The organism is Endothiovibrio diazotrophicus (assembly GCF_054657215.1).
Genome location: NZ_BAAHXB010000045.1, coordinates 1 through 43,978, shown reverse-complemented (window position 1 = coordinate 43,978; position 43,978 = coordinate 1). Strand labels below are relative to the sequence as shown.

Here is a 43,978-nt window from a genome sequence, read left to right as displayed (position 1 = left end):
CCCTCCGCCTGATCGGTCCCGAGACCGAGCTGGCGAAGGTACGCAAGGCGGGGATGATCGCCGATCTCGGCGGGGTGAAGGTCTACCTCATCGGCGGCGGCTGGCTGGCGGACGGGAACCTCTACCGCGACTCCCAGAAGCTTCAGCGGATACGGGGTTTCTGGACCCGCTACTTCAAGGAGGCGGGTGCCGCCCTGGAGGGATACGGTGAACCGCTGCTCCTGACCGCGATTCAATAACTCCACTATCTGCTTGTTTCGTTGTTGGTTTCAGGCCATAACATCCAGGGATGGATGAAATCTTGCCGCAAGCGCGATTTTTCGTTCGACACGAAACGCGAATTTTCGCACAACAGAAAGAGCGAATAATCGCGCAGCACCTTTCGCGAGATAAAGACACCGACCCTCAGACCCCGGAGTAAAAACATTGCCAGGGAGACCTCCTTCGCTTACCAATCGAAGGACGCCACGGCTTCTCCGTAGGTCAACCCACCGCCAATATATGGGTATTTATGGGTAATTTTGCGGGTATGCCGAATACTCTTGCCTATTTGGGTATTTATGGGTATTCATATGGGTATGAGTCTTAACACCGCCACCCTGACCATCACCCCAGAAATCCTCGCCCTCATCGCCGAGTTGGACGAGTTCAAGGGCGCCTGGAGAGCGCTGGGCACGCTGGCCCCCGAGCGTCTGTCGGCGCTGCGCCGGGTGGCGACCATCGAGAGCATCGGCTCTTCCACGCGCATCGAAGGGAGCCGACTCACCGATTCGGAGGTGGCCGACCTGCTCGGTCGCCTGGAGATCAAAAAGTTCGACACCCGCGACGAACAGGAGGTGGCCGGATACGCCGAGGCCATGGAGACGATTTTCGCCCATGCCGACGCCATTGAACTGACCGAAAACCACATCCGGCAACTCCACTGCGATTTGCTGCGTTACAGCGCCAAAGACGAACGACACCGAGGGGAGTACAAGACCACCCATAACCACGTCAGCGCCTTCGACGCCGAAGGGCGGGAGATCGGCGTCGTTTTTGAGACCGCCACACCGTTCGAGACGCCCCGACGCATGGCGGAGCTGGTGTCCTGGACGCGGGACGCACTGGAGGAGAACGCCCTCCACCCTATCCTCATCGCCGCCCTGTTCACCGTCGTCTTTCTGGAAATCCACCCCTTCCAGGACGGCAACGGCAGGCTCTCAAGAGTCCTGACCACCCTCCTCCTGCTGCGTTCCGGCTACGCCTACGTACCGTTCAGCTCACTGGAGAGCGTCATCGAGCAGAGCAAGGAGGGATACTACCTGGCGCTGCGCGCCACCCAAACCACCATTCGAAAGGACGCCCCCGACTGGCAGCCGTGGGTCGTCTACTTCCTGCGCGCACTGCAAAAGCAGAAGCAGCGGCTGGAGGCAAAAATCCAGCGCGAGCGGATATTGATCGAATCCCTGCCCGATCTGTCGGTCCAGATACTCGAACTTGCCAAAGCCCACGGACACCTGTCTATCGGGCAACTTCTCCACCTCACCGGCGCCAACCGCAATACCATAAAAAAGCACCTCCGAATGCTGGTAAAAGACCACCACCTCGTCCAGCACGGGAAGGGCAAAGGGACATGGTACGGGCGGGGATAAAGACCGACCCTCGCCTGGAGGCGAGGACCGGCCACCGGGATCAGAAATCGTTGGCGTTGGTGACGATCCGGTCGTAACGGAGTTCGGCGATCTCGCCGTTGATCTTCATGTCGCGGGCCATGGCGTCGTAGTCGATGTAGAAGCGGAGGTTGTCGGGAAGCTCATAGCACTCTTCGACCAGTTCGGCGGCGTAGTCGGAGGCGGTGCCGTCGTAGAGGCAAACCTCGTCGTAGCGGTCCAGGGCATCCTCCAGGTCGTAACCGCAGTCGAGCAGGAAGAGGAGCTGCTGGGCTTCTTCCTGGAGGTTGCGGTAGATGTTCACCAGCGTCCCTTTCTCGATCTTCAGGCGTTTGTCGATGGGATCGACGAAGAACGGGAGCTTGCGGCGTCCCCGCCCGTCAGTCTCGGAGGCCCGTTTCATCTGGCGCTCCGACAGTTCGATTCCGATCTCCGACAGGACCATCCGCGCCTGTCTCAGGTCCACGTAACAAGGTATCTGCATTTCGGTCCACACCTCCTTTCCAAACGGCCACTCCGGCTAGATCGAGAACTCCTCGGCGGCGGAGCGGTACGGCCCGTCGCTGTAGAGGCGGTCGATCTTCTGGCCCAGCCCGTTCCGGGCCTCCACCTCGTCGCCGAACCCGTTGGTCGGATTGAGGTAGAGGGAGGCGCCTCGCGAGTAGCGCACGGAGAAGTCGTCCTCGACCTCCCGCAGCTTGCTTCTCAAACAGCGCCCGGCGAATTTCGTGGATGGTCATTTCCCCCTTCACTTTGATCTGCATTGCGTCCCTCCTCTGCACTTATCCCCACAATTTCCATAGTACAACCCTAGGTATTAATAATTCGTTAGCAACACGTTTTCCGGTAGCCGCGCCCGGCGATTCGGCAGCCGCCTCCGGCGCCCCACAACCGCTTCTGCTTTCTCTCTCGGCGAGCGTTCCGGCCTGCGGCCCTCCCCGGCTCCCACCACAGCACCTCCGCGCCGCGTCCCGTCTCCCAACGGCGGCGGGGTTCACTGCTTTTCAGCCTTCTCCTCCTCCCGGTGCGTTGCGTCCTCCCGCCCACGGCCCTTTCCCGCCAATGACGGTGACGGGGGGCAAGCGGGAAAGGCCCCGATGGGCGGGGCCTGACGCACGAAAAGGAGAACAAGGATGTGCAAGCTTTTCACCCCTTCAGACCTCCGGGATAAACGGGACGGCGAGCTGAGCGCGCTGTTTCGGCGGATCGCCGGAGAGATGGCGCAGACGGCGCCGGACTCACCCGAGCGGCAAGCGGCGCAAACCAGCCTGGAGAACATCCGGCTGGAGCTGAGCGCCCGTCGCCACCGGCGACCGAAGCCGCCCGGCGGCTGAAAAACGCGGCCAACGGGTCAAGCCGGTTCCCTTCCGGGGACCGGCTTTTTCTTGTGGGGCTGCGACACGAGGGGGACGCGAGGAACCGCCCACGGCGGATGGGGGAAGCTGTCGCCATGAACAGAAGCCTCAATGACGACGACACCGGTCACCGCCCTTTCACGGCGGAGTCCCGCCCCCGGATCGCGCCTCGCCTGATCCGGATGCGGGACGCGCCCGACTACCTGGGCATGGATCGCCACAGATTCAACGAGGCGGTGCGCCCCTACGTGACCGAAATCCCCCTCGGCAGGCAGTCCATCGCCTTCGACCGGCTTGAACTGGATGCGTGGGTGGATGAATATATACGGTGCAACGGACGTCGTCTGAAGGCCGAAAGACTGGAGGACGACCTATGTCGAAACGCAACAAAATGCCGGGGCTCCGCCTCAGGGGCGGTATCTGGCACATCGAGAAGCGCTGCAAGGAGTGCAAAAGTGGATGGCTCCACGAAAGCACGGGAAAGGCTAGCCGCTCTGAGGCGGAAGCCTACCTGATCCAGCGTTTGGCCGAACTCAAGGACGAAGCGCGGCGGAAGGACCAGGGGTTCTACACCTTCGAGGAGGCCGCTCTGCGGTATCTCGAAGAGATCGCCGACAAGTCCTCCGCCGATACGGTGGCGATGCACCTGGACCAGCTCCTCCCCTTTCTCGGGCGGAGGCCGCTGGAACAGGTCCATGACGGCACCCTCAAGGCGTATGTGGACCATGAGACGGGGCGCGGCAAGGCGCCCAAGTCGATCAACAACGGGATCGGCGTCGTCTCGGCGGTCCTCAACCGGGCGGCGCGGGTCTGGCGGAGCGAGGAAGGGACGCCCTGGCTGCGACAGGCCCCGCCGCGACTGAGCCGGTTGTCCACCAAGGGGAAGCAGGCGAAGCCCTATCCCCTGTCGTGGGCGGAACAGGACCGGCTCTTCGGGGAGCTTCCGGCCCATCTGGAGGAAGCGGCGCTCTTCGCCGTGAACACCGGATGCCGGGAGCAGGAGGTCTGCCAGCTCCGCTGGGAGTGGGAGGGGCAGAGATTCCGGACCTGGAGACCTCGGTCTTCATCCTGCCGGAGTCGATGACCAAGACCAGCACGGAGCGGATCGTGGTCCTCAACCAGGAGGCCCGGAGGGTGGTGGAGGCGCGGCGCGGGGTTCACCCCGAGTTCGTCTTCACCTACAAGGGACGTGGGCTCGGCAAGCTTCGCACCAGCGCCTGGAGGCGCGCCTGGGAGGCCGCCGAGCTGCCCGAGGAGCCCGGTATCCTCAAGGGGGTCCACAACCTGCGCCACACCTTCGGGAGGCGCCTGAGGGGCGCGAAGGTGCCCGTGGAGACCCGCAAGGCGCTGTTGGGCCACGCCAACGGCGACATCACCACCCACTACTCCGCGGCCGAGTTGTGGGAGCTGATCGAAGCGGTGGAGAAGATCGTGGATCGGGGGGTCGCCGAGACCCCGACGTTGACGGGGCAATCCGTCGGCAAAAAGGGCCTGTCGGCAAACGGATCGAATAATGGGTCGGCAAAAAGAAAAGGGCTAGCCGCCTAACGACAGCTAACCCTTTGCTTTTTTTGCCAAATATGGCGCGCCAGGAAGGATTCGAACCTCCGACCGCCTGGTTCGTAGCCAGGTACTCTATCCAACTGAGCTACTGGCGCGTTGGAAGAGGCGCGTATTATGTGGATCAGGGCAGGGGCTGTCAACTCTTTTTCACAAAAAGATCGTTCGCGGCGGGAGGGTCGGTGGATTCGGCAAGGGGTTCGGCGAGCCTGACTCCGCTGCCCCCGTTCGCGTCGGCGCGGTAGCGCCGACCTACGGGACTACGCTGCGTCTCCGCGTTTCACCGCCCTGCGTCGGAAAGGGCTAATCATCCGGCAGCTCCAGCGCCAGCGCCGGGTTCTCTGCGTAGCGCTCCTTGATCTCCAGCATCTCCGGCAGCACCTCGTGGAACACCGGTACCAGGGTGGGATCGAAATGGGCGCCGCTGGTCTCGTCGATCAGCTTCACCGCCTCCTCCACCGTCCATGCCCGCTTGTAGGGGCGCTCGGTGGTCAGCGCGTCGAAAACGTCGGCGATGGCGATGATCCGGCCGGAGAGCGGGATGGCGTCGCCGGCGAGTCGTGACGGGTAGCCGGAGCCGTCCCACTTCTCGTGGTGGGCCAGCGAGATCTCGCGCGACATGCGCATCAGCTCCGAGGGGTGGTCGCCGATGATCGCGGCGCCGAATTCGGGGTGCTTGCGCATCACCGCCCACTCCTGGTCGTCGAGCTTGCCCGGCTTGAGCAGGATGTGGTCGGGGATGCCGATCTTGCCGATGTCGTGCATCGGCGCGGCGTTGAACACCAGCTCCGCCCAATCGTGGCCGACGTTGAGCGCCTCGGCGATCAGCCGCGCGTAGTGGCTCATGCGGATGACGTGGAGGCCGGTCTCGTTGTCCTTGAATTCGGCGGCGCGGCCGAGCCGGCGGATCACCTCCAGGCGGGTGCGGTTGAGCTCCTCGGTGCGCTCGGCCACCTTGCGCTCCAGTTCGCGGTTCTGGTCGTAGAGGGCGAGCTGGGTGCGCACCCGCGCCTGCACGATGGGTGGGCTGATCGGCTTGGTGATGTAGTCCACCGCGCCCAGCTCCAGTCCCATCCGCTCGTCCTCCACCTCGCTCTTGGCGGTAATGAAGATCACCGGGATCTTACGCGTGGCGGGGTCGCCCTTGAGCCGCCGGCACACCTCGTAGCCGTCCATGCCGGGCATCATGATGTCGAGCAGGATCATGTCGGGCTTGGGCGTGGCGGCGGCGATCTTCAGCGCCTTCTCGCCGTTCAGCGCCGCCTTCACCTTGTAGTCGGGGCGCAGCACGCCGCTCAGCACGTCGATGTTCTCGGGGGTGTCGTCGACCACCAGGATGGTCTGTTTTTCCAGCAGCTCGCTCATGGGAGGATCCCTCGCTTGGTTATCCGTTCCCCCGGCGGCGATCGCCGCCGGGGGAGATGGGGACGGTTGGCCCCCTTGTTCGTGTCGGCAGAAAGGCGCGCCGTCACCTCCTAAGAAAGTACCTTCTCAAGACGTTCGAGGGCGTCCAGGGCGGCCTCGAAATCGTAGGCGTCGACCTCGCCGGCCACCGCCTTCAGCGCCTCGCCGTGGACACCGCCGACCAGCAGCGGCGCCAGTTCGTCGATCACCACGCCGGCGCCGGTATCGTCCTCTTCGAGCAGCCCACGCAGCCGCCCGAGCAGCTCCCGGACCCTCGCCACGTCCAGTTCGCCGACGGCGGCCGTCGTTGGCCCCGGTTGGTCGAGCCCTTCCAGGGAGGCGATCACCGGGCGGAGTGCATCGACCACCGCGGTGAGCCGCTCCTCGACCGAACCGCCCTCGTCGCGGCAGGCCATCTCCAGCGCCTTCGCCGCCTCCTGCACGCCACGCGCGCCGATGTTGCCGGCCACCCCCTTGAGGGTGTGGGCAAGCCGTTCCGCCACGCTCGGGTCTTCGTCGCCGAGCGCCGCACGGAACGTCTGGTCGAAGCCGCGTTGGGCGTCACGGAACTTGCGCAGCAGCTTGCGGTAGAGCTTGCGGTTGCCCTGCGCAGTGGTCAGCCCCGCCTCGACGTCGATCCCCACCAACTCCGGCAACCCGATCTCTGCCAAATTCTCGCCGGATCCCGACGCCGATCCCTCTCCCTCCGCCAATGCCACCACGCCCGCCTCCACGGAGGGCGTGATCCAACGAGCCATGGTGGCGAACATCTCGTTGACGTTGATCGGCTTGGCGATGTGGTCGTTCATCCCCGCCGCAAGCACCTTCTCGCGGTCGCCGGCCATGGCGTTGGCGGTCATCGCGATCACCGGCAGCTCCGCCCACTCGGGCCGCCTGCGGATCTCGGCGGTGGCGGTGTAGCCGTCCATCACCGGCATCTGGCAGTCCATCAGCACGCCGTCGAACGGCTCCCGAGCCAGCCACTCCAGCGCCTCGTGGCCGTTGTTCGCCACCGCCACGCTGAGGCCGTTGGCGGTCAGCAGCTCGAGGGCCAGCTCCTGATTGATCTCGTTGTCCTCGACCAGCAGCACCTTTGCCCCGCGCAGTGCGGTCAGCCCCTCCAGCGCCGCCTCGCGGCGGGCGTTGGCGTTGTCGTCCACCACCCGCGTGCGCAGCCCGCCCGGCTCTCCCTCCACCCGCCGCCTGCGCGGCACGCTGCCCCGTTGCAGACCGAGCCGCGCGGTGAAGTGGAAGGTGCTCCCCGCCCCGGGCGCGCTGACCACCCCGATCTCGCCACCCATCAGCTCGGTGAGCCGCTTGGAGATGGCCAGGCCGAGTCCGGTGCCGCCGTACTTGCGGGTGGTCGAGGCATCCGCCTGGGAGAACGACTGGAACAGCTTGGCCTGCTGCTCGGCGCTCATGCCGATGCCGGAGTCGCGCACCGAGAAGCGCAGCAGCACCGCCTCGTCCGTACTCTCCAGCACCTCCACCCCGACCACGATCTCGTCCCCCGCCGCGGTGAACTTGACCGCGTTGTTGCCCAGGTTGGTGAGCACCTGGCCGAGGCGCAGCGGGTCGCCGACCAACGCGGTGGGCAGCTCCGGCGGCAGCCGGAACGTCAGCTTCACCCCCTTCTCCTCGGCCTTCATCCCGACCAGGCTGGCGAGGTTGTCCATCACGTCTTCCAGGCGGAAGGGGATCGTCTCCACGTCCAGCTTGCCGGCCTCGATCTTGGAGAAGTCGAGGATGTCGTTGATGATGCCGAGCAGCGACACGGCCGAGCGGTGGACCTTCTCGATGTAGTTGCGCTGGCGGCGCGAGAGGTCGGTCTGCAGCGCCAGGTGGGACATGCCGATGATCGCGTTCATCGGCGTGCGAATCTCGTGGCTCATGTTGGCGAGGAAGTCGGACTTCGCCTGGGTCGCCTCCTCGGCCGCCTCCTTCGCCTCCAGCGCCGCCTGCTGCGCCCGCTTGTGCTCGCGCAGGTCGACGAAGGCGCCGACCAGGCCGCCGGGGCTGCCGTCGCTCAGGCGAAAACCCGAAACCGAGTAGAGGGTGTCGTGCAGCTCGCCGTCGGCGAACGGGATCGACATCTCCTTGGCGATACTCTCGGCCTCGGCGATCAACCACTCGTCCTCGCGCTGACAATGCTCGCGATCCGCCTGCGGCAAATGCTCCAGCCCCACCGACCGCTTGCCGATCAGCTGCCCGCGGTCGATCCCCAGAGTCTCCTCGAAGGCGCGATTGACGCCGATGAAGCGCGAGTCCGCTCCCTTGTAGAAAAGCGGATAGGGGACGGTGTCGATCAGCGCCTGCTGGAACTCCAGTTGGTCGGCGATGCGTTGGTGCGCCGCCCGCTCCTCGGTGACGTCGCGGAAGCTGACCACCGCGCCGCGGGTCTCGCCGGCCACCAGCAGCGCGGTGGTGGCGTACTCGATCGGCAGGGCGCTGCCGTCCTTGCGCCAGAACAGCTCCTCGCTCACCCGCCGCGGCTTGCCGTCGCGGGCGGTGAGGTACATCGGGCACTCCTCGTGGGGGTAGGGTCGGCCGTCGGCGTGACGGTGATGGATCAGCGCGTGGATCTCCTCGCCGAGCAGTTCCCCGGAGGTGAAGCCGAGCAACCGCGCCGCCGCCGGATTGATGAAGGTGACCCGCCCGTTGCGGTCCATGCCGAAGATCCCCTCGGTGACCGTCTCCAACACCAGTTTGGCCTGGCGTTCCAGGTCCTCGCTGCGCTCGCGTAGCGCCTCGTCGTCGAGGCGCCGTTCGATCGCCGCCCCCAACTGCTTGGCCAGTTCATCGATCAGCGTCCGCTCCTCCCGCAGGAACGGTCCCTCGTCGCATTCGGCGCGCCGCTCCAGGTAGACCACCTCGATCTCTCCCGCCACCTCGCCGCGCACCCGCACCCGCGCCGTCTGCACCCACAGGGTGCGCCGATACCCCTCCCCGACCACCTCACGCCCGCGGTAGGCGATGCGCACGCGGGCGATCTCGGGGTACTGCCAGCCGGAGGGGAGCAGCGCCACCGCGGTGCTGAACACCGCCTCCAGCGGCCAGTCGCGCCGGTCGAGCAGCGAGGAGAAGGCGTACAGACAGGTCTGCTCCTCGACCCGCAGGCGCAGGTCGCGGGCCTGGGCGCGCAGCGCCTCCTCGCGCTCGTGGACCTTACGGTTGAGCCGACGGTTCCAGAAGCCGATCACCGCGATCAGGGTGAGCAGCAGCGCGGCACCGCCGCCGCCCCACAGCACCACCCGGTGCCAGTCGAGACCGAAGGCGTACTGCACGTTGACCCAACGGTTCTTGATCGCGACGCGGGCCGGTTCGTCGATGGCGGCGAGCGCCTGGTCGAGGATCGCCACCAGCTCCGGCCAATCCTTGCGCACCGCCATCGCCAGGTCGAAGGTGTATTCGGTGGGCGCCGCCACCTTCAGCGTTTCGTTGAGCGTCAGCCGCTTCATCTCGTGGGTCGCCGCCGCCAGGTTGAGCAGGCCGGCGTCCACCTGCCGCGCCTCCACCGCCTGCAGCACCGCAGCCACCGAGTCGAAGGCCACCGCCACCACCTCCGGGTGGTCGCGCACCAGCCCCTCGTGGGTGATGTAGCCCTCCACCACCCCCACCCGGCGCCACTTGAGATCGCCGATGCCGCCTACGTAATCGGCGTCGCGGCGGGTCACCAGCACCACCGGGAAGGAGATGTAGGGGCGGGTGAAGCGCAGGTAGCGGCGCCGCTCCTCGGAGGGGGTGGCCATCGGCAGCAGGTCCACCTCACCGGCCTTGGCGGCGGCCAACACCTCGCTCCAGGGACGCGGCTCCCCCGGCGCCATTTCCACCCCGAGGCGCCGCGCCACCTCGTCGACGAAGCCCGCCGAGATGCCGCTGTAGCGCCCTTCCTCGTCGAAGAACTCGAAGGGCGGCCAGACGGGATCGACACCGAGACGGATCGTCGGGTGGGCCTCCAGCCACGCCCGCTGGTCCGCGCTCAGCCCGATCTCCGCCGGACGCGCCTTGGCCTGTTGCGTCTCCAGCGGCAGCAGCCAGCGGCGGTAGAGGGCGTTGCGCTCCTCCGGGGTGACCGCCGCCAGCGCCCGGTCGAGCACCGCGCGCAGCGGCGCGCGCTCCTTCGCCACCGCCATGTAGAGGGTGGTCTCGTCACCGCCCTGCAGCGCCACCTCGCCGGCCACCTGGAGGTTGGGCATGGCATTCTCGCGCAACAGATGGTTGACCACTCCGAAGCTGCCGACGAAGCCATCCGCGCGGCCGAAGGAGACCGCCTTCAACCCCTCCAAGGCGTTGGCCACCGGATGCTGAACGATCCCCGGATGGCGTTGCGCCATCAGCTCGGCGATCGAGTAGCCCTCGACCACCGCCACCCGCCGCCCCTTCAGCTCGTCCAGTCCCTCGAGCGAGTCCCCGCGGCGCATCACCAGTACCGAGGGGTTGCTCAGATAGCCCTGGGTGAAGGCGTATTTGGCCTCGCGCTGCGGGGTCTTGTAGATCGCCGGCAGGATGTCGAGCTGGCCGGCTTCGAAGCGCTTCATCAGCTCCACCCAGGTGTAGCCGTGGACGAACTCCAGCGGCAGCCCCGCCTTCGCCGCGGCCAGCCGCAGCAACTCGTTGGAGTAGCCGGTGGCGCGGCCGCCGTCGACGAAGTCGAACGGCGGCCAGTCGCGCTCCGCGCCGACCCGGTAGGGGCCGGGATGGGCGGCCAGCCACGCCTGCTCGGCGGCGCTCCAGGTCACCGCCCGCGCGCGCGCGCCCTCCTCGCCCGCCCATTTGGCGAGGATCGCCTGCATCTCCTCCTCGCCCACCGCGTCCAGCGCCTGCTGCAGCAGATCGCGCAACCGCGTGTGCCCCTTGGGGACGCCGATGGCGAGCACCGAGGAGGTCCCTTCGGTGCGGCCGTGGACCTTCAGGTTGGCGATCACCTCGCGGTGCATCAGATAGATCGCCGCCGCCCGGTTGCCGACGTAGGCGTCCGCCTCGCCGCGGGCCACCGCGTCGAGGGCGTGGGCGGTGTCGGGGTACTCCAGCACGGTGGTCGAGGGGTACTGCTCGCGGAAGCGACCGACGTTGGCGAAGCCCGCCTCCAGGGCGATCCGCTTGCCCGCCAGCGCCTTCTCGGAGGCGATGTAGGGGGCATCCCGCGGCGCGACGATGACGTGTGGCACGTTGAGGTAGGGGGCGGTGAATTCGAAGAGTTTCTCCCGCTCCGGCTTCGGGGTGATGTCGAGGACCGCGTCGAGGCGACCCGCGACGGTATCGTCGTAGAGCGGCTTCCACGGACCCGGCACCAGCTCCAGCGCCCCGTCCAACTGCCGGTTGAGGCGCGCCACCAGGTCCACCCCGATGCCACGCGGGCGGCCGCGTTCATCGACGAAATCGAACGGCGGCCAGCCATCCATCATGCCGATGCGGATCGGCCGGTGATCGGCCAGCCAGACGCGGTCGGCGTCGCTGAGCGCCGCCGCCGCGGCCGCCGCGGAGAACAGCAGCAGCGCGAGCAGGGCGAACGGTAAGAACAGGCGGCCCATGGCTACCCAAGCGCCGCCGCCACGCCGGCAAGGAGCCGCTCGGGCACCACCGGCTTGCTCAGATAGTCGAGCGCGCCGAGGGCGAGGCCGGCGTCGCGCTCGGCCGGATCGAGATGGCCGGTGACGAAGAGCACCGGGATCGCCGCGGTGGCCGGGTCGGCCTTCAGTCGGCGGCACACCTCGTAGCCGTCCATCTCCGGCATCATCACGTCGAGCAGGATCAGGTCCGGCCCCGGCGCCCTGGCCGCCACCGTCAGCGCCTTCTCGCCGCTGGTCGCCGCCTTCACCTTGTAGCGCCCCTGGAGGATGCCCTTGATCAGATCGATGTTGGCGGGGGTGTCATCCACCACCAGCACCACCGGTTTGTCGTCATTGTCGCTCATGGCGTCCCTTTGTACCTGCCCATTCACTCACTATTAGTGCCCAAATTTCCGCAACTTGCGGGGGTTGGCGGAAAGGGCGCCATCGCCGCCTTGGGGCCGCTCCTACAGGGGAAGGCGCCTCCCCCGACGCCGACCGGTGTCCTCGTCTCAGCCACCCTGCGCAAACCCCGCCTCCACCGCGGCCAGCGCCTCCTGCGCGGTGTCGAAATCGTACTCTTCCACCGCCGCCGCCACCGCCGCCAGCGCCTCGGCGTGGGCCGACCCGGCGAGCAGCGGCGCCAACGCCTCGATCAGCTCGCTGGCGTCGGTATCGTCGTCCTCGAGCAGCTCGCGCAGCCGCCCGAGCAGCGGCCGAATCCGTTCGCCATCCGCCGCACCGCCCGCCGCGGACGCCGCGACAGGCTGGTCGAGCCCTTCGAGCGCGGCGATCACTGGATCGAGCTGTTCGAGCACCCCGGCGAGCCGCGCCCCAATCTGCTCATGGGCTTCCGCGGACCCGTCCCGACAGGCCATCTCCAACGCCGCCGCCGCCTCGCGCACCCCGTCCGCCCCGATATTGCCCGCCACCCCCTTGAGGGTGTGGGCGGCACGCTCGGCGGCAGCGCCGTCCTCCCCGGCGAGGGCCGCGCGAAAACGCCCGGCGAACCCCCGCTCCGCATCCCGGAACTTGCCGAGCAGCTTGCGATAGAGCTTGCCGTTCCCCAGCGCGGTAGCCAGCCCCGCCTCGACGTCGATCCCCGCCAACTCCGGCAGCCCAATCTCTGCCAAATTCTCGCTGGATCCCACCCCCGATCCCTCTCCCTCCGCCAACGCCCCCACGGAGGGCGTGATCCAGCGAGCCATGGTGTTGAACATCTCGTTGACGTTGATCGGCTTGGCGATGTGGTCGTTCATCCCCGCCGCGAGCACCTTCTCGCGATCGCCGGCCATGGCGTTGGCGGTCATCGCGATCACCGGCAGCTCGGCCCACTCGGACCGCTTGCGGATCTCGGCGGTGGCGGTATAGCCATCCATCACCGGCATCTGGCAATCCATCAGCACCCCGTCGAACGCCCCGTCGGCCAACCGCGCCAGCGCCTCGCGCCCGTCGTTGGCCACCACCACCTGGATGCCGTTGTTGACCAGCAGCTCCAGCGCCAGCTCCTGGTTGATCTCGTTGTCCTCGACCAGCAGCACGCGGGCGCCGCGCAGCTTCGCCACCGCCTCCTGCACCTCCTCCCGCCGGCTGCCGCCCCGCACCTCCGCCACCTCGCGGCCCATCGCCGCGAACACCGCGTCGAGCAGCGTCGAGGCGGTCACCGGTTTGGTCAGGAAGCCGGCCAGCGCCACCCCATGTGCCTCCTGCTGCGCCTCCTCGCGCCCGTAGGCGGTGACCATGATCACCGTCGGCAGGTTCTTCAGCTCGCGCCCCTGCTGGATCGCGCGGGTGGTCTCGATGCCGTCCATGCCGGGCATCTTCCAGTCCATCAGCACCAGTTGGTAGGGCTCCTCCCGGTCCGCCCGTTCGAGCAGCGCAAGCGCACTCTCGCCGCTCCCCGCCGGATCGACCCGCAGGCCGAAGCCGGCGAGCATCTGGGCGAGGATCTCGCGCGAGGTGGCGTTGTCGTCGACCACCAGCACGCGCAACGCGCCCAGCTCGCCGGCCAGCGCATGGCGCGGCGAGGGCGTCCCCCGCTGGCGGCCGAAGCGCGCGGTGAAGTGGAAGGTGCTGCCCGCGCCGGGGGCGCTCTCGACACCGATCTCGCCATCCATCAGCTGGGTGAGCTTGCGCGAGATGGCCAGCCCCAGGCCGGTGCCGCCGTACTTGCGGGTGGTCGAGCTGTCGGCCTGGGAGAAGGAGCGGAACAGCTTCGCCTGCTGCGCCGCATCCATGCCGATGCCGGAGTCGCGCACCGCGAAGCGCAGCAGCACCTCCTCGTCGCGCTCCTCCTCGACCGTCACCGCCACCTCGATCTCGCCCCCCGCCTCGGTGAACTTGACCGCGTTGTTGCCCAGGTTGGTGAGCACCTGACCGAGGCGTAGCGGGTCGCCGATCAGCGCGGTGGGCAGCCCCGGCGCCAGGCGGAACATCAGCTCCACCCCGCGCTCCTCGGCCTTCAGCCCGACCAGGTTGGCGAGGTTGTCCATGACGTCTTCGAGGCGGAACTCGACCCGCTCCATGTCGAGCTTGCCCGCCTCGATCTTGGAGAAGTCGAGGATGTCGTTGATGATCCCCAGCAGCGACTCGGCCGAGCGGTGGACCTTCTCGATGTAGTTGCGCTGCTTGCGCGTCAGCTCGGTCTGCAACGCCAGGTGGGACATGCCGATGATCGCGTTCATCGGCGTGCGGATCTCGTGGCTCATGTTGGCGAGGAAATCGGACTTGGCCCGGGTGGCCTCTTCGGCGGCCTCCTTGGCCTCCTCCAGCTCGCGGGTGCGCTCGGCGACCAGCGCTTCCAGCTGCTTCTGGTGGTCGGCCAGCGCGGCGCGCGCCCGGTCGGCCTCCTCGGCGAGGCGCAGCGCCGCGGCCCGTTCGCGGCGCAGCTCCTCGCCGTTGCGCCGCATCTCCGCCTCCGCCTGGCGGGTGCGATGCTGCTCCAGGGCGAAGGCGCCGATCAGCCGCGCAAAGCGGGCGAGGAAGCCGAGGACGTGCGGCAGCTTGGCCTCGTCCATCACCGGCGCCGCGTTCACCGCCGCCAGGTAGGCCGGCTCGTCGAAGCCGAAGGCCCGTGCCTGAGCGCGGAAGAAGTCGAGATCCGGCGCCTGCAGGTGGAACTGGCCGATGAAGACGTTGGCGACGTGGTGGCCGCCGATGACGATGGGCGCGGCGCAGTCGGTCATGCCGTTCCTGCAGCGATACATGGTGAAGTCCTGGCCCGCCTCCAGGCGCAGGGCGAGGTCGGTATCGCTCTCGATGCAGTTGGCGCAGCTGCGCGGGTCGACGCGGTGAAAGTCGGTGCACGCCTTCTGCCAGCGCGCCGCGGCGAGCACCTCGCCGTGCAGGTCGATGATCGCCGCGGCGATGCCGACCGCTTCGCAGTAGCCGGTGAACAGCTCCTGCAGCTGCTCGCGCCGGACCAGTTCGGCAAACTCGCGGTAGACCTCCTCGCCCGCCTCCGCGACGACCTCGGCGCCGACCGCCGGCAACTCGCTCTCCGCCGACACCGGTTCGGAGCGCTCCCGCCGCGCCGCCGCGGCCGGCGCGTCGACCTCCCGTTGCGGGTTGTCAGGGTTGTTGTTCATAACGTCGCATACCGATCTGTTTGTATTCCCGCATCGCCGTAACCGCGGGCTGTAGGAGCGGCCCCTAGGCCGCGATGGGGCGAAGTGCCCAAATTTCCGTAACTTGCGGGGGTTAACGGAAAGGGCGCCATCGCGGCCTTGGGGCCGCTCCTACAGGGGAAGGTGCCGACCGGTGTCCTCACCTCAGCCACCCTGCGCAAACCCCGCCTCCACCGCCGCCAGCGCCTCCAGCGCAGTGTCGAAATCGTACTCCTCCACCGCCGCCGCCACCGCCGCCAGCGCCTCGGCGTGGGCCGACCCGGCGAGCGGCGGGGCCAACGCCTCGATCACCTCGCTGGCGGCGGTGTCGTCGTCCTCGAGCAGCTCGCGCAGCCGCCCGAGCAGCGGCCGAATCCGTTCGCCGTCCGCCGCACCGCCCGCCGCGGACGCCGCGACAGGCTGGTCGAGCCCTTCGAGCGCGGCGATCACCGGATCGAGCTGTTCGAGCACCCCGGCGAGCCGCGCCTCGACATCCTCCGCCCCCTCCTTGCAGGCGAACTCCAACCCCTTCGCCGCCTCCTGCACCGAGCGCGCCCCGATGTTGCCCGCCACCCCCTTGAGGGTATGGGCGGCGCGCTCGGCCGCGCTGGGGTCATCCCCCTCGACCGCCGCGCGGAACTGCGCCGCGAAGTCCCGCTGACTATCCCGGAACTTGCCCAACAACCGCCGATAGAGCTTCGCGTTCCCCTGGGTCGTCGCCAGCCCTGCATCCGTATCGATCCCCACCAACGGCGGCAATCCAATCTCTTCCACACTCTCGCTGGATACCGGCGTCGACTCCCCAACCTCCCTCAACGCCTCCCCTCCGATATCCACGGAGGGCGTTATCCAGCGAGCCATGGTGGCGTACATCTCGCGGACGTTGATCGGTTTGCCGATGTGGTCGTTCATCCCCGCCGCGACCACCCGCTCGCGGTCACCGGCCATCACGTTGGCGGTCATCGCGATCACCGGCAGCCCCGCCCACTCCGGCCGCTTGCGGATCTCGCGGGTGGCGCTGTAACCGTCCATCACCGGCATCTGGCAATCCATCAACACCCCGTCGAAGCGCTCCTGTTCGAGAATCTCCAGCGCCTCGCGCCCGTTCTCCGCCACCCGCGCGGTGATCCCGCCACCGGCGAGCAGCTCCAGGGCCAACTCCTGGTTGATCTCGTTGTCCTCCACCAGCAGCACCCGCGCGCCGCGCAGCTTGGTCGCCGCCGCCAGCTCCTCCTCGGCGCGGTGACCGCCGTGGCCCACCTCGGCCACCTCGTGGCCGAACGCCTCCATGATCGCGTCGAGCAGCGCGGAGGGGGAGACCGGCTTGGCCAGCACGCCGGCGAACTGCGCGCCGTCGGCGGCGTCCAGCGCCTCCTCGCGGCCGTAGGCGGTGACCAGCAACACCGGCGGCAGCGCGCGGGAGGCCGCGGCGAGGCTGCGCTGGAGCCGCCGGGTGGTCTCGATGCCATCCATCACCGGCATCATCCAGTCGGTCACCACCAGGTCGAACGTCTCACCCTCCACCGCCTCCAGCGCCGCCGCGCCGCTCGCCACGCCGGTCACCTGGAAGTCGAAGGAGCGCAGGATCTCCACCAGGATCTCGCGGGCGGTGGCGTTGTCGTCCACCGCCAGCACCCGCAACCCCTTCAGCTCGGGCAGCTCCGGCTTGCGCCGGCCCACCTGCTCGCCGGACTGGCGACCGAAGGTGGCGGTGAAGTGGAAGGTGCTGCCGGCGCCCTCCGCGCTGTCGACGCCGATCTCGCCGCCCATCATCTCGGTGAGCCGCTTGGAGATGGTCAGGCCGAGGCCGGTACCGCCGTATTTGCGGGTGGTCGAACTGTCGGCCTGGCTGAACGAACGGAACAGCCTGGTCTGCTGCTCCGGGGTCATGCCGATGCCGGAGTCGCGCACCGCGAAGGAGAGCTTCGCCTGCACCTCGTCGACCGCCACCACCCGGGTGGTCACCACGATCTCGCCCCGGTCGGTGAACTTCACCGCGTTGTTGCCCAGGTTGACCAGGATCTGGCCGAGGCGCAGCGGGTCGCCGATCAGCGCCATCGGCACGTCGGCGGCGGTGTCGAAGAGCAGCTCGATGCCCTTCTCCTCGGCCTTCAGGCCGACCAGATTGGCGAGGTTGTCGAGCACGTCCTCGAGGCGGAAGGGGGTCGACTCCATGTCCATCTTGCCCGCCTCGATCTTGGAGAAGTCGAGGATGTCGTTGATGATGCCGAGCAGCGACTCGGCCGAGCGGCTCACCTTCTCCACGTAGTTGCGCTGCTTGGCATTGAGATCGGTCTTCAGCGCCAGGTTGGACATGCCGATGATCGCGTTCATCGGCGTGCGGATCTCGTGGGACATGTTCGCGAGGAAGTCGCTCTTCGCCCGGGTGGCCTCCTCGGCGGCGGCCTTGGCCCGCTCCAGGGCCAGATGCGCCTCGCGCTGCTCGGTGATGTCGCGGAAGGTGATCACCGCGCCGACCAGCTCCCCCTCCTTCTGCAGCGGCACGCTGGAGTACTCCACCTCGAAGGCCGAGCCGTCCTTGCGCCACAGCACCTCGTCGTCGACGTGGTGGGTCTCGCCGCGGGTGTAGGCGGCGTACATCGGGCAGCTCTCCAGCGGGTACTCGCGGCCGTCGGCGTGGGAGTGGTGAACCAGTGCGTGGACCTTGTGGCCGATCAGTTCCTCGCGGGAATAGCCGAGCAGTTGCTCCACCGCCGGGTTGACGAAGGTCAGCCGCCCCTCGCGGTCGACCCCGAAGATCCCCTCACCGGCGGCCTGGAGGAGCAGCCGGGCACGCTCCTCGGCGATGCTCAGCTCCTCCTCGGCGGTCTTGCGCGCCGCCTCGGAGCGCAGCGCGAGGATGCCGTGGGCGAGGTTGTCGGCGAGCCGGCCGAGCAGCTCCACCCGCTCCTCGTCGGTATCGCCACCGAAGGTCTCACCGTCACCGGAGTAGACCGACAGCGCGCCGAAGGCGTCGCCGTGCTGGCGCAGCGGCACCACGATCACCGAGTGGTAGCCGCGCTCCAGCGCCGCGTCGCGCCAGGTCTCCGCCATCGGGTCGGCGGCGACGTCGTCGATCACCACCGGCCGGCCGGTGCGGATCACCGTACCGCAGGGACAGTGGCCCGTCTTCACCTCGTCCCAGCTCAGCGGCAGCAGGTTGATGAAGCCCTTCTCGTAGCCGTAGCGCGCCTCCACCCCGATCGCCTTGTCGCCGCTGCGCCGCTCGTAGCCGATCCACGCCATGCGCCGGCCGTTGGCCTCCACCAGGATGCGGCACACCTCGTGGAGCAGCTGCTTCTCGGTGAGCGACTCCATCACCGCCTCGTTGATCAGCGACAGGGTGTGCAGGTCGCGGTTGGAGCGGGCGATGCGCGCCTCGTCCTCCTTGCGCGGGGTGATATCGCGCACCACCGCCACCACCAGCAGGCCGCCGTCGGTGTCGATCGGGCTGAGGCTCACCTCGGCGGGGAAGGTGCTGCCGTCGGCGCGCTGGCCACGCAGCTCCAAGGCGCGGCGGGTCAGCTCCGGGCGCGGCGCCGTCAGATAGCCGTCGCGCAAGCCGACATGGGCCGTGCGTACCCCGGCGGGTACCAGCACCTCCACCTTCTCGCCGAGCAGCGCCTCGCGGGCGTAGCCGAAGACCCGCTCCACCTGGGAGTTGACCAGCACCAGGGTGCCGCCCTGATCGACCACGATCATCGCGTCGGGGGCCGACTCCATCAGCGCGGCGAAGCGCTCCCGGGCGGCCTTGCGCTCGGTGATGTCCATCAGCGTCACCCGCGCCTCGACCACCGCCCCCGCGGCGTCGCGGATCGGCAGCGCCGAGAGGGTGGCGGTGAGCCAGCCCACGTCACCGCCGCGGCGCAGCGCCACCTCGCGGTCGACCAGCGCGACCCCGTCGATCACCTCGCCGAAGGCCTCGGCGTCATCCGGCAGCAGCTCGGCCCAGCGCAGCGTCTCGAACGCCTCGCGCGGATAGCCGGCCAGCTCGGCGAAGGCGCGGTTGTGCTTGAGAAAACCGCCGTCGGGGGCGAGCGAGGCGTAGGCCACCGGGGCGTTCTCGTAGAGGTCCCACATCCGCTCCTCGCGTTCGCGCAGCTCGGCGGTGCGCTCCTCCACCCGCTCCTCCAGCTCCGCCTTGGAGCGGCTCAGACTGCGGTGGATCGCCCGCCCCATGAGGAAGGTGACGCTGGTCAGCCCGAGCGCCAGCAGCACGGTGGCGCCGAGCACGCCGAGGGCGACGTCGCGCAGGGCGCGGTAGGTGGCGAGCACCTCGGCGCGGTCGAGCTCGGTGATCACGCCGAGGCCGAGCCGCTCGTCCCAGCGCCAGGCGCCGAGCACCGGTACCCCGCGGTAGTCGCGGTAACCCTCGATGTCGACCCCGGCGCGGCCGGCCAGCGCCTCGTCCACGGCGTGGGTCAGCGGGCGTTCGCCCGCGGCCGGCGCGTCCCCCTCGCGCAGGTCGACGCCGGGGTCGCGCAGTGCGATGTTGAGCAGGCTGAGCGCCTCCCCCTTGAGCAGGCCGAGCCCGCGCAGCTGCTGATCGAAGCGGCTGCGCGAGACCATCCGCCCGTCGCGATCGGCGAGATAGGTCTCGCCGGAGTCGCCGACCCGGCCGCTCTGGGTGATCGCGCTGAAGCCGCGGTAGGCGTCGATGCGCAGCGCCAGCGCCGCCATCACCTCGCCCTCGGCATCGCGAATCGGCGCGGCGACGAACAGCGACGCCTCCTCCACCCCGTCGGCGGAGAGGCGCGCCGCGTCGCGCAGCGGCGGGATCAGCAGGGTCTCGCCGTGGAGCACCCTGCGCAGCAGCCCGCCGCGCTGGACGGCGATCGGGTTCTGCGCACCGAGCCCGCCGTCAGCGAGGGCGGCGACACTCACCCCGGCCGGCGAGATGATGTAGAAGCCGAGATCGCCGAAGTGCCGGCGGTAGTGGGCAAAGACCTTGCGGATGGCAGCGAGCTGCGGGCTGCCGGCGAGTGCCGTAGCGCTCGGCGGCACCTTCAGCAACTGCTCGGTGGCGGCTGCCACGGCGGGCTCGTCGGAGAGCGTCGAGGCGCGCATGCGCCAGCCGTCGAGCCACACCCGGAGCGCCTCGTCGGTGGTCTCCAGCACGGTCTTCAGGGTCTCCCCGGCCTGCACCCGGATGCGTTTCTCAACCAGCGTCAGGGCGACGCTGGCGATGACGAAGACGACGCAGAGAAAAAGCACGATGCCGGCGCCGCCGAACAGCCGCGCCTGGGCCGAGCCGAGCAGCTCCGCCGGGTCGCGCCGGCGCAGCAGCCGCGCACCCCACAGCGCCACCGCGGCGAGCGCCAGTGCCACCGCGGCGATCGCCGCCCACGGCAGGCGAACCGCCTCGCCGGGCACCACCGCCTGCGCGGTGCGCAGTTGCAGATCGGCCGCCGAGATGCCGCTGGCGCGGTAGAGCGCCTGGCGCTCGTCGTCGCCGATGGCGGCGAACGCCTGGTCGAGGATCGACACCAGCTGCGGCCAGTCCTTGCGCACCCCCACCGCCAGCTCGAAGGTGTAGCCGGCCGGCGCCGCCACCTCCAGCCCGTCGATGCCGAGGCGCTTCAAATAGTGGTTGGCGGAGGCGAGATTGCCGACGAAGAGGTCGCTGGCCCCGCTCTTCAACGCCCGCAGCCCCGCCTCGAAGTCCTTCGCCGGCACCAGTTGCCCCGCCAGCCCGCGACCGCGCAGCCACTCCTCGGTGGCGTAGCCGGCGACCACCCCGATGCGCTTGCCGGCTGCCGCCTCCAGGCCGGCGATGCGCGGCTCGCCGGCGCGCTGCAACACCACCACCGGCACCGACAGGTAGGGCTTGGTGAAGGCGAGGTAGTCGCGCCGCCCGGCGGTCGGCGCGACCAGGGTGAGGAGATCCACCCGGTGCGTCTCGGCCTGCTCCACCACCTCGCCCCAGGGGCGGTCCGGCGGCGCCGTGAAGGTGACGCCGAGCTCGCGCGCCAGGCGGCGGAAGTAGTGACCGGAGACCCCCTCCAGCCGTCCCCCCTCGATCCACTCGAAGGGCGACCAGGCGCGATCGGAACCGAGGCGGATCACCGGGTGTCCGGCGAGCCAGCGCCGCTCCTCGTCGCTGAGGCGATCGAGCAGGCGCTGACCGCGGCCCTCGGCGACGCGGAACACCCGCCCCGGCCCGTTGCCGATCCAGCGCGCCTCCAGCGCCGCCAGCTCCTCCAGACCCACCCGGTCCATGCCGGCGGCGATCCGATCGAGCAGCTCGCCGCGGCCGGCCGCCACCGCGTAGTGCATCGACCGGGTGGGGAAATCCCCCGCGGTGGCGACGATCCGTCCGGCCAGCCCGCTACGGTTGAGCCGCGCCTCGAGCACCGGCTCCTCGCCGACCAGCGCATCGACGCGCCCGGCGAGCAGCGCCTCGATCGCCTCGCGATAGTGGGCGAAGGGGACGAAGTGACGACCCGGGTAGCGCGCCTCCAGGACCTTCACGTCGAACGGCTCGGGAACGCCGATGGGGCGCTCACCAAACCCCTCCAGGGTCGCCGGGGGCGTCTCGCCGGCGCGTCCGTAGAGGGTGACGCGGGTCTCGTAGAAGGGGATGGAAAAGGCGAAATCGTCGCCGAAACGCGGCTCCGGATCGAGGAGGCCGTGGACGTCCGCCTCGCCGGAGCGCAGCGCCTCGCGCGAACCGGCCCAGTCGCTCACCAGGAAGCGCACCGCCCGCCCGCTCTTCTGCGACCAGAGCCGCCAGTAGTCGGGCACCAGCCCCGCCGCCTCGCCGTGATCGTCGACCATCGAGAAGGGCGGATCATCCCGCGGCAGGGCGACGATCAGCGCCGCCTCGCCCGCCCCCGCGCCGCCGCCGGCATCGGTGGCCCAGCGCCGGCCGACGGCGCGCCGCTCCTCCTCGCCGATCCGCGCCATCCCCCGGTCGATCACCTCGAGCAGCGCCCGCTCCCCCTGGCGCACCGCCACCCGCCAGTCGCTGCGGTAGAGCAGTTGACCGTCGGAGATGCGGTAGTCGGCGAGCATGCCGCGGCGGCGCAGGTGATAGAGGCCGGTGGGGGTATCGGCAGCGAAGGCGCGCAACCGCCCCGCGGCCAGCGCGTCGAGGATCGCGTCGTAATCGGGGTAGGGGACCACCGCATCGGCCGGCAGCCGCTCCTTCAGGTAGCCCTCGACGTAGTCCCCGGCGAGCACCCCGACGCGGAACGCCGCCAGCTGGTCGAGCGACTGGATCGCCGGCAGCGAGCGGTGGACGAAGACGTGGGTATCGGTACGGCGCAGCACCGCGCCGTAGTCGAGAAAGCGGTCGCGCGCCTCGCTGTAGAAGAGCCCGGCGTGGGCCTCGGCGCGGCCGTCGCGCATCCGCTCCAGGGTGCCGCTCCAACTGTCGGGCTGCCAGTCGACGGCAATACCGCTCTTCTCCGACCAGAGGCGCCACAGGTCGATGATCATCCCCGCCGGCTCGCCGCTGTCGTTGCGGAACTGGAAGGGGACGCAGTCGACGCAGTAGGTGACCGAGATGCGCGTCGGGGGGGCATCCGCCGCCGGTGCCGGCCCAGACCACCCGACGAGCGCGAGAAGCAGCAGCGGGAGCCAAGCGAAGCGGGTCGTTGTCGTTGTTCTCATTCTTCCCTCCCCGAGCCATCCCGCCGCCGGGAAGCCCCTCATGACGGCGAACGACGGCCCCTCTCTCTCACGCCCCGTTCCGACAGCGGCCCCACTGAGGTTTTTCCCTAGTTTAGTTGAGGAGAATGACCCGAAGACAGGGCGGCGCAAAAATCACCGCCCCCTCGGCAGCGATCACTCCGCCGCCGGCAGGGTCACCCGCAGCGTGGTACCCCGCTCCTCCGAGGTGTCGAAGCGGATCGTCCCCTGCTGGGTCTCCGCCATCAGCCGCGCCGAGTACGTCCCGAGACCGGTCCCTCCCTCCTAGCCGTCGGTGGCGTATTTGTCGAAGAAGCGCTCGCGCGTCTTGCGCATGGCGTCGAAGCCGTCGACCACCAACACGCTCACCTTCTCCTTCATCGCGTCCCCTCCCGTTCGTCCAGCGGCACGGCCACCATGCTCCGCACCAATCCCTCCGAATGATAATGGAACGCGCGGAACCCGCGCGCCCGCGGGAACTCCGCCGACAGCGGTTCGAGCTGCCGCAGCACCGCTTCGCCCCGCGCCACCATCGCCACTGCCGCCCCATCAGTGTGGTTAATCGACCCCACCGCACCCACCGACCAACGCTGTGCCCGCCCTTCGCCCTCAGCCACCGCGGTCTCCTCGAAATCGCCCAGCGCAAACGCACAACGGGCACAGAGCCGCCCGGCGAGAAACTCGGCCTCGCGCTTCGCCACCGCCCCTGCCACGAGTCGGGAAAGGCAACGTCATGACGTTCGAACTCCGCATCAGTGACGACAGGGTGGTCGAACACCGCCTCGACCACCATGCCTCCCGACAGAAGGAACCGGAAAAGAGGACGAGGATCGGTCAAAAAAGTCATCTGCGCCGGAAATCGCCTGTAATGACGAACGGCATCGAAACAGGGAAGGCAACAAAAGGTGCATCGACGACGAGAGGCACACCGGCTTCTACCGACGCCACGCCGAGCTCGCACTCTACACTCTTGTGAATGAAATTGGAGAAGACACCCCATCCCCGAAGACCTGCTGGGATCGTAGAGCCAGAAACGCGGGCTGAAGTGCATGCGCCACGTCGATCTGCTACTTTGAACGCTAACCACCCCATCCGCGACCACGGTCCGGTCTGCCTACAGGCGTCCCATAAAATCAAGATATTGGCGTCTCCACTACGAAAACCGACGAAAACCACGGGAGAAAACGGGCACTTACACCCACCCCGAGACTTTCAGAAATTTCCTACAGACAATCCACAGAATCACCACGTATCATCACGAATTATACCCCATCACGGGTAGGCGGAAAAAGCCAAACGCCCATACGGGGTTGGGTTACGTCAAACGATACTCAGCAAATCGAGCAACGGAGGTATTTATGACTCGGGAGCTCTTATCGCTCGAGCAGGTGCCGGAAGAGTTCAACGAAATCTGGCGCCAGCGCAAGGGGATTTACACGGAACAAGACAACGTAAGAAAAATTACAGACCAAATGGAGCAGGAAATACGTTCATTCGACGGCGCGGAGCACGGGAAGCTCCCATCGAGTACGCGCCACCCGTTGGCGAAAAGCTTTCCATCGGACGGAACAGCAACGCTAGCGCAGATTGATATGGAATTGGCAGCGATGGCGGAAACAGGATCCGAACTCGCCGCGCAGTTGACGAAGCTGCAACAGCTTCAAACTGACGCTGACAACTTTCGAAAAGAAATCGAGCAAGAAAAGGCAAAAAAGTCGGCGAGACTGTGGTTTTGGGTCTTTGCAGCCATCCTCGTATTATTGCTATTTCTTGCATTGTGATAAGGGAAATTGTCGATGAGCATCCAACTCATAGAAAAACAACTGAAAAAGACTGAAGCATTGATCGCCGAAACACAAAATGAGATTAGACGCGTTTCGGAACGATTGAATACGAGGAAATCTGAAGCGCTTAATTTAATAACCGAATTAAGAGACAAGGAAATCAAATATTTCAACTGGCATCTGGGAGAGAACGCAGCCCAAATCATCAAACTGAACAACAGCCTTCCACCGTTCTTACTCGGCTATTGGGACGAAAAGCGGTGGCATGCGTACGACTTCGACAGCGGCGCCCCAACATCATATCTCGTGATTGGCGAACGCGAAGAATCAGAAATCAGTTCGTCTCCCGAATTCCGACTCCCCGCATACCTGCCGTTTATCGGAAAACAACGCACCGCAATCATCGAGGGCAACGCAGAAGACAGCCTCGACTTTTTTCGCGCTCTGGTGCTGCGCATTGCCACAATATTCCCGCACCAGTGTCACTTTTCGCTACTCGACCCCGCAGGCCAAGGACGCGCCTTTCCGCTGCAGAACAAACTTCCCATGGTACGCTCGAGTTCCGGGCAACTATTCCAGGACCTCGAATCCATTCTGGATGACATTGGGCGCATCATCCAAACGTATTTGGACGACAATGTGAAATCCTTCGAACAGCTTAGCGAAACCATCAGAAACAACGAACGTTTCGAATTCATCTTTGCGGCCAACTTCCCTGATGGATATGACCGGCGCTCTATCGAGGCGTTACAGAAAATCAGCCGAAACGGACCGGCGGCGGGAAAATATCTATTCATTCACAGAAACAGTGATGTCGATCTACCGCGTGACATCGCCATGGAAGGATTCTCCAACGTATTCAGCATCAATCCAGTTCGCCCATCCCAGGAAAATGGGTGGAAAACACGATTCATGAACCGCCCGGAGGCGGCGTTGCAGCAAGTGATCCTGGAAGGGTTGCTGAAGTCCAAACCTCGCGACCACGTAATCCGCTGGGAAGAAATTGCCGAAAATGACTCTTCGCTCTGGTGGCGGGGACAATCAGACAAGTTAATCAGCTGCCCTATCGGCTATTCTGGTGCCGATAGATACCTGAACGTTTGGTTTGGCACCGGAAACGAAGGTAGACCCTGTGCGCACGGACTTTTGGGAGCAATGCCAGGCTCGGGAAAGTCGAATCTATACCATGTATTGATATGTGGATTGGCGATTCGATACTCCCCTGAGGAACTTTCTCTATATTTGGTAGATGGGAAGAATGGTGTCGAATTTCAGTCCTATCGAACCCTCCCCCATGCACATGTAGTCTCATTGCACTCGTCGCCCGAGCTGTCCAGAAGCGTATTGCGCGAGCTTCTGGACGAAATGGATAGGCGCAACGACAAATTCAAACGGGCGGGAGTGGTCGACCTCACTCAATACCGAGAAGCCGGCCAGCCACTGGGTAATCTGCCGAGAATCCTGTTGGTCGCCGACGAGTACCAGGAGTTCTTTGAAGACGATCGTGACGGCATAGCATCCACATTCCTTCTTCAGCTTGCCCAACAAGGACGGAGTTCGGGCATTCATATGCTACTGGGATCGCAACGATTCAACGTCACGGGAATGCTACACCAGGCAGCCATATTTGGTAGCATTCACCTACGGATGGCAATGAAAATGAGCCAGGCTGACATCCAGGGATTAAGCGAATTCGGACGCGCGGGAAAGCAGTTGATCTCAACATGCGATTTACCTGGAAAAATCGTGTTGAACGATCAAAGCGGTGAAGACAGTGCCAACAACATCGGAAAAATTGTTTATCTGGACAAAGAAAAGCGCGACGCTCTTGTAATCCAGCTCGGCAACAAATACAGCAGTGACGTTAGTGACATTCTTCCTGAGAATCGTCGTCCGACAATCGTTTTTGACGGCGCTGAACAACCTAACTTCACTCTCAATCCCCAGGTACGTCAACTCTGCTCCAGACTACACCGTCCGACGTCGGACCAATGGCAGGAGGTCGCCAAGCGGTCAATGGCGGAAAATGGGCTCGAGGTGGACGACTGGTTTTCGGGTGAGGCGCCGATTGCACTGTGGCTAGGCCAAGAATTCAACATCCACGGCCACGCCCGATTGATCCTCCGGCGACGCCCCATGGAAAACGTTATTATCGCGGGAGAATCGAAGCCGGCCCACTATGGCATGATTGCCAGCATTTTATTTTCGATTGCGTTGAATCTGAACAAATCCAATTATCGCCTTTACGTGGTTGATAGAAGCACACCCAGCACGCCATGGCATGAAACCATTGAAAAGATCATAAATGGCCTGACAGCCAGCGGATCGATCAATAGTCAATTTTCTCGTGATACCGGGCAGGCAGCACTCTTTCTCGACCAACTCATTGACGAGTTGGATAAGCGCAAGCAATTGCCCGAACATGAACTTATCGATCAACCGACACTGTTTATGGTATTAACGGACGCCGATAGCTGGCAGGCCTTGAACAAAGTGGCCGGTCAGTATGGGACACAACAGCTATCCCCCGCCGGGGAGAAGCTTTCCCGACTCTGTAGCGAAGGACCTGTTCGCGGCATTCATCTGATCACTACCGTCGGATCTGCGACAATGATCGATCATCTGTTCGATCGTGGTAAATTCGAGCAGACGTTCAAACATCGTATTGCCCTACAGATGTCGGAGGACGATTCCTTCTTCTTCTTAAAAGGAAGGGACGCATCTACGCTTCAAGCCAAAGGATCCTCCCCGCTCGTCGCATCCTACGTCGACTTGCTCGGCGGAAAAAAAGCCCGCTTCAAGCCCTACGTCAGCAACCCGCAGATCCCGTTGGACGAACAACTTAAGGATATTTCGAGCACCCTCTCCTCCTGGGAGTTGGCGAACGTGCAACCCTAACCTCTTACGCGGGCACTCGGAAATTCATCAAATCACGACTACAGGTAAGGTGAACTATGAGCAATATGGACGAAGCGCTAGAGCGACTCCAAGCCTTTGAGCGAGTTCTGGATCAGTTCAATCAAGAGCTCAGAAGCTCGGTAGATGATCTTCAACAGTCGCACGCCAATGTAAGCCCGTATTGGAACGACACGATGGGGCGGGAATACTACAGCCGATGGTCTCCCCTGGAGCAGACCATGCGCCAGTACTACGACGTAATCGTTCCTAACTACGTCGAGGTAATGCAGAAAAAAATTCACGCCATTCGCGCTTTCCTTCATGGATAACCTTTAGGAGTAATATGGATGCTCGACGAAAGCAAACTTAGACAAGGGCTCGAGGTATATCGTCAGACCCTGATTGATCATCGCTACCGCTTGACCGTAAACTTCGAAGAGGTAACCAGATATTTCTTTTCATTGCAACAGACTCTAGGCGGCCAGTCGGCCGAGAACTTCAACCAGTCATTTGAGAGAACCGCCCAATGGTTCCACTCATATCTCGACGAAACGGGTCAGTTGTTGACATTTCTGACGGAGCGATTGGAAAAACTCATAGAGTCGGACAATATCCGTGTCTCCGATTGACCCCGCCATCCTGCTTCGCGTGATGGAGCAGCTGGGGCGTGAACTGGAATTGTGGTCACGGCGTCAACGAGAATATATGAACGACTTAGACGCGCATCAACGTCAGGCGGAGGAGGTTGCTGACCGGACGATGCAAAAAGCCTCAACCGCGATGAACTTGGCGTTAGAGGACCTCGAGAGAGCCGACAAGCAACTGACTCAGGCTAGCGACATACTCGGCAGATCCGAGGAGGCGATCAACGCATCGACCGATCTTCACGCACGTTCTAAACAGGAGAGTGTTCGAGCGGAGGGAAAATTGGCGTTCTGGCAGTCTGAACTACAATCCGCACGCCATTGGCTCCAGCAAGCCATTCGCCGGGACGAACTCGCGCAGGCCCGGGTCAGCGAAGCGCAACTGAATCTTCTCCGAGCGGAAGATGGGCTCCGGCACGCGGAAAACACACTGGAATGGGCCCGATGCCAAAAGGAACCGGCCGGGCGTGATCGCAATGGCAATGTGATATATCGCCCTATCGATACGGCCCCTTATCAAGCGGAAGTAGATAGAGCCCAAAGCAAAGTGAACGCTTGTCACGACCTTCTCCGGATCGCGCAAGAGGAGTTAGCTGCTGCGAAGCAAGACAGGAGGAGAGCCGAAGCGCGAGTTGCCGAATGTACTCAAGCGGTAACGACATGCCAAACAGCCCATGAACAAGCGTGTCAAGCAGTTCTCTCCTCCCACGAAGCCCTTGCAGCTGCAGAACGTGGATACGAAGAAGCTTTTCGAGGAGTTCGCTTGAGCGAGGAAGCAGTAGCGCGGGCGAGAGAAGAGATCTCGATTGCGGAGGACATGCAACAGCTGGCCATCCAGTCAAGCAATTTCGCTTATCAAGCGAGAACCCAACTTATATACGCAGACCAGCATACCGAAATTGCCGTTGGCTTAGTAGCTGATTGTATTCGCAATATCAATGAGCGATCTAATCACTTGCGCACGGCGAATCAAATGGAAACTTACAGCTTCTGACAAATCCGATGAAAGAATCCATCTGGCTTAAAAATCAACTTGAGCATATCACCGAAATTCGTTGGTTGGTTGAACGCTACAACACCCATATACAAAATCTCCAGCAGGAGACTCTGTTGGTTTGGCACGACACTGCATCAAAGAACGTACGCCAACGTTATCTTTCACCACACACTGAAGAGTCAATTCAACTCAACCATGCACTGAAAGAACATACTCAACGAATATCCGAACAATCGGTCACTCTGGACAAATTCGACGACGATTCGAGCACCGTTAATATGCTGTCAGAGGAAATTGAGATCCGACGCGCTAGAAGCCAAACTGAGGTTGCGAGCTCCGCGATTTCACTCTCATTGTGCACCGATAGATCTCAGGAAACACTGGGATTGCTTGCCAATGTCAGTCGCTTGTTGGACGGGCTTTAGACTACATTTTCCATAAACCCTCGAATCCCATGAGACCAACCACCCCGCGATTTCACAATCAGGAACTCCCGGCAGCCGGCGCGCTCACTTTCTTCTTCATCACCCCTCCCCCGGTTCTCCCAGCGGTACGGAGACCAGCGTCCGCACCATCCCCTCCGAATAATAATGGAACGCACGGAACTCGCGCCCCCGCGGGAACTCCGCCGACAGCGGCTCGAGCAGCCGCAGCACCGCCTCCTCTTCCGCCAACGCGCACAGCTCCGCCGCCTGGAAATCGAAGAAGCGACCCACCCGCGGGTAGAGCGCCTTGAACAGGCTCTCCTTGAGGGAGAAGATGGTGGTGAAAAAACGCTCCGCCGACCAACCCGGCAGCGCGGGCGGAAACCGCCGATCCCCCACGGTGAGGATCATCGCCGCCACCTCGTCGGCGGTCTGCGGTGGGACGACCCGCTCGTAATCGATACCCAGCCCGGCGAACGCATCGCCCCGCGCCACCACCGCCGCCGCCACCCCCTCGGTGTGGGTGATCGACCCCACCGCGCCCGCCGGCCAACGCGGTGCCCGCCCCTCGCCCACCGCGACCGCGGTCTCCTCGAAACCGCTCAGCACCAGCGCACGACGGGCACAGAGCCGCCCGGCGAGGAACTCGGCCTTGCGCTTCGCCACCGCCCCGGCCACCGAGTCGGGCAGGGCGACGCTGTGACGCTTGAACTCGGCATCGCTGAATGCGTGCCGGTCGAACGCCGCCTCTACCACCACAACCCCATCAAGCTGCGGGAATCGAAGAACGGGACGAAGATCGATCAGGAAACTCATTCGCTCGACATTCACAGGACCATGGACGGCCGCCTCCCGGGCGACGAAAAGCGGGTAGGGTGTGCCGACGACAGGAGGCGCACCGGCCTCTGCCGGCACACTCTACACCCATGTGCAGGAATCGAAGATAGACCAACTTGACCAATTGAACAGCGGGCACTACCGTCGATGGTATCGAATCCGGAGTCCCTTCCCATGACCCAGACCGTCAACCTCTACGAGGCGAAGACCCACCTCTCCCATCTGGTGGAACAGGCTGCGCAGGGTGAGGAGATCATCATCGCCAAGGCGGGCAAACCGAAGGCACGGCTGGTCCCGATCAACGAACCCGGGACGCCGCGGGAGGCGGGTCCGTGGGCCGGTCAGGTGTGGATCGCCGACGACTTCGACGCCCCGCTCCCCGAAGACCTGCTGGAGTCCTTCGAAGGGAGCTTCGATTGAAGCTCCTGCTCGACACCCACGCCCTGCTCTGGTGGCTCGCCGAACCGCAACGTCTACCGCCACCGGTCGTCGACGCCATCAGCGATCCCGCCAATACGGTCCACGTCAGCGTCGCCACCGCCTGGGAGTGCGCGATCAAGCAATCCCTGGGCAAACTACGCCTCCCCGCCCCCATCTCCAGCGCCGTTGAACAGTGCGGCTTCACCCCGCTGGAGATCCGCATGAGCCACGTCGAGCGGTTCGCCCGACTCCCCCACCACCATCGCGCCCCCTTCGACTGGCTACTTGCGGCGCAGGCCCTGGAAGAGGCGCTGGTTCTGGTCACCCACGATGGGAAACTCCGTGACTACCCCATCCCCATCCTCTGGTCGTGAACGGACTCGAATTCCGCTCGGATACGCCCGTCTCCGCCATTTTCCAACATCGCACCAGTGGTCCATGCCCGGAACGCAAACGGCCCGCCGTATTCCGGCGGGCCGTTCCACTCCCGTCTATTCGGCCCTAGGAGCCTGTCAGACTATGGATGAATCGGCCGCGAAAGCGGGACGACGGCCCTGCCCTTTTCCGAAAATTTTCGTCAAATAGTTCGCTATTCTCCTCAAATTTTCGAAAAATTGGCGCCGTCCTCCCACTCCCGCGGCTCGATCCCCCATAGTCCGACAGGCTCCTAGTAATTCTCAGCCGACGTTCCGTCATCCGATGAGGTGCCATCGTCCGACGGGGTCCCGCCATCGGGAGGAGTCCCACCGTCGGGAGGGGTCCCACCGTCGGGAGGGGTCCCGCCATCGGGAGGAGTCCCACCGTCGGGAGGGGTCCCACCGTCGGGAGGGGTCCCGCCATCGGGAGGAGTCCCACCGTCGGGAGGGGGCCCACCGTCGGGAGGGGTCCCGCCATCGGGAGGAGTCCCACCGTCGGGAGGTGTCTGACCATCCGAAGGCATCCCGCCGTCCGCCGGCATCTGGCCATCCGGCGACATGCCGCTGCCGGGGCCGATCGCGTCGCCGGGCGCCGGCGGCTGGAAGTTGCCGGTGTCGCTGTTGAAGCCCTGACCGGTCATCGGGTCAAAGGGTTCGCCGGTGGAGGGGTCGATGGGGAAGCCGGTCTCGGGATCGGTTTCGAGCTGCCCGGCGCCGGTGGGCCCGCCCTGGCCGCGCTGACCGGGGATGAAGGTCTCGCCGGTCTCCGGATCGATCGGCAGGCCGCTGTCCGGATCGAACTCCAGCGCCTGGCCGTTGCCGTTCCGGGGCCCGCCGGTGGTGGGATCGATCTGGAAGCCGTCGCCGACGATCGGCGGTGCATCGACCACCGTGCCGTCGCTCAGGGTGAAGGTGCCGTCGCTGTTTTCGGTCGCGCCGAGGAACTCCGGGTCCTGGCCGGGGAAGGCGTCGGTGAAGGTCGGCGGCTGCGGCAGGGTGATCGAGCCGTCCTCGTTCTCGACGGCGCCGGGGGGCAGCTGCATTCCTTCGGGCACGTCGCCGGCCTGGATGGTGATCGTCCCGTCCTCGTTCTCGGTGAACGGGATGTCCGGCGGCAGTCCCTGGTGCCCGCCGGAGCCCTGACCGTCGGTGGGGACGTACATCGAGCCGTCGGGGAAGGTGACGGTGCCGTCCTCGCCCACCTGGACCTCGGGGTTGGCGCCCGCCGGGGGCACGCCGATCTCGCCGGTGAAGCCGAAGTAGGGCTGGAACTGCTGGCCGCCGATGGTGACCGAGCCGTCCTCCCCGACCTCGACGCCGTCGACACCCAACCCCTCCAGGAAGCTGGAGACGTTCAGCGGCGGGATGTTGTCCTGGTTGACGTTCACGTTCCCCGGGGCGACGAAGCCGGCGGGCAGCGCGACGTTGGAGGGGATCTCGGCGCCGTCCGGCGGGGTGAAGTCCTGCGGGAAGCTGGGGTAGGAGAGGCCGTCCTGCTCCACCGGCACGTACATCACCGAATTGCCACCCTGACCGCCGAAAGTGACGCTGCCGTCGGGATTGGCGGAGAAGTCGCCGCCGATCGACGACTGGTCCGCGTTCGGATCGGGCAGCACCGGGTAGAAGCGCTGCGACGAGTCGGGGGTCTCGACGGTCACCGAGCCGTCGTTGCCGAAGCGGAAGTTGAGACCCGAGTCGCCGCCGCCCAACCCGTTCAGGGTCTCCTGGACGTTGCCCGGCACCCCGTTCATCTCCACCGCCAGGCTGGCGGTGGAGAAGAGGATCGACGCAATCACCACACTCAGTTTGGTTCGTTTCATGTCTATCTCCCAATCGGCGTATCGCCGTTCAAGTAACTCTGTAGGATCAGGCCGAGGAGCGGTCACCACCCGTTGGCGATTCACCCACGGGGCGGACCGCCCCGAACCTCCTGTACCTGTCACGTTCGTCCGCGAAACCTTCGCGGGTGGCGTGCTCTCGACGGGCGGCGCGAGCGGGACCTTCAACTGCAGCGTCCCCCGGGGAAGCCCCGCGATGTGGCGACCCTTCACCTCACCGCCTCCCGTTCATCTCTCCACCCGTCAATGCGCGAGATAGGCAAAGCAATTCCTTTGCCAACTTTTTTGTAATTGATTTAAAAGGTTTTTTTAAAAAACAACCACCCAGCCATAAGCGCCATATAGGCGATATAAGGGATCGCCCATAGTGGCTTATAGATCTCGGCGATGAGGAACGGCGGGCGGCGATCCGAAATAGCGCCGCGGCGGTGCGTCCACCACCATTCCACCGTGAAATCCGGTCCGCCCCATACCGGGCGAACCACGCATCGGGCGCCAGGCGTGACGTCGAAGGTCACCTCGTTCGTCACTATGATAAGGGGGACAGCGGCAAGAACACGCTGGCCGTCTGCCGCATGCCAGCGCAGATGGAGGTGGACGGTTTTCGTCCGCTGGAAGTGGAACTGGCGGCGCGAGTCGCCTATAGTGAGGCCGCGTTGGCCGGCAAGACGCCGGGCTGGTATCAGCCCAACGGCGCGGCGGCGGCCGACATCGTCCAATTCGCCAAGGAGGCCGACGACCTGTTGTCGGAAAATGGATTGTGAGCAAACGACTTCCCAAACTACGCCGCACCCACCGACCGGGCGAGGCGAAGACCGAAGAGGCGCCGACGCCGGTAACCGAACCGGCCCCCCCGGCGGTGAAGAAGCAGCGCGCCACGCCGCGCAAGCCGGCGGCCCCGACCGAGGCGGCCGCCGAATCGACCCAACCACCCGCGGCGGTCGCGACGGCCACCGCCCCGTCCGAGACGACGGCACCAACCACCAATAAAGGGGATGAAACCGTGACCGCTACCACCGAAACCGTTGAACCCGTAGAGACTGTCGAGACCGTGACCCAGGCCGCGCCCGCCGGCATGACGCCGCTGATGCGCCGCCACGAGGCCAACATGATCGTTTCCAAGTACGCCGCCTGGTCCTCCGCCTTCGGCCTGGTGCCGGTGCCGATCGCCGACGTGGTGGGCATCTCCGGCACCCAGGTGGGGATGGTGGCGAGCCTCTCCAAGCTCTACGGCGTGCCCTTCTCGCAGAGCTGGATCCGCACCCTCCTCAGTGCCATCATCGGCGGCGCGGCGCCGTGGGCGGTGACCGCGGGCGTGGTCACCAGCTTCTTCAAATCGATGCCCGGCGTCGGCCTGGCGGTGGGTCTGGCCGGCATGGCGGGGCTCTCCAACCTGGCCACCCGCACCATCGGCAACCTCTTCATCGAGCACTTCGAGGCGGGCGGCAACCTGCACAACGTCGACACCGCGCAGATGAGCCAGACCTTCCAGGAGGAGATGAAGAAGGGCGCCGCCGCCAAGGCCGCCTGATTCAGCGCACCGTTCGAACGCGAAAGGGCCGCGACGGGGACGTCGCGGCCCTTTTCGTTTACCGAACGGAGCGTTGGATCCCGCCCGGCTGGCCCGGCAGTTCCAGCCGGTAACCGAAACCCCTCAGGGTGGTGATCGTCACCCCCTCCGCCTCGTCGAGACGCAACTTCTTGCGCAATCGGCTGACATGGGCATCGACCGTCCGCGTATCGACCGTGGCGCTGCGCCCCCAGACCTCCTCCAGCAGCCGATCCCGGGAAAGCAGTTCGTTCGGATGCCTGAACAGGTAACACGCCAACGCGTACTCCATGGCAGTCAATTTCAGAGGCTCGCCCGCGAAACGGATCTCGCAGTCCTTCTCATCGATCTGGAACTCCGCGAAATCGAGAACGCTGAACGCCTCCGGGCTGCTCCTGCGCAGAACCGAGCCGATACGCGCCATGAGTTCCGCAATACGCAGCGGCTTCACCACGTAGTCGTCGGCCCCGAGCTCCAGTGCATGGACGATCTGCCGCTCGTCGCCGTTGGCGCTTTCGATCAGGATCGGCGTCTTCAACGCCAGCTCTTCGCGCACCAGTCGAATGATGCGGTCCGCCTCACCATCCGGCAGGGACCAATCGAGAATCAGCAGGTCGAAGGCGTCGTCCCGCAACGCCGCGACCATCTCCACCACCGTGGTGAAGCGCCGGCTGTCCCAACCGGCCCGGGTCAGTGTCACCGCGATCAATTCGGCGACGATCGGATTGTCCTCCAGGATGGCGATTCGCACGTTTTCAGTTCCCTTGAGCGGACGAGGTATCGAGCGTGCGGCCGGCGACACATTCCACAAAAACAACAGGGAATCGCCTTCACGCATTTACAAAGAATTTACAGAAGAAACGCGCCCGCGGTATATGGTTTAAGAATGTTTCAGAGAGCCTCGTTCCCCGTCTCTCCACCGCGCGACCCGAGCGAAACGGAATATACAAAAACCGGGGAACAAACAGCCGTCCACCGTCGTACGGCAACGGTGCCGCGTTCCTTCGAACAACTGCACCAAGCGTAGTCGAAAACGAACAGGACATCGGTCGTGCGGGAAATCGGTCGTCAGCAGGAAGAGCGCCAGGAAATATCGTAGGGTGGCCCGCTCTCCAGACGGACGTCAGACACAACGAAACGGAAAACAATCCACATTCCGATGCCGAAGATCCTCCGGAAACTCGATACTCTCCCTCCCCTCTACACCGGTCTCCTGATGTGGGTGACCCTGGTCGTCCCGATGTCCGCCGGCTTCTGGTTTCACCACGAGAAAGCCAGCCGGGAGATGGACGAGGCGATGGATCTGCGCCTGATCGCCGCCCTGCACGAGGGGCTCGCCGTCTTCCGCCACCGTCTGCATCATGTGGAACGCGACCTCCTCTTCGCGCGGGACAACCCGGTTCTCGCACGCCTGCTGGAGACCGGCTCGCCCGCGGACCGGGCCGCCCTGGACGGGCTGTTCAATAGCCTGATGAGGACACGCAGGGAAGTGCTTTATCAGCTCCGCTATCTCGATGAGAACGGAAGGGAGGTGGTCCGCATCGACAACCGTCCGGACGGCACCCGCACCATCCCGACCGCAGACCTGCAAGACAAGTCCGGCCGCTACTATTTCCGCAATCTGCTGACGCTGACCGACGACGAGATATATATCTCTCCGCTGGACCTCAATATGGAACACGGCCGGATCGAACAACCGTTTCAACCAACCATTCGTTTCGCCGGTCGGATACGTAGCGACGACGGTTCGTTCAAGGGGGGGGTGGTGATCAACTACCACGGCAATGAACTGATCAGACGTTTGAAAGATATCGGCAGACAGCACGACATCAACCTGTGGCTGACCAACCAGGACGGCGCATGGATCATCGGTCCCGACCCGGAGCTGGAATGGGGCTTCATGTATCCCGATCGTAAAATCGCCACCCTGGGAGATCGCTACCCGAGCGCATGGAATGCAGCGAAACAAACGACCGACTCCGATACCGTCGAAGTCCGCGAAAACGGCGACATCCTGGCCATCAACCGCCTCACACCCGCCACCGAAGCAAGCGGAGTTCGGCTGGTCAACCCCGGCCTGAAGTGGTATCTGATCGTGGAGATTCCCGCAGCCCGAGTGAACGAGTTGAAGAGCGGAATTGCCAACCGCTATTCGACATCGGTCGTCTTCCTGGCCGCTCTTTTCGCCCTGTTCAGCTTCAGTTTCACCACCCTCGCCCATCGCCGCCGCACGGCCATGGCCAGCCTCGCCCGGCGTGAAAGCCAGTTCCACGCGCTGCTCGAATCCTCCCCCGACGCCACCATCGTCACCGACGCCGACGGGCACATCATGGTCGTCAACAAGCAGGTCGAGACGCTGTTCGGCTACACCCGCGACGAGATCCTCGGCAAGCGCGTCGAGACGCTGATCCCCGAACGGTACCGCACCGACCACGTCGCCCACCGCGGCGGCTATCTGAACCACCCCCGTCCCCGTCAGATGGGCCAGGGGGAGCTCTTCGCGCGCCGTGCGGACGGCGGCGAGTTTCCCGTCTCGGTCGCGCTGAATTCCGTCGTCACCAACGACGAACGTCAACTGATCGCGGTCATCCGCGACGTGACCGAAGCCCACCAACACGCCGCCGCCCTCGAGAGCGCCCTGGCGGAAGCGGACCACAGCAACCGGCAACTGGAGGCCAGCACCCGGGAACTCGAATCCTTCTCCTACTCGGTATCCCACGACCTCCGCGCGCCGCTGCGTTCGGTGGACGGCTTCGGAAAACTCCTGTTGAAGCACCACGCGGACAAGCTCAACGAAGAGGGGCGCGACCTGCTCGATCGAATGCGGGCAGCCGCACAGCGCATGAGCGTGCTGATCGACGAGATGCTGCTGCTGTCGCGCATCACCCGCTCCGAGGTGAGTCGGCAGCCTGTCGACCTGAGCGCGATGGCCGGCGAAACGGTGGCCAGGCTTAGAGAGGCGTCACCGGAGCGGGAGGTGGACGTGGTGATCGAGCCCGGCCTGGAGATCGAGGCCGACCCCCGGCTGCTGGGCATCGCGCTGGAGAACCTGATCGGCAACGCCTGGAAATTCACCGCCAACACCCCCGGGGCACGGATCGAATTCGGTCGTGAGCCGCGCGACGGAACGCCCGAGTTCTATGTCCGTGACAACGGCGCGGGCTTCGACATGGACTACGCCGACAAGCTCTTCATCGCCTTCCAGCGCCTTCACACGCCCGCGGAGTTCCCCGGCTCGGGCATCGGACTCGCCACGGTCATGCGGGTCATCAGCAAGCACGGCGGTACCGTGCGCGCCGAAGGCGCCGTCGGCCAAGGGGCGAGTTTCTGGTTCACGGTTGATCCTTGAGGCCCGCGACGGAACGCGATCGCCGGCCGCCACGCAACGTACATGTGATGGAGACCACGATGACCACCAGCACCACCATCCTCCTCGTCGAAGACGACCCCGACGATGCCCTGCTCACCCTGCACGCCCTGAAAGAGGCCAACATCTGCAACCACGTTGATCACGTGGCGGACGGGAGCGAGGCGCTCGCCTACCTGTTCCGGCAGGGGCGCTACGCGGACCGTGACCCCGACGAACGGCCGGCGCTGATCCTCCTCGACCTCAACATGCCCAAGGTGGGCGGCCTGGAAGTCCTCAAACGGATCCGCGCCGATCCGTCCACCCGGCGACTCCCGGTGGTGATCCTCACCACCTCGAACGAGGACCGGGACCTCTTGGAGAGCTACGACCTCGGCGCGAACAGCTACGTGCGCAAACCCGTGGACTTCGACCAGTTCACCGAAGCGGCGCGCGGACTCGGGATGTACTGGATGCTGCTCAACGAAACCGCGCCGTCGAACTGAGTACCCGCCACCATGGACGCCGCCGCATCTCCCCCCCTCCGCCTGCTGCTCATCGAGGACTCCGCTGACGATGAGATGATCCTGATTTACTCTCTGCTCGACGCGGGCTTCTCGGTGGAGCACCGCCGGGTTCAGAATGAGGCCGAACTGCGCGATGCGTTGAACGAGGGCAACTGGCAGGCGGTGTTCTCCGACCACTGCCTGCCGGGATTCGACGGTTTCAAGGCGCTGAAGATCGTGCGCGAGTGGAGCGAACACGTCCCCTTCTTTCTGGTTTCGGGGACCGTCCAGGACGATGTCGGCGCACGGGCCATGGAGCAGGGCGCCAACGACTACCTGCTCAAGGACAACCTCGCCCGGCTGGGCCCGGCGCTGGCGCGGGAGCTGGAGGAGGCGAACAACCGCCGCAACGAAAGGATCACCACCGCCCAGTACAAGAACATCCTCGACAACGCCACCGACGCCATCGTATCGATCGACCCCGACTCCCGCATCGTCCTGTTCAACCGCGGTGCGGAGAAGACGTTCGGTTACACCGCCGACGAGGTGCTGGGCGCCGATCTCAACCTCCTGCTGCCGATGCGCTTCGCCGCCGTGCATCAGCGTTATGTGGACGCGGTAGCCGATGGCGGCTCCGTATGCAGAGCGGCGCGCGACCGACAGGCGATCGATTTCGTGGGAAGACGCAAGGACGGCGGCGAGTTCCCCGCGGAGATCAACATCTCCCGGACCGTCACCGAAGGCGGCACCACGTTCACCGCCATCGTTCGCGACGTGTCGGAACGCAAGGCGCTCGAACGGAAACTCAAGCGCCACAACGAGGCGCTGGAGAGCCGCGTGGCGGAACGCACCGCAGAACTCGAGCAGGCCCGCCAGGAGGCGCAGCATCTGGCGCAGACCAAGAGCGAATTCCTCGCCAACATGAGCCACGAGATCCGCACGCCGATGAATGCGGTGCTCGGCCTCGCCTACATGCTGAAACAGATCGATCTGCCGGACGCCGCGGCCGATCTCGCCCGCAAGATCTACACCTCGGGGGAGTCGCTGCTGGCCATCCTCAACGACATCCTCGACCTGTCCAAGCTGGAGGCGGGCAAGCTGCAGATCGACAAGGAACCCTTCCATCTCGCCGACGTGCTGGACAACCTGTCGACCATCATGATGACCGCCGCAACCGGCAAGGGGCTGGACCTGATCATCACCCCGCCGCCGTTCGACTCCGGTCTCCTGGTGGGCGACGCGCTGCGCATCGGCCAAGTATTGGTCAACCTGACCAGCAACGCGATCAAGTTCACCGACTCCGGCTTCGTCGAGGTCAAGATCGAGTTGCTCGAGAAGCGCAACGGGAACGCCAGATTGCGCTTCTCCGTGCTGGACACCGGGATCGGCCTGGACCACGAGGCCCAGGGGCGCATATTCAACGCCTTCACCCAGGCGGACGCCACCACCACCCGCCGCTTCGGGGGAACCGGACTGGGGCTCGCCATCACCCGTCACCTGGTATCGCTGATGGGCGGCGAGCTCTCCGTCTCCAGCAAGCCGGGACAAGGGAGCACGTTCCACTTCTCCATCGAGCTGCCCTGCCAGGAGGACCCGTCCCGCCTGGTGAAGGAGACGCCGGATCGCAAGGTGCTGGTGGTGGACGACAGCCCGGTCAGCCTGCACGGTCTGGGCGCCACCATCCGCTCCATCGGCTGGAACGCGGAACTCTTCGGCGGCGGCCGCGACCTCGTCGAGCGCATCCTGTGCGACGATTCGCTGCAGACCTCGCGGACCGTCCTGCTCATCGACTGGTTGATGCCCGACATGGACGGTCTGGAGGTCGTGCTCGCCCTGACCGATCTGCTGCCCCGCCCCCGCCTGCCGATCCTGTTCATGATCACCGCCCACGGCGTGGAGGAGATCCGTTCCCTGCCGGGTTCGGAACGGGTCGACGCCATCCTCAGCAAGCCGCTGGGACCGTCGGCGCTCCACAACGCGGTGCGCAGCGCGCAGAAAAGACGCCTCGACCGCACCATCGCCCACCCGCCGCCGCCCACCGGTCCGGCACGACTGAGCGGTCTGCGGATGCTGATCGTCGATGACAGCGAGATCAACCGCGAGGTGGCCGAACTCATCTTCCGCAACGAGGGCGCCGAGATCCACACCGCGGCGGACGGACAGAGCGCCATCGACTGGCTGCGCCGGCACCCGACGACGGCCGACCTGGTGTTGATGGACGTGCATATGCCGGTGATGGACGGGCTGGAGGCGACCCGCCGTATCCGCAATATCCCGCAACTGGCCGGGTTACCGATCGTCGCCATCACCGCAGGCGCCCTGAAGGAGCAACAGGAGAGCGCCCTCGCCGCGGGAATGTCCGACTTCATCCCCAAGCCCTTCGTGGTCGATAGCGCGGTATCGCAGATCCGCTCGCTCATCGGAAGGGATCCCCTGGAGCGTCCCGCCACGCAGGGGACCCCGCCGCCACCGTCCCCGTCCCCGACGCCGACGCCGACGCCGACGCCGGACAGTGGCCGCATGCTGAACGAAGCGTTCGGACTCGCCGTCTTCAAGTCGGGCGACACCTACCACCGTTACCTGCACCTGTTTCTCGAACAGTACCGCCCATCGGCCGGCGTGCTGGACGAGCCCGCCGCAGAAGACGGGCCGCTCGGCGAACTGATCCACAAGCTGCGCGGCTCCGCCGCCAATCTCGGCCTCGAAAGGCTGGCCTCCGCGGCCGGTGCGGCCGATGCCGCCATCAAACAGGGCGCGTGCCGGGAGGCGGAGCTGGAGATGCTGCGCAACGAATTCGCCGCCACCTGTCAGGCCATCGACGCCTACCTCCCGGCGCGGGACGACGAGGAGAAGGCCCCGCGCGCGGAAGAAGCCGACCGCGAGGCGATCGCCCCGCTGATCGCCGAGGCGCTGGCCGGCGTCGCCGCGCACGACCCGTCGGCGGTGGAGCCGCCGCTCGATCGACTCTCCCGCCACCTGCCGAGCGGCCGCCTGGCATCGATCGAAAAGGCCCTGGCGCGGTTTCGCTTCTCCGAGGTGAAGGAGGGGATCCGCGAGCTGGCCGCCGAGCTCGACATCCCGCTGGAGGAGTAGGCATGCCCACCGGCCCGATCCTGATAGTCGACGACGAACCCCACAATCTCGCCGCCCTGCGCCACATGCTCGAAGGCACCTACCGCCTGACGTTCGCCACCGGAGGCATCGAGGCCATCGAGGTGGCCGCCCGGGTAAAACCCAGCCTGATCCTGCTGGACATCCAGATGCCGGACATGGACGGCTACCAGGTCTGCACCCATCTCAAGCGCCATCCGGCGACCGAGCACATACCGGTCATCTTCGTCACCAGCCTCACCGAGGTGGGCGAAGAGGCCGAGGGCTTCGCCGCGGGGGCGGTGGACTACATCACCAAGCCGCTCTCCCCGCCCATCGTGCAGGCCCGGGTGCGCAACCACCTGTCGCTGGTGAAGGCCAGCCGACTGGAGCGGAGCTACCACGACGCCCTCAGCATGCTGGGCACCGCCGGTCACTACAACGATACCGACACCGGGGTCCACATCTGGCGTATGGCGGCCTACACCCGGGCGTTGGCCGCCGCGAGCGGCTGGCCCGAAGAGGCGTGCCGCACCCTGGAAGCCGCGGCCCCGATGCACGACACCGGCAAGATCGGCATCCCCGGTGCCATCCTGCGCAAGCCCGGCAAGCTGGATGCCGACGAATGGACGTTGATGAAGAGCCATACCACCATCGGCTACGACATCCTCAGTCAAAGCGATGCACCGGTATTCAAGATCGCCGCCGAAGTGGCGCTGCGTCACCACGAGAAATGGGACGGCAGCGGCTACCCCAGCGGTCTCTCCGGCAAGGCGATCCCGGAGTGCGCGCGCATCGTCGCCATCGCCGACGTCTTCGACGCCCTCACCATGAAGCGTCCCTACAAGGAGGCGTGGCCGATCGAGCGAACCATGGCGACGATGGCCGAGGGCGCCGCCAGCCATTTCGATCCGCGGCTGCTGGCGGCATTTCAATCCATCCTTCCCGAGATTCTCGGGATCAAGGCGCAGTGGGACGCGAAAGAGGCGTTCTGAGAGAGGAGAACGGAAATGATGAATGAGACTTTCGAGCACCGCGTCATGATCGTCGATGACGACATCATCTCCAGCGGCCCGCTGGAGATCACGTTGCAAGACACCTTCGAGGTGGTCAACGTGGCGTCCGGCGAGGCGGCGCTCGCCCGGATGGCCGATTTCCGCCCCGAGGTGGTGCTGCTCGATATCAACATGCCCGGCCTGGACGGCTACGAGACCTGCCGTCGTCTGCGGGCGATGGAGATCTGGGTCTCGCCGGAGGAGCAGCCGGCGGTCATCTTCGTCTCCTCCCACGACACCCTGGAGGAGCGCCTGCAGGCCTACGACTGCGGCGGCGACGACTTCGTCACCAAACCCGGCGCGGCGGAGGAGGTCGTCCGCAAGGTGCAGTCGATGGTCAAGCTGGTCTCCGACCGCAAGCGGCTGCAGACGGAGAAGGACTCCGTGCAGCAGCTCGCCATGGGATTCCTCGCCAACATGGGGGAGAGCGGCACCTCGCTCCACTACATGCGCAACAGCCTGAGCTGCAAGGACATGGAGGCGCTGGCGGCGCTGACCATCGCGGCGGCCGCGGAGTATGGCCTGACGGCCCATCTCCAGTTGCGTCCGCCCGGCGAGTGCCTCACCTTCGTTGACGCCGGCCACGCCTCACCGCTCGAAGAGTCGGTGTTCGCCCAGGTGCGAAAACTCGACCGCATCTTCCAGTTCCGCCGGCAGATGGTGGTCAACTACCCCCACGTATCGCTGCTGGTGAGAAACATGCCCATCGAGGACGAGGAGCGTTGCGGCCGGCTCCGAGACCACCTCGCGCTGATCGCCGAGGGGTGCGAATCGAGCGCGTTGGCGCTGATCCGCAGCGCCGAGATCGAGGAGCGCACCCGCCGGCTGCACGCCACCGCCGTCGCCGCGGAAAAGGCCATCGGCGCCCTGCGCGACCAGTATCGCGACCAGCAGGCGGAGACCACGGTGATCCTCCATCAGCTCAACGAGCGGGTGATCGGCCGGATGTACTCGATGGGGCTGTCGGAGAGCCAGGAGGAGGAGTTGCAGGAACTGCTCACCTCGGCGGTCGATGAGACCCTCGAACTGTTCCAGAGTGGCCTCGACTTCGACGCCCAGTTGGGCGGGCTGATGGAGATCCTGTCGCCGAGCGGTGAGAGCGGCGACGCCCCTCGCCAGGAGTAGCCCCCCATCCTCGTTCCCACGCTCCGCTGCTCTCGTTCCCACGCTCCGCGTGGGAACGTCCCCTCTTCGACGCTCCGCGTCGTGTCAAACAAGGGCACCACGACTTCGCCACTATCAGGACGCAGAGCATCCAAGGTACCGGGTTACGACGCAGAGCGTCGTAACCAGAGAACCCCCGCTGCCTCCGCTCTCGTTCCCACGCTCCGCGTGGGAACGTCCCCTTTTCGACGCTCCGCGTCGCGTCAAACAAAGGCACCACGACTTCGCCACTACCAGGACGCAGAGCGTCCAAGG

At 65.4% G+C, this 43,978-nt stretch carries 33 protein-coding genes and 1 tRNA gene; 20 read left to right on the top strand and 14 right to left on the bottom strand.

The features are described 5' to 3' along the window. Positions 1–239 (top strand): hypothetical protein (locus ACYQ2W_RS12790; RefSeq protein ID WP_459867488.1); only part of this gene is annotated, 239 nt, incomplete at its 5' end. 339 nt (positions 240–578) lie between these two features. Next, positions 579–1,631 carry a Fic family protein gene (locus tag ACYQ2W_RS12785; RefSeq protein WP_459867485.1) on the top strand — a complete coding sequence of 351 codons (1,053 nt, stop codon included), beginning with the start codon at positions 579–581 and terminating at the stop codon, positions 1,629–1,631. 40 nt (positions 1,632–1,671) lie between these two features. Here ACYQ2W_RS12785 and ACYQ2W_RS12780 read toward each other — a convergent pair whose 3' ends face one another. Continuing rightward, positions 1,672–2,133 carry an antirestriction protein ArdA gene (locus tag ACYQ2W_RS12780; protein ID WP_459867483.1) on the bottom strand — a complete coding sequence of 154 codons (462 nt, stop codon included), beginning with the start codon at positions 2,131–2,133 and terminating at the stop codon, positions 1,672–1,674. Positions 2,134–2,169: 36 nt separating this feature from the next. After that, positions 2,170–2,358 carry a hypothetical protein gene (locus ACYQ2W_RS12775; RefSeq protein WP_459867481.1) on the bottom strand — a complete coding sequence of 63 codons (189 nt, stop codon included), beginning with the start codon at positions 2,356–2,358 and terminating at the stop codon, positions 2,170–2,172. 424 nt (positions 2,359–2,782) lie between these two features. On the opposite strand from ACYQ2W_RS12775, the gene ACYQ2W_RS12770 reads away from it, so the two are divergent. The 3 genes from ACYQ2W_RS12770 to ACYQ2W_RS12760 all read left to right on the top strand — a co-directional run bounded on the left by ACYQ2W_RS12770 (position 2,783) and on the right by ACYQ2W_RS12760 (position 4,552). Next, positions 2,783–2,983 (top strand): hypothetical protein, encoded by a 201-nt coding sequence (locus ACYQ2W_RS12770; RefSeq protein ID WP_459867479.1) that lies wholly within the window; start codon positions 2,783–2,785, stop codon positions 2,981–2,983. A 394-nt stretch (positions 2,984–3,377) separates the two neighbouring features. Continuing rightward, positions 3,378–4,088: a hypothetical protein gene (locus tag ACYQ2W_RS12765; RefSeq protein WP_459867476.1), complete on the top strand. Its 711-nt coding sequence runs from the start codon at positions 3,378–3,380 to the stop codon at positions 4,086–4,088. Further along, positions 4,085–4,552, top strand: a complete 468-nt coding sequence (locus ACYQ2W_RS12760) for a tyrosine-type recombinase/integrase (RefSeq protein ID WP_459867473.1) — start codon at positions 4,085–4,087, stop codon at positions 4,550–4,552. The genes ACYQ2W_RS12765 and ACYQ2W_RS12760 overlap by 4 nt, the downstream gene beginning before the upstream one ends. Before the next feature lie 33 nt (positions 4,553–4,585). Here ACYQ2W_RS12760 and ACYQ2W_RS12755 read toward each other — a convergent pair. The 8 genes from ACYQ2W_RS12755 to ACYQ2W_RS12720 all read right to left on the bottom strand — a co-directional run bounded on the left by ACYQ2W_RS12755 (position 4,586) and on the right by ACYQ2W_RS12720 (position 23,467). Next, positions 4,586–4,662: transfer RNA gene (locus ACYQ2W_RS12755), tRNA-Arg, on the bottom strand. Between the two features lie 205 nt (positions 4,663–4,867). Continuing rightward, positions 4,868–5,929: a response regulator gene (locus tag ACYQ2W_RS12750; RefSeq protein WP_459867470.1), complete on the bottom strand. Its 1,062-nt coding sequence runs from the start codon at positions 5,927–5,929 to the stop codon at positions 4,868–4,870. Between the two features lie 110 nt (positions 5,930–6,039). Further along, entirely contained in the window at positions 6,040–11,499 is a 5,460-nt protein-coding gene (locus ACYQ2W_RS12745) for a transporter substrate-binding domain-containing protein (RefSeq protein WP_459867467.1), read from the bottom strand. A gap of 2 nt (positions 11,500–11,501) precedes the next feature. Continuing rightward, positions 11,502–11,882: a response regulator gene (locus ACYQ2W_RS12740; RefSeq protein WP_459867464.1), complete on the bottom strand. Its 381-nt coding sequence runs from the start codon at positions 11,880–11,882 to the stop codon at positions 11,502–11,504. Between the two features lie 147 nt (positions 11,883–12,029). Then, positions 12,030–15,104 carry a response regulator gene (locus ACYQ2W_RS12735; protein WP_459867461.1) on the bottom strand — a complete coding sequence of 1,025 codons (3,075 nt, stop codon included), beginning with the start codon at positions 15,102–15,104 and terminating at the stop codon, positions 12,030–12,032. Positions 15,105–15,287: 183 nt separating this feature from the next. Then, a complete protein-coding gene (locus tag ACYQ2W_RS12730) occupies positions 15,288–22,736 on the bottom strand; it encodes a PAS domain S-box protein (RefSeq protein ID WP_459867458.1) in 7,449 nt (2,482 codons plus the stop codon). Between the two features lie 174 nt (positions 22,737–22,910). Beyond that, positions 22,911–23,000, bottom strand: coding sequence for a hypothetical protein (locus ACYQ2W_RS12725; RefSeq protein WP_459867455.1), 90 nt, complete (start codon positions 22,998–23,000; stop codon positions 22,911–22,913). Positions 23,001–23,131: 131 nt separating this feature from the next. Further along, positions 23,132–23,467, bottom strand: coding sequence for a hypothetical protein (locus ACYQ2W_RS12720; protein WP_459867452.1), 336 nt, complete (start codon positions 23,465–23,467; stop codon positions 23,132–23,134). Between the two features lie 645 nt (positions 23,468–24,112). On the opposite strand from ACYQ2W_RS12720, the gene ACYQ2W_RS12715 reads away from it, so the two are divergent. From ACYQ2W_RS12715 to ACYQ2W_RS12690, 6 genes are all read left to right on the top strand, one after another. Further along, a complete protein-coding gene (locus ACYQ2W_RS12715; protein ID WP_459867449.1) occupies positions 24,113–24,535 on the top strand; it encodes a hypothetical protein in 423 nt (140 codons plus the stop codon). A gap of 15 nt (positions 24,536–24,550) precedes the next feature. Beyond that, complete coding sequence (locus tag ACYQ2W_RS12710; protein WP_459867446.1) at positions 24,551–27,436, top strand: FtsK/SpoIIIE domain-containing protein; 2,886 nt, start codon at positions 24,551–24,553, stop codon at positions 27,434–27,436. Between the two features lie 56 nt (positions 27,437–27,492). Next, entirely contained in the window at positions 27,493–27,765 is a 273-nt protein-coding gene (locus ACYQ2W_RS12705) for a hypothetical protein (RefSeq protein ID WP_459867443.1), read from the top strand. An 18-nt stretch (positions 27,766–27,783) separates the two neighbouring features. After that, the gene (locus ACYQ2W_RS12700; protein WP_459867440.1) at positions 27,784–28,065 is read left to right on the top strand and encodes a hypothetical protein; all 282 of its coding nucleotides are present in this window, start codon (positions 27,784–27,786) and stop codon (positions 28,063–28,065) included. A 76-nt stretch (positions 28,066–28,141) separates the two neighbouring features. Then, on the top strand, positions 28,142–29,074 hold the full coding sequence (locus tag ACYQ2W_RS12695) for a coiled-coil domain-containing protein (RefSeq protein WP_459867437.1): 933 nt from the start codon (positions 28,142–28,144) through the stop codon (positions 29,072–29,074). An 8-nt stretch (positions 29,075–29,082) separates the two neighbouring features. Further along, complete coding sequence (locus ACYQ2W_RS12690) at positions 29,083–29,502, top strand: hypothetical protein (protein ID WP_459867434.1); 420 nt, start codon at positions 29,083–29,085, stop codon at positions 29,500–29,502. A 99-nt stretch (positions 29,503–29,601) separates the two neighbouring features. Here the strand turns inward: ACYQ2W_RS12690 and ACYQ2W_RS12685 are convergent, their stop codons facing one another. Continuing rightward, the gene (locus tag ACYQ2W_RS12685; protein WP_459867431.1) at positions 29,602–30,318 is read right to left on the bottom strand and encodes a 4'-phosphopantetheinyl transferase family protein; all 717 of its coding nucleotides are present in this window, start codon (positions 30,316–30,318) and stop codon (positions 29,602–29,604) included. Between the two features lie 195 nt (positions 30,319–30,513). Between ACYQ2W_RS12685 and ACYQ2W_RS12680 the strand changes: the two genes are divergently transcribed. Together ACYQ2W_RS12680 and ACYQ2W_RS12675 are read left to right on the top strand one after the other, a co-directional pair. After that, positions 30,514–30,759: a type II toxin-antitoxin system Phd/YefM family antitoxin gene (locus ACYQ2W_RS12680; protein WP_459867428.1), complete on the top strand. Its 246-nt coding sequence runs from the start codon at positions 30,514–30,516 to the stop codon at positions 30,757–30,759. Then, on the top strand, positions 30,756–31,133 hold the full coding sequence (locus tag ACYQ2W_RS12675; protein ID WP_459867425.1) for a type II toxin-antitoxin system VapC family toxin: 378 nt from the start codon (positions 30,756–30,758) through the stop codon (positions 31,131–31,133). Before ACYQ2W_RS12680 ends, ACYQ2W_RS12675 begins: the two co-directional genes overlap by 4 nt. Before the next feature lie 293 nt (positions 31,134–31,426). Here ACYQ2W_RS12675 and ACYQ2W_RS12670 read toward each other — a convergent pair whose 3' ends face one another. Both ACYQ2W_RS12670 and ACYQ2W_RS12665 read right to left on the bottom strand, forming a co-directional pair. Further along, positions 31,427–32,995 carry a hypothetical protein gene (locus ACYQ2W_RS12670; protein WP_459867422.1) on the bottom strand — a complete coding sequence of 523 codons (1,569 nt, stop codon included), beginning with the start codon at positions 32,993–32,995 and terminating at the stop codon, positions 31,427–31,429. Between the two features lie 314 nt (positions 32,996–33,309). Further along, positions 33,310–33,531, bottom strand: a complete 222-nt coding sequence (locus tag ACYQ2W_RS12665; protein WP_459867419.1) for a hypothetical protein — start codon at positions 33,529–33,531, stop codon at positions 33,310–33,312. A 57-nt stretch (positions 33,532–33,588) separates the two neighbouring features. On the opposite strand from ACYQ2W_RS12665, the gene ACYQ2W_RS12660 reads away from it, so the two are divergent. After that, the gene (locus ACYQ2W_RS12660) at positions 33,589–33,777 is read left to right on the top strand and encodes a hypothetical protein (RefSeq protein WP_459867416.1); all 189 of its coding nucleotides are present in this window, start codon (positions 33,589–33,591) and stop codon (positions 33,775–33,777) included. After that, entirely contained in the window at positions 33,774–34,544 is a 771-nt protein-coding gene (locus ACYQ2W_RS12655; RefSeq protein WP_459867413.1) for a YcjF family protein, read from the top strand. Before ACYQ2W_RS12660 ends, ACYQ2W_RS12655 begins: the two co-directional genes overlap by 4 nt. A gap of 58 nt (positions 34,545–34,602) precedes the next feature. Here the strand turns inward: ACYQ2W_RS12655 and ACYQ2W_RS12650 are convergent, their stop codons facing one another. After that, positions 34,603–35,313: a response regulator transcription factor gene (locus ACYQ2W_RS12650; protein WP_459867410.1), complete on the bottom strand. Its 711-nt coding sequence runs from the start codon at positions 35,311–35,313 to the stop codon at positions 34,603–34,605. A gap of 408 nt (positions 35,314–35,721) precedes the next feature. Here ACYQ2W_RS12650 and ACYQ2W_RS12645 point away from each other — a divergent pair, with 408 nt between their 5' ends. Genes ACYQ2W_RS12645 through ACYQ2W_RS12625 form a run of 5 tightly spaced genes read left to right on the top strand, consistent with a single transcriptional unit; the run spans position 35,722 to position 43,684 of the window. Next, a complete protein-coding gene (locus ACYQ2W_RS12645; protein WP_459867407.1) occupies positions 35,722–37,911 on the top strand; it encodes a PAS domain S-box protein in 2,190 nt (729 codons plus the stop codon). Positions 37,912–37,970: 59 nt separating this feature from the next. Continuing rightward, positions 37,971–38,414, top strand: a complete 444-nt coding sequence (locus ACYQ2W_RS12640; protein ID WP_459867404.1) for a response regulator — start codon at positions 37,971–37,973, stop codon at positions 38,412–38,414. 12 nt (positions 38,415–38,426) lie between these two features. Then, the gene (locus tag ACYQ2W_RS12635) at positions 38,427–41,507 is read left to right on the top strand and encodes a hybrid sensor histidine kinase/response regulator (protein ID WP_459867401.1); all 3,081 of its coding nucleotides are present in this window, start codon (positions 38,427–38,429) and stop codon (positions 41,505–41,507) included. A gap of 2 nt (positions 41,508–41,509) precedes the next feature. Beyond that, on the top strand, positions 41,510–42,499 hold the full coding sequence (locus ACYQ2W_RS12630; protein ID WP_459867398.1) for a response regulator: 990 nt from the start codon (positions 41,510–41,512) through the stop codon (positions 42,497–42,499). A 15-nt stretch (positions 42,500–42,514) separates the two neighbouring features. Beyond that, positions 42,515–43,684, top strand: coding sequence for a response regulator (locus ACYQ2W_RS12625; RefSeq protein ID WP_459867395.1), 1,170 nt, complete (start codon positions 42,515–42,517; stop codon positions 43,682–43,684). Positions 43,685–43,978 lie beyond the last annotated feature (294 nt).

Excerpts from the sequence above, each read along its gene's own strand:
- ACYQ2W_RS12660 (WP_459867416.1), top strand. The coding sequence starts at position 33,589 with ATGCCAGCGCAGATGGAGGTGGACGGTTTTCGTCCGCTGGAAGTGGAA.
- ACYQ2W_RS12725 (WP_459867455.1), bottom strand. The coding sequence starts at position 23,000 with ATGGCGGAGACCCAGCAGGGGACGATCCGCTTCGACACCTCGGAGGAG.
- ACYQ2W_RS12640 (WP_459867404.1), top strand. The coding sequence starts at position 37,971 with ATGACCACCAGCACCACCATCCTCCTCGTCGAAGACGACCCCGACGAT.
- ACYQ2W_RS12690 (WP_459867434.1), top strand. The coding sequence starts at position 29,083 with ATGAAAGAATCCATCTGGCTTAAAAATCAACTTGAGCATATCACCGAA.
- ACYQ2W_RS12745 (WP_459867467.1), bottom strand. The coding sequence starts at position 11,499 with ATGGGCCGCCTGTTCTTACCGTTCGCCCTGCTCGCGCTGCTGCTGTTC.
- ACYQ2W_RS12625 (WP_459867395.1), top strand. The coding sequence starts at position 42,515 with ATGATGAATGAGACTTTCGAGCACCGCGTCATGATCGTCGATGACGAC.
- ACYQ2W_RS12685 (WP_459867431.1), bottom strand. The coding sequence starts at position 30,318 with ATGAGTTTCCTGATCGATCTTCGTCCCGTTCTTCGATTCCCGCAGCTT.
- ACYQ2W_RS12700 (WP_459867440.1), top strand. The coding sequence starts at position 27,784 with ATGCTCGACGAAAGCAAACTTAGACAAGGGCTCGAGGTATATCGTCAG.
- ACYQ2W_RS12760 (WP_459867473.1), top strand. The coding sequence starts at position 4,085 with ATGACCAAGACCAGCACGGAGCGGATCGTGGTCCTCAACCAGGAGGCC.
- ACYQ2W_RS12715 (WP_459867449.1), top strand. The coding sequence starts at position 24,113 with ATGACTCGGGAGCTCTTATCGCTCGAGCAGGTGCCGGAAGAGTTCAAC.
- ACYQ2W_RS12635 (WP_459867401.1), top strand. The coding sequence starts at position 38,427 with ATGGACGCCGCCGCATCTCCCCCCCTCCGCCTGCTGCTCATCGAGGAC.
- ACYQ2W_RS12705 (WP_459867443.1), top strand. The coding sequence starts at position 27,493 with ATGAGCAATATGGACGAAGCGCTAGAGCGACTCCAAGCCTTTGAGCGA.
- ACYQ2W_RS12645 (WP_459867407.1), top strand. The coding sequence starts at position 35,722 with ATGCCGAAGATCCTCCGGAAACTCGATACTCTCCCTCCCCTCTACACC.
- ACYQ2W_RS12750 (WP_459867470.1), bottom strand. The coding sequence starts at position 5,929 with ATGAGCGAGCTGCTGGAAAAACAGACCATCCTGGTGGTCGACGACACC.
- ACYQ2W_RS12730 (WP_459867458.1), bottom strand. The coding sequence starts at position 22,736 with ATGAGAACAACGACAACGACCCGCTTCGCTTGGCTCCCGCTGCTGCTT.
- ACYQ2W_RS12680 (WP_459867428.1), top strand. The coding sequence starts at position 30,514 with ATGACCCAGACCGTCAACCTCTACGAGGCGAAGACCCACCTCTCCCAT.
- ACYQ2W_RS12695 (WP_459867437.1), top strand. The coding sequence starts at position 28,142 with ATGAACGACTTAGACGCGCATCAACGTCAGGCGGAGGAGGTTGCTGAC.
- ACYQ2W_RS12785 (WP_459867485.1), top strand. The coding sequence starts at position 579 with ATGAGTCTTAACACCGCCACCCTGACCATCACCCCAGAAATCCTCGCC.
- ACYQ2W_RS12740 (WP_459867464.1), bottom strand. The coding sequence starts at position 11,882 with ATGAGCGACAATGACGACAAACCGGTGGTGCTGGTGGTGGATGACACC.
- ACYQ2W_RS12735 (WP_459867461.1), bottom strand. The coding sequence starts at position 15,104 with ATGAACAACAACCCTGACAACCCGCAACGGGAGGTCGACGCGCCGGCC.
- ACYQ2W_RS12765 (WP_459867476.1), top strand. The coding sequence starts at position 3,378 with ATGTCGAAACGCAACAAAATGCCGGGGCTCCGCCTCAGGGGCGGTATC.
- ACYQ2W_RS12770 (WP_459867479.1), top strand. The coding sequence starts at position 2,783 with ATGTGCAAGCTTTTCACCCCTTCAGACCTCCGGGATAAACGGGACGGC.
- ACYQ2W_RS12710 (WP_459867446.1), top strand. The coding sequence starts at position 24,551 with ATGAGCATCCAACTCATAGAAAAACAACTGAAAAAGACTGAAGCATTG.
- ACYQ2W_RS12630 (WP_459867398.1), top strand. The coding sequence starts at position 41,510 with ATGCCCACCGGCCCGATCCTGATAGTCGACGACGAACCCCACAATCTC.
- ACYQ2W_RS12670 (WP_459867422.1), bottom strand. The coding sequence starts at position 32,995 with ATGAAACGAACCAAACTGAGTGTGGTGATTGCGTCGATCCTCTTCTCC.
- ACYQ2W_RS12780 (WP_459867483.1), bottom strand. The coding sequence starts at position 2,133 with ATGCAGATACCTTGTTACGTGGACCTGAGACAGGCGCGGATGGTCCTG.